The 55,422-nt window shown below is 41.8% G+C and carries 52 protein-coding genes, 3 pseudogenes and 1 riboswitch; of the genes and pseudogenes, 48 read left to right on the top strand and 7 right to left on the bottom strand.

Annotated elements, in window-relative coordinates; all coding sequences use genetic code 11:
• From RCH62_RS01465 to greA, 17 genes and pseudogenes are all read left to right on the top strand, one after another.
• Positions 1-407: pseudogene (locus RCH62_RS01465) on the top strand (NADP-dependent phosphogluconate dehydrogenase); the annotation flags it as partial.
• 9 nt (positions 408-416) lie between these two features.
• Positions 417-1,106 (top strand): response regulator transcription factor, encoded by a 690-nt coding sequence (locus RCH62_RS01460; protein WP_129822395.1) that lies wholly within the window; start codon positions 417-419, stop codon positions 1,104-1,106.
• Positions 1,107-1,382: 276 nt separating this feature from the next.
• Positions 1,383-3,572, top strand: a complete 2,190-nt coding sequence (locus RCH62_RS01455) for a PTS transporter subunit IIBC (RefSeq protein ID WP_154854190.1) — start codon at positions 1,383-1,385, stop codon at positions 3,570-3,572.
• A 63-nt stretch (positions 3,573-3,635) separates the two neighbouring features.
• Positions 3,636-4,451 carry an endonuclease/exonuclease/phosphatase family protein gene (locus tag RCH62_RS01450; RefSeq protein WP_129822394.1) on the top strand — a complete coding sequence of 272 codons (816 nt, stop codon included), beginning with the start codon at positions 3,636-3,638 and terminating at the stop codon, positions 4,449-4,451.
• A gap of 113 nt (positions 4,452-4,564) precedes the next feature.
• Positions 4,565-5,038 carry a transcriptional regulator NrdR gene (gene nrdR / locus RCH62_RS01445; RefSeq protein WP_006595763.1) on the top strand — a complete coding sequence of 158 codons (474 nt, stop codon included), beginning with the start codon at positions 4,565-4,567 and terminating at the stop codon, positions 5,036-5,038.
• On the top strand, positions 5,039-6,211 hold the full coding sequence (locus RCH62_RS01440; RefSeq protein ID WP_306474458.1) for a DnaD domain protein: 1,173 nt from the start codon (positions 5,039-5,041) through the stop codon (positions 6,209-6,211).
• Positions 6,212-7,111, top strand: coding sequence for a primosomal protein DnaI (gene dnaI / locus RCH62_RS01435; RefSeq protein WP_023024133.1), 900 nt, complete (start codon positions 6,212-6,214; stop codon positions 7,109-7,111).
• Positions 7,108-7,824 carry an NADPH-dependent oxidoreductase gene (locus RCH62_RS01430; RefSeq protein WP_195348063.1) on the top strand — a complete coding sequence of 239 codons (717 nt, stop codon included), beginning with the start codon at positions 7,108-7,110 and terminating at the stop codon, positions 7,822-7,824. The genes dnaI and RCH62_RS01430 overlap by 4 nt, the downstream gene beginning before the upstream one ends.
• Before the next feature lie 16 nt (positions 7,825-7,840).
• A complete protein-coding gene (gene der / locus RCH62_RS01425) occupies positions 7,841-9,151 on the top strand; it encodes a ribosome biogenesis GTPase Der (RefSeq protein ID WP_006595767.1) in 1,311 nt (436 codons plus the stop codon).
• Positions 9,152-9,157: 6 nt separating this feature from the next.
• Positions 9,158-9,604: a hypothetical protein gene (locus tag RCH62_RS01420; RefSeq protein WP_129270178.1), complete on the top strand. Its 447-nt coding sequence runs from the start codon at positions 9,158-9,160 to the stop codon at positions 9,602-9,604.
• Between the two features lie 400 nt (positions 9,605-10,004).
• The gene (locus RCH62_RS01415) at positions 10,005-13,100 is read left to right on the top strand and encodes a DEAD/DEAH box helicase (RefSeq protein ID WP_306474457.1); all 3,096 of its coding nucleotides are present in this window, start codon (positions 10,005-10,007) and stop codon (positions 13,098-13,100) included.
• A 57-nt stretch (positions 13,101-13,157) separates the two neighbouring features.
• The gene (locus RCH62_RS01410) at positions 13,158-13,826 is read left to right on the top strand and encodes a cystathionine gamma-synthase (RefSeq protein WP_129270182.1); all 669 of its coding nucleotides are present in this window, start codon (positions 13,158-13,160) and stop codon (positions 13,824-13,826) included.
• Between the two features lie 14 nt (positions 13,827-13,840).
• Entirely contained in the window at positions 13,841-15,175 is a 1,335-nt protein-coding gene (gene murC, locus RCH62_RS01405; RefSeq protein ID WP_006595771.1) for a UDP-N-acetylmuramate--L-alanine ligase, read from the top strand.
• Positions 15,176-15,184: 9 nt separating this feature from the next.
• Positions 15,185-15,613, top strand: a complete 429-nt coding sequence (locus RCH62_RS01400) for a GNAT family N-acetyltransferase (RefSeq protein WP_306474456.1) — start codon at positions 15,185-15,187, stop codon at positions 15,611-15,613.
• Between the two features lie 12 nt (positions 15,614-15,625).
• On the top strand, positions 15,626-16,126 hold the full coding sequence (locus RCH62_RS01395; protein WP_123160547.1) for a GNAT family N-acetyltransferase: 501 nt from the start codon (positions 15,626-15,628) through the stop codon (positions 16,124-16,126).
• Positions 16,127-16,200: 74 nt separating this feature from the next.
• Positions 16,201-17,790, top strand: a complete 1,590-nt coding sequence (mltG, locus tag RCH62_RS01390; protein ID WP_306474455.1) for an endolytic transglycosylase MltG — start codon at positions 16,201-16,203, stop codon at positions 17,788-17,790.
• A 68-nt stretch (positions 17,791-17,858) separates the two neighbouring features.
• The gene (greA, locus tag RCH62_RS01385) at positions 17,859-18,341 is read left to right on the top strand and encodes a transcription elongation factor GreA (RefSeq protein ID WP_023024120.1); all 483 of its coding nucleotides are present in this window, start codon (positions 17,859-17,861) and stop codon (positions 18,339-18,341) included.
• 398 nt (positions 18,342-18,739) lie between these two features.
• Here greA and yidC read toward each other — a convergent pair whose 3' ends face one another.
• On the bottom strand, positions 18,740-19,678 hold the full coding sequence (yidC, locus tag RCH62_RS01380) for a membrane protein insertase YidC (protein WP_120701702.1): 939 nt from the start codon (positions 19,676-19,678) through the stop codon (positions 18,740-18,742).
• Between the two features lie 78 nt (positions 19,679-19,756).
• Complete coding sequence (locus RCH62_RS01375) at positions 19,757-20,035, bottom strand: acylphosphatase (RefSeq protein WP_023024118.1); 279 nt, start codon at positions 20,033-20,035, stop codon at positions 19,757-19,759.
• Positions 20,036-20,108: 73 nt separating this feature from the next.
• On the opposite strand from RCH62_RS01375, the gene RCH62_RS01370 reads away from it, so the two are divergent.
• From RCH62_RS01370 to yidD, 14 genes are all read left to right on the top strand, one after another.
• Positions 20,109-20,849: an RNA methyltransferase gene (locus RCH62_RS01370; protein ID WP_023024117.1), complete on the top strand. Its 741-nt coding sequence runs from the start codon at positions 20,109-20,111 to the stop codon at positions 20,847-20,849.
• A gap of 61 nt (positions 20,850-20,910) precedes the next feature.
• Positions 20,911-21,375 carry an HD domain-containing protein gene (locus RCH62_RS01365; protein WP_306474460.1) on the top strand — a complete coding sequence of 155 codons (465 nt, stop codon included), beginning with the start codon at positions 20,911-20,913 and terminating at the stop codon, positions 21,373-21,375.
• Between the two features lie 29 nt (positions 21,376-21,404).
• Positions 21,405-22,091, top strand: coding sequence for a Bax inhibitor-1/YccA family protein (locus RCH62_RS01360; protein WP_129270194.1), 687 nt, complete (start codon positions 21,405-21,407; stop codon positions 22,089-22,091).
• A gap of 82 nt (positions 22,092-22,173) precedes the next feature.
• Complete coding sequence (locus RCH62_RS01355; protein ID WP_306474454.1) at positions 22,174-23,424, top strand: diaminopimelate decarboxylase; 1,251 nt, start codon at positions 22,174-22,176, stop codon at positions 23,422-23,424.
• A gap of 56 nt (positions 23,425-23,480) precedes the next feature.
• On the top strand, positions 23,481-23,723 hold the full coding sequence (locus RCH62_RS01350) for a YneF family protein (RefSeq protein WP_006595782.1): 243 nt from the start codon (positions 23,481-23,483) through the stop codon (positions 23,721-23,723).
• 79 nt (positions 23,724-23,802) lie between these two features.
• A complete protein-coding gene (gene racE / locus RCH62_RS01345; RefSeq protein ID WP_306474453.1) occupies positions 23,803-24,597 on the top strand; it encodes a glutamate racemase in 795 nt (264 codons plus the stop codon).
• Positions 24,594-25,562 (top strand): nucleoside-triphosphate diphosphatase, encoded by a 969-nt coding sequence (locus RCH62_RS01340; RefSeq protein WP_306474452.1) that lies wholly within the window; start codon positions 24,594-24,596, stop codon positions 25,560-25,562. Before racE ends, RCH62_RS01340 begins: the two co-directional genes overlap by 4 nt.
• Entirely contained in the window at positions 25,547-26,068 is a 522-nt protein-coding gene (locus RCH62_RS01335) for a metallophosphoesterase (protein ID WP_006595785.1), read from the top strand. Before RCH62_RS01340 ends, RCH62_RS01335 begins: the two co-directional genes overlap by 16 nt.
• Positions 26,065-26,526 (top strand): cyclic-di-AMP-binding protein CbpB, encoded by a 462-nt coding sequence (gene cbpB, locus RCH62_RS01330; RefSeq protein WP_306474451.1) that lies wholly within the window; start codon positions 26,065-26,067, stop codon positions 26,524-26,526. The genes RCH62_RS01335 and cbpB overlap by 4 nt, the downstream gene beginning before the upstream one ends.
• The gene (gene xerD / locus RCH62_RS01325; protein WP_006595787.1) at positions 26,523-27,254 is read left to right on the top strand and encodes a site-specific tyrosine recombinase XerD; all 732 of its coding nucleotides are present in this window, start codon (positions 26,523-26,525) and stop codon (positions 27,252-27,254) included. The genes cbpB and xerD overlap by 4 nt, the downstream gene beginning before the upstream one ends.
• Positions 27,254-27,964, top strand: a complete 711-nt coding sequence (locus tag RCH62_RS01320) for a segregation/condensation protein A (RefSeq protein ID WP_129822382.1) — start codon at positions 27,254-27,256, stop codon at positions 27,962-27,964. Before xerD ends, RCH62_RS01320 begins: the two co-directional genes overlap by 1 nt.
• Positions 27,957-28,526: an SMC-Scp complex subunit ScpB gene (gene scpB / locus RCH62_RS01315; protein ID WP_125374417.1), complete on the top strand. Its 570-nt coding sequence runs from the start codon at positions 27,957-27,959 to the stop codon at positions 28,524-28,526. Before RCH62_RS01320 ends, scpB begins: the two co-directional genes overlap by 8 nt.
• Complete coding sequence (locus tag RCH62_RS01310; protein ID WP_023024093.1) at positions 28,516-29,244, top strand: pseudouridine synthase; 729 nt, start codon at positions 28,516-28,518, stop codon at positions 29,242-29,244. The genes scpB and RCH62_RS01310 overlap by 11 nt, the downstream gene beginning before the upstream one ends.
• Positions 29,244-29,498: a membrane protein insertion efficiency factor YidD gene (yidD, locus tag RCH62_RS01305; RefSeq protein ID WP_006597287.1), complete on the top strand. Its 255-nt coding sequence runs from the start codon at positions 29,244-29,246 to the stop codon at positions 29,496-29,498. Before RCH62_RS01310 ends, yidD begins: the two co-directional genes overlap by 1 nt.
• A 76-nt stretch (positions 29,499-29,574) precedes the next feature.
• Here the strand turns inward: yidD and RCH62_RS01300 are convergent, their stop codons facing one another.
• Entirely contained in the window at positions 29,575-31,035 is a 1,461-nt protein-coding gene (locus RCH62_RS01300) for a TrkH family potassium uptake protein (protein WP_306474450.1), read from the bottom strand.
• A gap of 3 nt (positions 31,036-31,038) precedes the next feature.
• Positions 31,039-32,394, bottom strand: coding sequence for a Trk system potassium transporter TrkA (gene trkA, locus RCH62_RS01295; protein ID WP_129822380.1), 1,356 nt, complete (start codon positions 32,392-32,394; stop codon positions 31,039-31,041).
• 300 nt (positions 32,395-32,694) lie between these two features.
• Between trkA and RCH62_RS01290 the strand changes: the two genes are divergently transcribed.
• From RCH62_RS01290 to RCH62_RS01255, 8 genes are all read left to right on the top strand, one after another.
• On the top strand, positions 32,695-33,237 hold the full coding sequence (locus RCH62_RS01290) for a tRNA (cytidine(34)-2'-O)-methyltransferase (protein ID WP_048715395.1): 543 nt from the start codon (positions 32,695-32,697) through the stop codon (positions 33,235-33,237).
• 85 nt (positions 33,238-33,322) lie between these two features.
• Positions 33,323-33,556: riboswitch (FMN riboswitch) on the top strand.
• Positions 33,557-33,772: 216 nt separating this feature from the next.
• The gene (locus RCH62_RS01285; protein WP_306474449.1) at positions 33,773-34,330 is read left to right on the top strand and encodes an ECF transporter S component; all 558 of its coding nucleotides are present in this window, start codon (positions 33,773-33,775) and stop codon (positions 34,328-34,330) included.
• The gene (locus tag RCH62_RS01280; RefSeq protein ID WP_306474448.1) at positions 34,320-34,970 is read left to right on the top strand and encodes a phosphatase PAP2 family protein; all 651 of its coding nucleotides are present in this window, start codon (positions 34,320-34,322) and stop codon (positions 34,968-34,970) included. The genes RCH62_RS01285 and RCH62_RS01280 overlap by 11 nt, the downstream gene beginning before the upstream one ends.
• A 3-nt stretch (positions 34,971-34,973) precedes the next feature.
• A complete protein-coding gene (locus RCH62_RS01275) occupies positions 34,974-35,285 on the top strand; it encodes an MGMT family protein (protein ID WP_048688271.1) in 312 nt (103 codons plus the stop codon).
• Between the two features lie 23 nt (positions 35,286-35,308).
• Entirely contained in the window at positions 35,309-36,241 is a 933-nt protein-coding gene (locus RCH62_RS01270; RefSeq protein ID WP_048688267.1) for a TIGR01212 family radical SAM protein, read from the top strand.
• 10 nt (positions 36,242-36,251) lie between these two features.
• On the top strand, positions 36,252-36,809 hold the full coding sequence (locus RCH62_RS01265) for a class I SAM-dependent methyltransferase (protein ID WP_195323680.1): 558 nt from the start codon (positions 36,252-36,254) through the stop codon (positions 36,807-36,809).
• The gene (locus RCH62_RS01260) at positions 36,802-37,065 is read left to right on the top strand and encodes a hypothetical protein (protein WP_006595800.1); all 264 of its coding nucleotides are present in this window, start codon (positions 36,802-36,804) and stop codon (positions 37,063-37,065) included. Before RCH62_RS01265 ends, RCH62_RS01260 begins: the two co-directional genes overlap by 8 nt.
• 3 nt (positions 37,066-37,068) lie before the next feature.
• Entirely contained in the window at positions 37,069-39,123 is a 2,055-nt protein-coding gene (locus tag RCH62_RS01255) for a sodium:proton antiporter (RefSeq protein ID WP_306474447.1), read from the top strand.
• Positions 39,124-39,206: 83 nt separating this feature from the next.
• On the opposite strand, the gene RCH62_RS01250 is transcribed toward RCH62_RS01255, so the two are convergent.
• Entirely contained in the window at positions 39,207-40,010 is an 804-nt protein-coding gene (locus tag RCH62_RS01250; protein ID WP_306474446.1) for an ABC transporter ATP-binding protein, read from the bottom strand.
• 56 nt (positions 40,011-40,066) lie between these two features.
• Here RCH62_RS01250 and RCH62_RS01245 point away from each other — a divergent pair, with 56 nt between their 5' ends.
• The 7 genes and pseudogenes from RCH62_RS01245 (at position 40,067) to RCH62_RS01215 (ending at position 48,747) form a co-directional block, all read left to right on the top strand.
• Complete coding sequence (locus tag RCH62_RS01245) at positions 40,067-41,194, top strand: AI-2E family transporter (RefSeq protein ID WP_306474445.1); 1,128 nt, start codon at positions 40,067-40,069, stop codon at positions 41,192-41,194.
• A gap of 156 nt (positions 41,195-41,350) precedes the next feature.
• Positions 41,351-42,832 (top strand): annotated as a pseudogene (locus RCH62_RS01240) (M protein trans-acting positive regulator PRD domain-containing protein).
• Between the two features lie 104 nt (positions 42,833-42,936).
• Positions 42,937-44,286: a hemolysin family protein gene (locus tag RCH62_RS01235; RefSeq protein WP_306474444.1), complete on the top strand. Its 1,350-nt coding sequence runs from the start codon at positions 42,937-42,939 to the stop codon at positions 44,284-44,286.
• Between the two features lie 111 nt (positions 44,287-44,397).
• Entirely contained in the window at positions 44,398-45,624 is a 1,227-nt protein-coding gene (locus tag RCH62_RS01230; protein WP_306474443.1) for a hypothetical protein, read from the top strand.
• A gap of 427 nt (positions 45,625-46,051) precedes the next feature.
• The gene (locus RCH62_RS01225) at positions 46,052-47,026 is read left to right on the top strand and encodes an ABC transporter substrate-binding protein (protein ID WP_306474442.1); all 975 of its coding nucleotides are present in this window, start codon (positions 46,052-46,054) and stop codon (positions 47,024-47,026) included.
• Between the two features lie 10 nt (positions 47,027-47,036).
• Positions 47,037-47,930 carry an ABC transporter permease gene (locus RCH62_RS01220; protein ID WP_048689748.1) on the top strand — a complete coding sequence of 298 codons (894 nt, stop codon included), beginning with the start codon at positions 47,037-47,039 and terminating at the stop codon, positions 47,928-47,930.
• Positions 47,931-47,943: 13 nt separating this feature from the next.
• Positions 47,944-48,747, top strand: a complete 804-nt coding sequence (locus tag RCH62_RS01215; protein WP_306474441.1) for an ABC transporter ATP-binding protein — start codon at positions 47,944-47,946, stop codon at positions 48,745-48,747.
• A gap of 54 nt (positions 48,748-48,801) precedes the next feature.
• Here the strand turns inward: RCH62_RS01215 and RCH62_RS01210 are convergent, their stop codons facing one another.
• Together RCH62_RS01210 and RCH62_RS01205 are read right to left on the bottom strand one after the other, a co-directional pair.
• Complete coding sequence (locus tag RCH62_RS01210) at positions 48,802-53,691, bottom strand: glycoside hydrolase N-terminal domain-containing protein (protein ID WP_306474440.1); 4,890 nt, start codon at positions 53,689-53,691, stop codon at positions 48,802-48,804.
• Between the two features lie 265 nt (positions 53,692-53,956).
• Positions 53,957-54,139 (bottom strand): annotated as a pseudogene (locus RCH62_RS01205) (UTRA domain-containing protein); the annotation flags it as partial.
• A 215-nt stretch (positions 54,140-54,354) separates the two neighbouring features.
• On the opposite strand from RCH62_RS01205, the gene pflA reads away from it, so the two are divergent.
• A complete protein-coding gene (pflA, locus tag RCH62_RS01200) occupies positions 54,355-55,149 on the top strand; it encodes a pyruvate formate-lyase-activating protein (RefSeq protein ID WP_048689741.1) in 795 nt (264 codons plus the stop codon).
• Positions 55,150-55,274: 125 nt separating this feature from the next.
• Positions 55,275-55,422 (top strand): DHH family phosphoesterase (locus tag RCH62_RS01195; RefSeq protein ID WP_306474459.1); only part of this gene is annotated, 148 nt, incomplete at its 3' end.

Here is a 55,422-nt window from a genome sequence, read left to right as displayed (position 1 = left end):
GTTTTGCTCAATTGCGCGTCGCTTCTAAAGAAAATAATTGGAACTTGCCATTTGCAGACATCGCATCTATCTGGCGCGATGGCTGTATCATCCGTTCTCGTTTCTTGCAAAAGATTACAGATGCTTACAATCGTGATGCAGATCTTGCCAACCTTCTTTTGGATGAGTACTTCTTGGATGTAACAGCTAAGTACCAACAATCTGTTCGTGACATTGTAGCTCTTGCTGTTCAAGCTGGTGTACCTGTCCCAACCTTCTCAGCAGCCATCACTTACTTTGATAGCTACCGTTCAGCAGATCTTCCAGCGAACTTGATCCAAGCACAACGTGACTACTTCGGTGCTCACACATACCAACGTAAGGATAAAGAAGGTACCTTCCACTATTCTTGGTACGACGAAAAATAATTGTAGGTTATGACAAAGCGGATATTACTAGTAGAAAATGAAAAGAATTTAGCGCGCTTTATTGATTTAGAACTTCAGAAAGCAGGCTATGTAGTTGATTTGGTAGAACAAGGGGAACTCGCCTTGAAACTCCTGCAGGCTACAGAATATGATTTAATTCTTCTCAATTACGAACTAGAAGATATGAGTGGGGAAGAGTTTGCCCAGCGTCTGAGCAAGATTCGTCCTGCAGCAGTCTTGATTGTCTTGGATAGTCGTGAGAAAATTTCAGAGCATATGGAGAGTATCCAACGATTTGCAGTATCTTATGTCATCAAACCATTCGTGATCAGTGATTTGGTTGAGAAAATCATCGCTATTTTTAGAGGTCGTGATTTTATTGACCAACATTGTAATCAGATGAAAGCTCCTACTTCCTATCGAAATTTGCGTATTGATGTCGAGAATCATATGGTGTATCGGGGAGAAGAAGTGATTGACCTGACACGTCGAGAATATGACCTGTTAGCGACTTTGATGGGAAGCAAACATGTCCTTAGTCGGGAGCAACTCTTAGAGCGGGTGTGGAAATATGAGAGTACAGCAGAAACCAATATCGTTGATGTCTATATTCGCTATCTTCGTGGGAAGATCGATCTGCCAGGACAAAAGAGCTATATCAAAACTGTCCGAGGTGTCGGCTACCAAATGCAAGAATAACAACAATCCCTTTGATGAGAAATCTCAAAGGGATTTTTTTGTTTGTCAAAAAGGAAGAAAGAAAAATTTTTTAAAAAAATTTTTTTAAAATCTTGTGAAAGAAGCAAACGTTTGCCTGGATTACAGTATTTCCAAGGCCTTTGTATATAATGTTTGTGAATTAAAAATTTACATGTAAGGGCTTTACAAAAAGAAAAAAAGTGGTATAATAGTAAGTGAAATATGCAAACGTTTTCTCGTATTGCGGGCATTTCAATTTTATAAGGAGGTCGAATGATGAATAAACAATCATTCAAAAGTCTATTAAGCTTTGAATTTTGGCAAAAATTCGGTAAAGCGTTGATGGTGGTCATTGCAGTTATGCCGGCGGCAGGTCTGATGATCAGTCTTGGTAAAACCATTGCAATGATTAATCCAGAACTTGGTTTCTTGGTAACTACCGGTGGTGTTCTTGAACAGATCGGTTGGGGGGTTATCGGAAACCTCCACATCCTCTTTGCTCTCGCTATCGGTGGTAGCTGGGCGAAAGAACGTGCGGGTGGGGCCTTTGCAGCAGGTCTATCCTTTATCCTGATTAACCGGATCACTGGTGTGATGTTCGGTGTAACAGGAGATATGCTGAAAGATCCAGAAGCGAAGGTGAAAACACTTCTTGGTGGATCTATCAAGGTTGCTGATTACTTCACGAGTGTGTTAGAATCACCTGCCTTGAATATGGGAGTTTTCGTTGGGATTATTGCCGGTTTTGTAGGGGCAACAGCCTTTAACAAATACTACAACTACCGCAAGTTACCAGATGCCCTATCATTCTTTAACGGGAAACGCTTTGTTCCATTTGTCGTTATCCTTCGTTCTGCAATTGTGGCTCTTATCTTGTCATTCTTATGGCCAGTAGTCCAAACAGGAATTAACAACTTTGGTATTTGGATTGCTAACTCAAAAGAGACTGCTCCAATCTTAGCACCATTTGCTTTCGGTACCTTGGAACGTCTCTTGCTTCCATTTGGTCTTCACCACATGTTGACTATCCCAATCAACTATACTCAATTGGGTGGTACTTATGAAGTGTTAACTGGTGCAGCAAAAGGCACTCAAGTATTTGGTCAAGATCCACTTTGGTTGGCTTGGATTACAGACTTAGGAAATACAAAAGTTTCTGACCCTGCTACTTACCAACACTTGTTGGATACTGTCACACCTGCTCGTTTCAAAGTGGGACAAATGATCGGTTCATTCGGTATCTTGATGGGGGTTGCCCTTGCCATTTACCGTAATGTAGACCCTGATAAGAAACACAAATACAAAGGGATGATGATTGCGACTGCTCTTGCAACCTTCCTCACAGGGGTTACAGAACCAATCGAGTACATGTTTATGTTCGTAGCAATGCCTCTTTACCTCGTTTATGCAGTGGTACAAGGTGCAGCCTTCGCGATGGCAGATATCGTCAATCTCCGTGTCCATTCATTTGGATCAATTGAGTTCTTGACTCGTACACCAATGACCATTAAAGCTGGTATTGGTATGGATATCATTAATTTCATCTGGGTAACTGTACTTTTTGCAGTGATCATGTACTTCATTGCAAACTTCATGATCCAGAAATTTAACTACGCAACTCCTGGACGTAATGGAAACTACGAACAAGCTGAGGGTGGTGCAGAAGAGTCTGAAACTTCAGGTTCAAGTAAAGTGGCTGCTGCTTCTCAAGCGGTTAACATCATTAACCTTCTTGGTGGTCGTGCCAATATCGTCGATGTAGATGCATGTATGACTCGTCTTCGTGTTACTGTTAAAGACGAAACTAAAGTCGGAACAGAAGAACAATGGAAGGCTGAAGGAGCAATGGGACTTGTCATGAAAGGACAAGGTGTCCAAGCGATTTACGGTCCAAAAGCGGACGTCTTGAAATCAGATATCCAAGATTTGTTAGACTCAGGTGAAGTGATTCCTGAAACTCTTCCAAGTCAAAAGACAGCGGTTCAACAAGCAGAAGTTGCCTTTAAAGGGGTGACGGAAGAAGTTCACTCAGTTGCTGAAGGACAAGTCATTGAATTAGAAAAAGTTCAAGATCCAGTCTTCTCACAAAAAATGATGGGTGACGGATTTGCAGTTGAACCAGCAAATGGTCAGATTGTTTCACCAGTAGCTGGTAAGGTGACAAGCGTCTTCCCTACCAAACATGCGCTTGGTTTGGTAACAGAATCTGGTCTTGAAGTCCTCGTTCATATCGGTCTTGATACTGTAAGTTTGGAAGGTAAACCTTTCACAGTGAAGGTAGAAGAAGGCCAAACAGTGGCAGCGGGAGACCTATTGGTAGAAGCAGATTTGGATGCTATTCGTGAAGCTGGACGTGCAACTTCAACAGTTGTAGTCTTCACAAATGGTGCAGCAATTAAATCTGTTACTCTTACACAAACTGGTCAACTTCCAGCAGATGCTGTGGTTGCTAAGGTTGAATTATAATCTATGAGAGTTATTCCTTGTATCTATTGGATACAGGGAATTCTCTATTAGGAGAGTAGGATCATGAAATTTTTAACTTTAAACACTCATAGTTGGATGGAAGAAAATCCCCAACAAAAATTTGAGGACTTATTAAAAGACATTCTTGAAAAGCAATACGACTTGATTTGTTTCCAAGAAATTAATCAGACCATCGAAAGTCCAGTTGTTCCTGTTAATGACTTGTACCATCCAACTCCTTCTTCGGAGCCGATCCATCAGGATCACTATGTTCGTTGTTTAGTTGAAAAATTAGAAGAAGAAGGATTGAGCTACCACTGGACCTGGGCTTATAACCATATCGGCTATGACCGTTATCATGAAGGTGTGGCGATTCTATCGCGTACCCCAATCCAGGCAAGCGAACTCTTGGTTTCAGATGTGAATGATCCAACAGATTATCATACACGACGGATTGCCATTGCAGAAACCCAAGTTGATGGGAAAGACATTGCTGTTGCCAGTGTTCACCTCTCTTGGTGGGACAAAGGCTTCCAGCAAGAGTGGGCGCGTTTAGAAGAACGCTTTAGCCAATTGCAAAAGCCTTTGATTTTAGCTGGGGACTTTAATAATCCAGCTGGGCAAGAAGGTTATGAAGCCATTTTAGCGAGCCCGCTAGCTCTTCAAGATAGCTTTATTGAAGCTCGCCAGACCAAGGGGACTTACACTGTAGGTCCTGGAATTGATGGATGGGATGATAATCAAGTACCCTTGCGGATTGATTATATTTTCACCTCAAAAGAATGGGTTATCGAACGGCTAGAAGTTGTGTTTGATGGTTCTAGTCAGCCTCTCGTCAGCGACCATTATGGTTTGTCAGCTGACTTGTATTTACCATAAGATTCAAATCCCTATGCCTTTAGGAGGCTAGGGATTTTCTTTGTTTCGCTTGCTTTCACTTTAGCCCTAAATATGATAGAATAAAGTATTAAGAAACGATAAGGAGGGTGTCCATGCGGTGTCCAAAATGTGGCGGAAATAAGTCTAGTGTTGTAGATAGTCGCCAGGCAGAAGATGGAAAAACGATTCGTAGAAGAAGAGAATGTGATGAATGTCATCATCGCTTCACCACTTATGAACGAGTAGAAGAGCGGACTCTTGTTGTGGTGAAAAAAGATGGCACCCGGGAACAGTTTTCTAGAGATAAAATATTTAATGGGATTATTCGATCTGCTCAGAAACGTCCCGTGTCGAGTGACGAAATTGAGGAAATTGTGGGGCGAATCGAACAAAAGATTCGTAGTCAGAGTGAAAATGAGATCCAGAGTGACTATATCGGATCACTTGTCATGGACGAGTTAGCAGAATTGGACGAAATTACCTATGTTCGATTTGCGAGTGTCTATCGTAGTTTCAAGGATGTTGGTGAATTGGAAAGTCTCTTAAAGCAGATTACCAAAGGAACGAAGAAGAAAAAGGAAAAATAGATGAAGCCCAATACTTCATTTTCTTTCTTGAAGAATAATTATTTAGCGCCTACAGGAGCCTCTTTCACGCATCTGTATGGACCAATATTAGGTGTTCAAGCAAGTCAATTATATACTTTTCTGCTGAGTCTCTATGATCAGGGGAAAGAAAAACGGCTGATTGCTGTTGTTTTAAATCATTTGGATCTAGGTTTCGCTCATTTTCTCGAAAGTTTAGACCGCTTGATTGCCATGAATTTATTAGAGGTTTATGAAACAGAAGAAGGACTTCAGTTCCGATTTTTGGCTCCGCTAGAAGCAGATCAATTTTTCGCGAATATCGCTTATCAGAAGTTGCTGGAGAAAAAAATAGGAGAAGCAGCAGTTCGTGACTTGCTTCCTGAAAAACCAGAGGGAGAGAAACGGAAGGTGAACTTTGCCTCTATTTTTGGGATTGATGGTGTTTCGACCCCTCAGAGGAAAGTATCTTCCTTCAGTTTAGAGCACTTTAAACAATTAATGGTACGGGATGGCCTTCGTTTTGAGAACGAACAAGAGGACCTCTTAGTTCTTTATGCCATCACCGAAGAGAAGAATTGGACTTGGTACGAGACCTATCTGTTGGCCAAGGAGACAGCGGTTAATTTGGTCATTTCGACCAAACGGATGAGACAAAAACTGACCCAAGAGCCACAAGAAAAAGGTAAGGATGAGTTCACTCCGCAGGAAAGGGCCATTATCCGGGAAGCTAAAAATAAGACCAGTCGTCAATTTTTAGCAGGAATAAAAAAAGCGCGTAAGGCTGTTGTGACCCAATCAGAACGCCAAGTAATTTCTGACTTGGCCCGTTTAGGCCTGTTAGATGAAGTTATAAATGTGATCTTGTTGTTTACCTTTAACAAGGTTGCTTCCGCCAATCTCAATGAAAAGTATGCCTTAAAAGTTGGAAATGACTTTGCTTATGAGGGGATAAAGACGGCTGAGGAGGCCGTTCTGAAGATCCGCCAGCGCCAAGACTCCCATTTACAAAAAGCAAAAGAGAAAGTAGCTAAGAGTGGGTCAGCGACAGGAAAGACCAATGTTCCGAAGTGGAGTCAGCCTATCTATACCAATCAGACTAGCCAAGAAGAACAGGCTAATCTGGAACAACAAAAACGAGCCTTGCTCGAGAAATTAAATCAAGGAGGGGAGTAAATGGAGAGCGTAGGGAAAACCATGTCCCAGATGAATCGATCACAGCAGTTCAATTATGAAGAATTGGTAGCTCAAATTCTCGCCGAACCTGAGATTGCAACCTTTATTCAAAAGGAGGGTTTATCGGATGTAGAAATCCGTCGTAGCATTTCCAAATTTAACCAATACATCAGTGAGCGCAATCGCTTTGTCCTTGGGGATGCAGATTATATTGCAAGAGGGTATAAGCCTGTTTTAGTCATGAATGAAGGTTATGCGGATGTTTCCTATGAGGAGACACCTGAATTAATCGAGGCACAAAAACAAGCCGCTATCAATAGACGCTTGCAGCTGATCAACTTACCAAGCACCTTGAAGGAAGCTTCCTTAGCGAAAGTCGACTTGGATGATCGTGGGCGTTTTGGAGCCTTTGAAGAGTTGGCCAATTTTGTTGCTTCCTATCCTCAAGCTCGTAAAGGGATTTTTCTATATGGAGATTTTGGAGTTGGGAAAAGCTATATGATGGCAGCTCTTGCTCATGACTTGTCTGAAAAACGTCAGGCTTCCTCCACCATTCTACATTTCCCAAGCTTTGTCATCGATGTCAAAAATGCCATTAATACAGGTCAGGTTAAAGAGATGTTGGATCAGGTCAAGAAGGCTGAAATTTTGATTCTTGATGATATTGGGGCAGAGCAAATGTCGCCTTGGGTCCGGGATGAAGTCTTGCAAGTGATTTTGCAACATCGGATGCAGGAGATTCTTCCAACCTTCTTTACTTCGAATTTCAACTTTGAAGATTTGGAACGTCATTTTGCTACATCTCGGAATGGAGATGAGACTTGGCAAGCCAAACGTGTCATGGAGCGAATCAAGTTCCTTGCTAAAGAAGTCCGCCTAGAAGGAGAAAATCGCCGATGAATCCTGTTATTGATTTGATGAAATCTCATTCCTCTGTCCGTCGCTTTAAGGAGGAGGACATCAAAGAGGAAGACCTTCAAGCAATCCTAACAGCAGGACAGATGGCTTCCTCTTGGAAGAACTTCCAGTCTTATTCCATTATCTTAGTGAGAAGCCAGGAAAAGAAAGAGGGGCTCTATCAATTCGTCCCTCAGGAGGCAATTCGTCAATGCTCTGTTTTCTTACTGTTTGTAGGAGATCTCAACCGAGCTGAAAAAGGGGTTCGAATGCATACGGATCAATTCCATCCAGAAGGACCAGATAATTTATTGATTACTTCTGTAGATGCGGCCTTGGCAGGTCAGAATACCTTGCTAGCTGCTGAAAGTCTAGGCTACGGAGGAGTCATTATTGGCTTGGTTCGGTATGAAGCGGCTGAAGTGGCCAAACTATTTAACTTACCAGACTACACCTATCCTGTCTTTGGGATGGCTTTAGGAGTGCCAAATCAGAACCATCCTGTGAAGCCCCGCCTTCCTTTGGAAGCTGTTGTCTTCGAAGAAAGTTACCAGGAGCAGACTCCTGAAGTGATTGAAGCCTTTGATCGAGTACAGACTGCCTATGCTGGAGCACGGGCAACGGATACTTGGAGCCAACGCTTGGCTGCCCAATTTGGACAGGAAGAACCAGCTGCTACGGCAGAATTATTAAAGAAACACCAACTAGAAAAATAAGAGAAAAGAGGACACCATGGCTTTACCTACTGTTGCCATTGTAGGACGTCCAAATGTCGGGAAGTCAACGCTCTTTAACCGGATTGCCGGTGAGCGGATTTCCATTGTCGAGGATGTCGAAGGGGTTACTCGGGACCGTATTTATGCAACGGCTGAGTGGCTCAACCACCAATTTAGTATTATTGATACTGGCGGGATTGATGACGTGGACGCACCTTTCATGGAGCAAATCAAGCACCAAGCGGAGATTGCCATGGATGAAGCAGACGTCATTGTCTTTGTCGTATCTGGAAAAGAAGGGATTACCGATGCAGATGAGTATGTGGCTCGGATGCTCTACAAGACCCACAAACCAGTCATTTTAGCGGTCAATAAAGTGGATAACCCAGAGATGCGAACTGACATCTATGATTTCTACGCTCTTGGCCTGGGCGAACCTTTGCCAGTGTCATCTGTGCACGGGATTGGTACAGGGGATGTTTTGGATGCTATTGTTGAAAACCTTCCGACGGATCGGGAGCCAGAAAATCCAGATGTCATCAAGTTCAGCTTGATTGGTCGCCCAAATGTCGGAAAATCTAGTCTGATCAATGCCATCCTTGGGGAAGACCGCGTCATTGCCAGTCCTGTAGCAGGGACTACGCGGGATGCGATTGACACCCATTTCACGGATGCAGAAGGCCAAGAGTACACCATGATTGATACAGCCGGAATGCGAAAATCTGGTAAGGTCTATGAAAATACAGAGAAATATTCTGTCATGCGGGCTATGCGAGCTATCGATCGCTCGGATGTGGTCTTGATGGTCTTGAACGCAGAAGAAGGAATCCGCGAGTACGATAAGCGGATTGCCGGATTTGCCCATGAAGCTGGAAAAGGGATGATCATCGTGGTCAATAAGTGGGACACCCTTGAAAAGGATAACCATACCATGAAGCAATGGGAAGATGATATTCGAGATCAGTTCCAATACTTATCTTATGCACCCATTATCTTTGTCTCTGCTCTGACCAAACAACGCCTGCACAAGTTACCAGATATGATCAAGCAGATCAGTGAGAGCCAAAATACACGCATTCCTTCAGCTGTCTTGAACGATGTCATCATGGATGCCATTGCCATTAATCCGACACCGACAGATAAAGGAAAACGTCTAAAAATCTTCTATGCGACTCAGGTTGCTACCAAGCCACCAACCTTTGTGGTCTTTGTCAATGAAGAAGAGCTCATGCACTTCTCTTATCTTCGTTTCTTGGAAAATCAAATTCGGAAAGCCTTTGTCTTTGAAGGAACCCCAATCCATTTGATTGCTCGGAAACGGAAGTAGGTATTTATGAAAATTTTGAAACAAGGACTCATGTTGGCTGTCCCATTCGTTGTGTTTCTAGGACTAACAGCTTGTAGCATTGAAAGAGAAGAAACCTATGAGAAAAAAGATAAAGACATTCTTCTTCGAGTGACGATTCGACATAGAGCCAATCAAATGATCTCTGAAGAGTTTTGGGCTGATAATTTTAATGTAAATATTGAAGATGACTCTGAGTTCGAATATATTAAAAAAGAAATTGTTGAACCTAAAAAAGGAATTTCGGGCTATACAACAGATGTGAGTCGGACGAAAGAGGGTGGACTGATGATTCATACCAAGATCGTCTACCAAGACTTAGATATTGAAGCCTTAAATAAAGCCAACGATGAGAAAAAAACGTTTGGAGAACTGGCCAACTATTCAGAACATATCAAAAATTTCAAAAAAGAAGGTTATAAGAGAATAAAATAAAAGGAACACACTTGGTGTTCCTTTTAGAATGTAAACAAACCATTTTTAACATAAAATAGCTAGCTATATTTCAAATAATGACTTTTATTTTTGGAGTCATTCAAGTAGATCTGAAACTTTCCGCCGTGAGAAAAGTGCTAGAAACAAGATTGTTTCTAGCACTCGGGAGTTTTGGAACCTTGGGTCCAAAACTAAGTCATGGAACTTCATAGAAGTTCGTTGACGTCCGTACTCACCTAAGGGAAGTTTCTAAGAATACCTCTTTTTTAATTTGAATGGAAAAAGAAAAGTGGAGTAGGTGATAGTAAAATCAGGCATTGAATTCTTCACAATTCTTTGTCTTTTTTTCTATTTTAGAGGGGATATGATATAATAAAGGGATAAACATAAGGTGGTAAATATGGCAAAATTAATTCCTGGGAAAATCCGTTCAGAAGGAATCCTTCTCTATGAAAACGGGAAAGTATCCCTACAGGAAATGAAGAATCAGTACCTCTATTTCAGAATTGACAATGAGTCCCTCCGCTATAGTCTAGATGATCAAGCAATTTTTTGTAGTTGTGAGTTTTTCCAGAAGAAAAAATTCTGTGTGCATTTAGCCGCAGGAGAAGCCTTTTTAAAAAATGATGAAGAAGGGAAGGAACTCTTGCTTGGTTTGGAGCAAGATGCAACAGAAAGTCAAGAAACAAAGGAAAAAGTATCTTTTGGAAGTTTGTTTTTAGATCAAGTCCTACCAAAAATTGAAAGCAAAGAAGTCCGTTTTGGTCTTTCAGCAACCGGTCATGTAGACGACTATTCCGGTCAGTTTTTGTGGACCCTTCGTATCTATCGCAGACCGGATGAGAGATCTTATGTGGTGCGGGATGTTGTAGCTTTTTTGCAAGCCATCAGAAAACAGTCCCATTTTGCGATTGGAAAAAGTTATTACGAGCCGATTTCCTATGCAGCCTTTGACCCTGAAAGTCGTGCCTTAATTCGATTCTTAGAAGGCTTGTTATCGGGAGATACGGTGCATGATGCCCTCTTCTTTCCAAATGGGGGTCGTCATCTTTACTTTCCAATGAGTTTCTTTGAAGAAGCTGTGCAAGTATTGATGGACCTACCGTCCTTTACCCTTGAAGTCGGACTGGATACCTATCAGGAAGTATTCTTTCAAGAACTCCAGGAAGATTCAGGCTTGTTTTCTTTCCAAGTAGTGGAAATGAAGGAGTTTATCGAACTACAGGTTCAAGTGGCTTCCTATAAAATGGTGGAAGGTCGCTTTCTTTTGGCAAATGGCCATTTTTATCAAATATCACCGCTTCAAAAGATTTTGATTGAGGCTGTGCAGAGTTTACCCCTCTCCAGTGATCAGAAAAGACATGTTCAATTTGATTTGTCTGATCAGACCAAATTAACCTATAGCTTAGAGCAATTTAGGAAAATTGGTGAGGTGAAAGCACCAAGTAATTTCTATATTCACGATTTTCAACCTCACTTTGCTTTTGATTTATCGGAGCAAGGAGAAGTGTTGCTGGATCTAGTTTTTGTCTACGAGGAACGCATCGTTCGCTCTGAGAAAGAACTTAAGGATCTGCCTTATTCCAGTAATTTTGATAAGGAACGTTTGGTTTTTGAAACCATCTTGACAGCTGGCTTTACCAATCAATTTCAAACCAAACGAGCTCCTCTCCTTCCCAAGCAGATCTATCCCTTCTTTCATCAGACCCTTCCTTTGTTTGAAGAACTGGGAGAGGTCGAAGTTTCGGACAAGTTGTTAGACCTGTATCAGGTTGAAAAGCCAAAGATTGCCATTCAAACCAGTGGTCGTCTCCTTGAGATTGGTTTTGAATTTGACTCCATTGATCCCTCTGAGGTTGAGCAAGTGATGAGTGCCTTGGTTGAGAAGAATGACTATTATATCAGTCAATCAGGAAAGGTTCTAATCTTTGATGAAGAAACCAAGCGGATCAGTCAGACTTTATTGAATCTTCGTGCAAAGAAGACAAAAACAGGTCAGTTGCAAACCAATCGCATTGCAGCCTTCCAGCTCTCCCAGTTATTTGAGTCAGCTGACAATGTCCAATTTTCTGAAGAGTTTCGTCACTTGGCTCATGATTTGATTCATCCAGAGCAATTTCCATTAGGTAAGCTACAAGTAACTGCTAAACTTCGAGATTATCAGGAAGTCGGAGTCCGCTGGCTATCCATGCTCAATCACTATGGTTTTGGGGGGATTTTGGCAGATGATATGGGGCTTGGAAAGACCCTCCAGACCATTGCCTTTCTCTCAAGTGTTGCGATGGCGGATTCTAAGATTTTGATTTTAGCCCCATCTAGTCTAATCTATAATTGGAAAGAGGAGTTCGAAAAATTTGCTCCACAAATGGAAGTGGAGGTTATCTATGGCCTCAAAGCAAGTCGCGACGAGGTGATTGCAAGCAACCCTCAGGTAGCGATCACCAGTTACGCTTCCTTCCGCCAGGACGTAGAGCAATACGAAAAAAATCAGTACCAATACCTCATCTTGGATGAAGCCCAGGTCATGAAAAATTCCCAAACCAAGATTGCCCAATACTTACGGAAATTCGATGTTCCTCATACCTTTGCTTTGTCGGGAACTCCAATAGAAAACCATGTAGAGGAACTCTGGTCGATTTTCCAAATTGTTCTTCCTGGTTTGTTTCCGGGTAAAAAAGAATTTAAACAATTGAGTCCAGCGACTATTTCTCAATACGTCAAGCCCTTTATCATGAGACGGAAAAAAAGTGAAGTCTTGCAGGAACTTCCAGATTTGATTGAGATGACCTATAAGAATGAATTGGCTGACAATCAAAAAACGATCTATTTAGCCCAGTTGAAACAAATGCAAGACCGCATTCTAAGCTCTTCTGAAGAGGAACTTAATCGCAGTAAGATGGAAATCTTATCTGGTTTGATGCGTCTTCGTCAGATTTGTGATACGCCATCCCTCTTTTTAGAGGACTATACTGGAGAGAGTGGGAAGTTGGATAGCCTTCGAGAACTGCTAGAGCAGATCAAAGATGGAAACCAACGAGTGTTGATCTTCTCACAATTTAGGGGCATGTTGGATATCATTGAAAAAGAGTTGGATGCTCTGAAGATGACTTCGTTTAAAATCACAGGATCTACGCCAGCTAATGAGCGCCAAGATATGACTAACGCCTTTAACTCCGGTCAAGGGGATGCCTTTCTCATTTCCTTGAAAGCAGGTGGAGTTGGCTTGAATTTGACAGGTGCTGACACGGTTATTTTAGTTGACCTATGGTGGAACCCTGCGGTAGAAGATCAAGCCATTGGTCGTGCCCATCGAATGGGACAAGATAAGAATGTTGAGGTCTACCGGATGATTACTCGAGGGACCATCGAAGAAAAAATTCAAGAGCTCCAGACTAGCAAACGTCATTTAGTTTCTACCATATTAGATGGTACCGAAACGCGCTCCAGCCTTTCTATTGAAGAAATTCGGGAAATTTTGGGTATTTCGGTAGAATAACTTGAAAAATTAAATGAATAGTTTATAATTAATGAAGTGTCGAAAGGAAGAAATAGGATGACGGATAAGCAGTTTCCTCAAGTAGCAGATGATGAATTGATGCTAACTCAAATGCCCCATATGAATTTATATGATGATGGGGACTTCATTAGTAATATTCTTGGGGAGTATACAGATAAAAACTATTTAGAATGGGAGCCAATTGCTACTGGAAAGGTAGCAGAGCAACCTTATCAAAAAAATCTACAAAAATCCCTTCAAAAACCATTTGAAGTGCCTAAGTCAAGAAGGCAGCCGATGACTCCTGATTTCAAGGAGCCTGTTGATAAAAAGAGCCCGGCGAATCGCTACGCAGAAGAAGCTCGTGAAGCAGCGCGTGCTGATTTGAAAAAGAAGCGGACGGCTCCGTATTTAACAGCAGATATTGCATCTAAGCCTAATCGTAAAAAATTCACCCCTTCTTTCATGCCAAAAGGGAAGCCGACAGCTCCTTTTCAAAAAGAAAATCCCGGTGAATTGATTAAATATGGTGAGCGACTGAAACAAGAGCAATTGATCCTTTTAGAAGGGGCTGGGGAACTTCCAGTTCAAGAATCCCATCAAGAAGAGAAACCAAAAAAGAACAATTATGATTTCTTGAAAAAGAGTCAAATCTATAACAAGGATCAACAGAACATTCCAACGAGACCTATTAAACAAGAACTCAATGTGACCAATCTGGACTAGCAGGAGGAGAAACTATGTCAAAAACATTTCATTTTATCGGAATAAAAGGAGCTGGTATGAGTGCCTTGGCTCTCATGCTCCATCAGATGGGACACACTGTACAAGGATCTGATGTAGAGAAATATTACTTTACTCAAAGAGGTCTGGAGCAAGCAGGGATTACCATCCTACCATTCAGCGAAGAAAATCTTACTGGAGATCAAATCTTGATCGCTGGAAATGCCTTTAAACCTGAGAACAACGTAGAAATTGCTTATGCAGATGCTCAAGGCTATACCTATCAACGCTACCATGAATTCTTAGGTGAATTTATGCGTGATTTTGTCAGCATGGGAGTAGCAGGAGCTCACGGGAAAACCTCTACTACAGGGATTTTGTCTCACGTTCTGTCTAATATCACAGATACTAGCTATTTGATTGGGGATGGAACTGGTCGTGGTTCGAAAGGTGCTAAGTACTTTGTCTTTGAATCAGACGAGTACGAACGTCACTTTATGCCTTACCACCCAGAGTATTCGATTATCACCAATATTGATTTTGACCATCCTGACTACTTTACTGGCCTAGAAGATGTCTTTAATGCCTTCAATGATTATGCCAAACAAATCTCCAAAGCCTTGTTCATCTATGGGGAAGATCCTGAGCTTCGTCGGATTACAGCTAATGCCCCAATCTATTACTATGGCTTTGAAGAAGAGGGCAATGATTTTGTAGCCAGTGATCTCTTGCGTTCTACTACTGGATCAACCTTTACTGTTCACTTCCGTGGAGAAGATTTGGGACAGTTCCAAATCCCATCCTTCGGACGTCACAATATCATGAATGCTACAGCGGTCGTTGGTTTGCTTTATATCGCTGGATTCGATCTTGATTTAGTTCGGGAACACTTAAAAACATTTGGCGGGGTCAAACGTCGCTTTACAGAAAAGATTGTCAACGATACCGTCATCATTGATGACTTTGCCCACCATCCAACTGAAATCATTGCTACTTTGGATGCGGCACGTCAAAAGTATCCAAGTAAGGAAATCGTAGCGGTCTTCCAACCTCATACCTTTACTCGGACGATTGCTCTCTTGGATGAATTTGCGGATGCCTTGAACCAGGCCGATGCAGTTTACTTGGCACAGATTTATGGATCAGCCCGTGAAGTGGATCATGGGGATGTAAAAGTGGAAGATCTAGAAGCGAAAATCATCAAGAAATCAGGTGTGATTACAGCTGAAAACGTTTCTCCACTCTTGGATCATGACAATGCTGTCTATGTCTTCATGGGAGCAGGAGATATCCAGACCTATGAATATTCATTTGAACGTTTACTTGGGAACTTGACCAATAACGTTCAATAAGGAGATACCATGCAACCAAACCTTAGGATTCGGTTTGCTAAAGAAATTGATTGGGATGAGATCGAACAGATCACGTCCCAAAATTTTTCTTTTCAAAGTGCTAAACGACAAGAACTGAACGGATTCAGGACCCTGGTCTTGGAATTTGAAGAGCAAGTGATTGGGAGTTGCCTGATTCAAACAGAGGATCAGCTCGAAAATCCCTCTTTAAAATTATTGTGGTTGGAAATTCTTCCAGACTTTAGAAAACAAGGTTTTGGTACCTTGTTACTGGCCTCACTCAAGTCTCTTGTAGCTCAAGAATCCTTGTTAGGGATTCATGTGCTCTGCCAGGAAGAACTGATTCCGTATTTTGAAATGAATGATTTCCAACTAGAGATAGGGGGTAAGGAAGAAGGAGTTGAGGGCTATCAACTAAGTTGGTGCCTGTCCCTATAGAAAGGAAGAAAAATGAACATTCGTCGTGCAACTATTGATGATTTAGAAGCCATTCTTGCCATAGAACTGGAAAATTTTAGTCCAGAAGAAGCAATAGATGAGACAGTGCTTGCCAAACATATCGAATCGTTTCATAATAGCTTTTTATTGGCTGAAAAGGATGGCCAGCTCCTAGGCTATCTAGAAGGACCAGTTACTCAAAAGAGATATGTGGATGACCGTTCTTTTACAGTGGATGTAAGGGATGAGTCGCATCTACCAGGAGGTTTTATTACCATTACAAGTCTTTCGATAGCTCAGTCTGCACAAGGCTTAGGGGTTGGGAAAGCCCTGCTTGAGACCATGAAGAGGGTTGCTTTAGAAGAAGGACGGGAAGGGATCAGCCTGACCTGTCATGATTACTTGATTGAGTATTATGAAAGGAACGGCTTTGTAAACGAAGGTCGCTCGGCCTCTAACTATGCTGGGGAAGTCTGGTACGATTTAGTATGGGAGGTCCCATCAAGTAAGTAATCAATAGGATTTGAGGCCCTCAAGCCTCGTTCCTATTGATTTTCTATCCCTTTTAAGATATAATATTAAGGATTATGACAAGGGGGGTCAAGTATTTGACTGATAACCAACAAGAGAATGAAAAATTATTAAGCTTTAAAGAGCGGATTCTCCGTGATCTTGAAGAAGCAAATAAGCAGATTGTACAGGTTGAAAAAGAATATGATTTACCTGTTCAAGAAATCTCTAGTCCAGAAAACAAAGAAGAAGAGACGGAAGGATCACTTCCTGAACTTGTGTCAGAAGAGTCCGAAGTTCAGGACAAAGTAGAAATTCCAGAGGAAGCAGAAGTACCAGAAGTTACGGAAATTCCCGACCTTAAAGGTAGAGAAGATGAAACTCAAGAAGAAACACCTCTACCAGTTCAAGAGCCAACTCAAGAACCAGAAGTCTCAAGTCAGCCCGTAAAAGTTTCGAAAAAAGAAACCCCGGTATCTAGTGTTTCGCGCAAGGATCGTGACCAACGTGTTCAGAAAAAGAAAAAACAGAATACTATTGCTAAACGAATCGTCTTGACGGTTCTAGGAATTCTTTTTGTCTTAATGGTTGCAACTGGAATTTTCGCAGTGACCTATGTTCGATCTAACTTAAATGCAATGGATGTCAAGTCTACAGAGTTTGTAACCGTTGAAATTCCTGCTGGATCTAGCAATCGTGAAATTGGGACTATCTTGGAGAAAAAAGGCTTGATTAAGAATGGTCAGTTCTTCAACTATTACACCAAGTTTAAGAATTATGGAAACTTCCAATCCGGTTATTTCAATCTACAAAAGAGTATGGATCTAGAGACCATTATTCAAAAATTGCAAGAGCAAGGGACCAAAACTCCGGAACCACCGGTCTTAGGAAAAATTACGATTCCTGAGGGCTACACAATTGATCAAATCGCGCAAGTGGTTTCTGTGGATGCTAGTTCTAAATCTGGTGCCAAGACTCCATATACGCAAGAAGAATTCTTAAAAGTAATCCAAGATGATGCTTTTATTGAAAAGATGGTAGCCAAATATCCTAAGTTACTAGCAACCTTACCGTCCAAAGAAAGTGGGGTACGCTATCGCTTAGAGGGCTATCTCTTCCCAGCTACTTACGGTTATGGAAAAGATAGTAAAATGGAAGATCTTGTGGACCAAATGTTAGCTGCAATGGACCAAAATCTTTCAGCCTACTATGACACTATGGAAGCTAAAAACATTGATGTCAATGAGGCATTGACTCTGGCTTCTTTGATTGAAAAAGAAGGCGCTACAGATAAAGACCGCAAGGATATTGCCAGTGTCTTTTATAACCGTTTGAATCAAGATATGCCTCTTCAAAGTAATATTGCCATCTTATACGCACAAGGTCAATTAGGCAAGAAGACGACTCTGAAAGAAGACGCAACGATTGACACCAATATTGATTCACCTTATAATATCTACAAGAATACTGGTTTGATGCCTGGTCCAGTAGATAGTCCAGGGCTATCTGCAATTGAAGCAGCCGTCAACCCAAGCAAGACAGACTACCTCTACTTTGTCGCAAATGTAGAGACAGGGGAAGTCTATTTTGCGAAAACTTTTGAGGAACACACTAAAAACGTGGAAGAACACGTGAATAGCAAATTAACAGAAAGCAGCTCAAACTAAGGAGGATGTGGCATGCCACACCTTTTTAGTTCGAAAAAAATAATAGAAAAGAGAAAAGAGAAATAAATATGGCAGAAAAAACCTATCCAATGACCCTTGCTGAAAAGCAAAAGTTAGAACTTGAATTAGAAGAATTGAAATTAGTTCGTCGTCCAGAAGTTGTAGAGCGGATTAAAATTGCTCGTTCATACGGAGACCTTTCAGAAAACAGTGAATACGAAGCAGCTAAAGACGAACAGGCTTTTGTTGAAGGGCAAATCTCCAGCCTAGAAACAAAGATTCGCTATGCTGAAATTGTAGATAGTGATGCAGTCGCTGTTGATGAAGTAGCGATCGGAAAAACAGTCACCGTAAAAGAAATTGGTGAAGACGAAGAAGATGTCTACATCATCGTTGGTTCAGCTGGAGCAGATGCTTTTGCTGGTAAGATATCAAATGAAAGTCCAATTGGTCATGCCTTAATTGGTAAGAAAACAGGGGATACTGTGACGATTGAAACTCCAGCAGGAAGCTACCAAGTGAAAATCTTGAACGTTGAAAAAACAGAATAAAAAGAGAGTGAGTCACTCTCATTTTTTTTGAAGATAAAGTCTTCTGAAAAACTTTCCTTAGGTGACTACGGACGTCAGCGAACTTCTAAGAAGTTCCATGACTTAGTTTTGAGACCTTCGCTCTTTAATTTCCAGGCTCAGGCTAAAACAGTTCCCCAAACTGTTTTACTCTCAAAACTCCCGAGTGCCTGAAACACAATAGTTTCAGGCACTTTTCTCACAGCGGAAAGTTTTTCATCTTCTTAAATAACTAAAAAATAAAAGTCATTTTTTGATAATCATCTAACTGTTTTATGTAAAACAATAGTTTGTATCTATTATTATATGAGAATGAACCACTCTCATTTTTTTGTAGTAATGGGAAAAGCCGAGATGATATCTCGGCCTTTTTGCTAATATTAGTTACGGTTGCGTTGTTTTCCAGCGTTTCGTTTTTTGTTTCCGTTAGTTGGAATAGAACGATTAGAGTTGGCTGGATTGGTAGGTGTGATATCCTTTTTAATGCGACGTCCATTGGATGCTGGAGCTTTTGGAGGATTGTTTTTATATTCCTCTGCAACTTGTTTCCGCAATCTTGGACGGATGAGATAGTTAATGACAAATTGTTGAATAATCTGTACAAAACCACCGACTACCCAGTAAAGGGTTACACCAGCTGGTGCCATCAAAGAGAAGACTGCAATCATAATTGGGCTTACAAGAGCTGTTTTCTTCATGGTTTCTCTTTGGTTTTCATCTTCGATACCATGGAGAGAGAGCATACTTTGAATGTAGTAAAGAACAGCAACAACTAGGGTTAATGCCAGACTTTTTGAACCGAGATTAATGCCAAGGAAACTGCTCTTGCTGACTCCTGGAGTATACTGAGCTGCAAAATAAAGGGCAGAGAAGAATGGCATTTGAATCAACAAAGGCAGGCATCCAATACCACCGAATGGGCTGACGCCGTTTTCTTTTTGGGCATTCATCAATTCAGAATTGGCAAGTAGTTTTTCTTCTTGAGTCTCTGCATTTTTAATACGTTCTTGAATCGGTGCAAAAATCGGTTTGAGGTAGTTCATCTTTTCTGATTGGTAGGTTGCCTTCCAAGATTGATAAATACCTAGAGGGAAGATGATGATTCGAACGATTACGGTTACTAAGATAATCCCTAGACCAAAGCCAAGTCCAAGATCCGTCGCAAAGAAATTGATGGCTTCTCCCATTGGTTTTCCAATGAGATTCCAGACGAAACCGGTCGGTTGTTTGGTCGTCTTGTCAATGCTGACACATCCCGTTAAGAGGAGGAGGGCAGACAAGCTGAGGGCTGCAAGTAGATAACGTTTATATTTTTTCACGAGTTTTTATCCTTTAATTTTAAATAATACCTTTCTATTCTACTGTTTTTTTATCAAATTAACAATAGTTCTCTGGACTTAATTTGAAATTTTAAAATCTTTGTAGGGTTCGAAGTTTGCCAGATGGACGTCCAGATAAGAAACCTTGGAAAAAGGAGTAGGACCTTTTCGTATTTCTTGGATAAATTTGGCCATGAGGGCATTGTCTTCGCAGGCAGCAAGGATAGTGACTGTGCCGTCATCATTGTTCCAGACTCGACCTGTAATACCTCCGATTTCTAGTGCTAAGCTATAAACTCCCCAGCGAAAGCCAACACCTTGGACCCGACCTTGGGCTGTCATTTCAACTTTTTGCATGCTTGTCCTCCTTGTGATTGAATTCCTACTCAGGACGGAGAAGCTCCTCCTGTGAATGTGGTATAATAGTCTTATGAATATTATAACCTCTAAGTCCAATAATGGGATTAAAAAAGTTAAAAAACTTCATCAAAAAAAATACCGAACAGACTCCTACCTCATCGAAGGATGGCATCTTTATGAAGAAGCTGTCAATCATCAGGCACCGATTGAACAAGTCTTTGTTTTGGAAGAGTTTGTAGATAAGATCAAGATAGATGCGAAGGTGTCCATCGTATCTCCTGAGGTTTTAGCAGAAATTTCTGATTCAAAAAGTCCTCAAGGAATTGTGGCTGAGGTCAAGATAAATCCGATCCATCATCTTCAGCTGACCCAAGGACGGTATTTGTTGTTAGAGGATGTCCAAGATCCAGGCAATGTTGGAACCATGATTCGGACTGCTGATGCAGCAGGCTTTGACGGAGTGTTTTTAACCGATCAATCTGCGGATTTGTATAATATGAAAACCTTGCGCTCCATGCAGGGAAGTCATTTTCATCTTCCTGTTATCCGTTTAAACAGAGAGCAACTCTTGACAGGTATTAAAGAGAGCCAGCTCCCCATCTATGCGACCACCTTATCCAAGGACTCCGTTGACTATAAGAAAGTGGAAAAAGTCCCTGCTTTTGTGCTGGTCATGGGGAATGAAGGACAAGGTATTAGTGACCAGATGGCTGAGAAGGCAGATCAGCTGATTCATATCTCGATGCCGGGTCAAGCAGAAAGTCTGAATGTCGCAGTTGCAGCAGGGATTTTAATGTTTTCTATGATTTAAGAAGAGTGAGCTAGTTAGATTTAAGGAGGTAAGACTCGTGTATCAGAAAGATAAAGAATATATGGCTGAAGTGTGGCATTTGATTCAACACCCAAAACTTCAAAAATTAAAGGAAATTCCGCATCATATTCACTCCAATCGTTTGGAGCATTCTATTCATGTTAGCTACACTAGTTACCGCATTTCTAAGAAGATGGGCTGGGATACCAAAAGTACAGCGAGAGGAGCTCTTCTGCACGATCTTTTTTACTATGATTGGCGCCAAGTCAAATTCAATAAGAGCCATGCTTGGGTCCATCCACGAATAGCTGTACGAAATGCAAAAAAGATAACAAGCCTCAATAAAAAAGAAGAGGATATCATCCTCAAACACATGTGGGGATTGACGCTTGCTCCACCACGTTACAAAGAATCTTTCCTCGTGACCATGGTCGATAAGTACTGGGCTATCAAAGAAGCCTCAGAACCAATGAGAAAAAAGTGGTCAAAGAGGAGACTTTTCCATCGAAAAATGTTAAAATCATAATAATTTAAGTTTGAAAGGAATGATTGATTATGAATCAACAAACCGTTATCCACGAACAAAGTGGCCTTAATAGCTTTTATAGCAAAATTTATTCTCTAGTCGGAGTTGGAGTTGGAATCTCAGCTGTTGTATCAGCTTTGATGATGACCCTTTTCCAAGAAACCTTCATGTATATTCTAATTCAGGCTCCATGGGTCTACTATATTGCCATTGCCGTTGAATTGATTTTAGTCCTTGTCGCTTCTAGACAATCGGTGAAAAACAATCCCATGGCCTTGCCTCTCTTTTTAACCTATTCCGCTTTGAATGGTTTTACCTTGAGTTTTATCATTGCTCGCTATGCTCAAGCGACAGTTTATAAAGCTTTTGTAGTCAGTGCCTTGATGTTCTTCATCATGTCAGCGATTAGTCGTGTGACCAAAAAAGACTTGTCTGGAATGGGACGAGCCTTTATGGGAGCCTTGATTGGTATCATCATTGCTTCAATTGCGAATATTTTCTTACAAAGCTCTGGTATGGATTATGTCCTTAGCATCCTTTGTGTGATTATCTTTGCAGGTTTGACTGCTTGGGATAATCAAAAGATTCGTTATGTCTATGAACAATCCAATGGTCAACCAACCAATGGTTGGGTAGTTGCCTTGGCTTTGGAACTTTATCTTGATTTTATCAACTTGTTCATCAATATCTTACGTATTTTTGGACGCAATGATTAATAGAAAGAGCCGGGGAACCGGCTTTTTTTGTTGGAAAACTTGTGATATACTAAAGAAAATTGATAGAAATGAGAATCTTCAAATGAAACGTCCATTTATTAGCAGGGAGAAATTAAAACAAATTACTGAAACCTATCCAACTCCCTTTCACCTATATGATGAAGCTGGTATCCGGCAGACAGCTCGTGCCCTCCATCAAGCTTTTTCTTGGAATCCAGGTTTTAAAGAGTATTTCGCTATCAAAGCAACCCCTAATCCAGCCATCCTAAAAATCCTAAAAGAAGAAGGATGTGGCGTGGATTGTGCTAGCTATGTGGAATTGTTGATGGCTCAAAAATTAGGATTTACGGGCCAAGAGATTATGTTTTCTTCGAATAATACGCCGGCTGAAGAGATGGTCTTTGCCCGTCAACTAGGAGCGACTATCAACTTGGATGCCTACGAAGATGTAGCTTTTTTACAGTCAGTTGCGACTCTACCGGAGGTTATCTCTTGCCGCTATAATCCAGGAGGGGTGTTTGAACTGGGAACGGATATCATGGATCACCCTGAGGAGGCTAAGTTCGGCATGACCAAGGAGCAATTGATCCGAGCCTTCCGTGAGTTAAAAGACTTGGGGGTTAAGCGCTTTGGAATCCATGCCCTCTTGGCTTCGAATACCATCTCTAATGATTACTATCCAGAATTGGCTAAGCAATTATTCCAGTTGGCTGTAGAAGTTGTTGAAAAGACAGGGGTGACTTTGGATTTTGTCAACCTTTCTGGAGGGGTTGGAGTGAACTACAAACCAGAAGACCAGCCGAATGACATCGCTGTGATTGGGGAGGGGGTTCGTCGTGCTTACGAGGCTATTTTAATCCCTGCTGGCTTAGATCAAGTAAAAATTTATACGGAATTAGGCCGCTTCATGTTGGCACCACATGGCTTGTTAGTCACCCATGTCACCCATAAGAAGCAGACTTATCGGACCTATCTAGGAGTAGATGCTTCGGCTGTCAACCTCCTCCGTCCTGCTATGTACGGGGCCTACCACCATATCACCAATCTCGATCGTCCAGAAGGTGAGACAGAAGTAGTCGACATTGTTGGTAGTTTGTGTGAAAACAATGACAAATTTGCCAAGAATCGGGAGTTTCCTATCTCTGAGATTGGGGATCTCTTGGTCATCCATGATACAGGAGCGCATGGTTATTCCATGGGCTATCAGTACAATGCCAAGCTTCGCTCTGCCGAGATTTTATTAGAAGAATCAGGCCAAACTCGTCTCATCCGACGGGCCGAAAAACCAGAGGATTACTTTGCAACATTGTATGGCTTTGACTTTGAAAAATAGGGCCTTTTTGGTATAATAGAAAATGTGTAAATATTGAATTTAGGAGAAAAACACTTATGTCTACATTTTTGACAATTTTATTGATTATCCTTGCTTTCTTTGGTGGAATGTTGGCAGGTATGTACCTACTTCGCAAGCAGTTTGAAAAAGAATTTGCATCAAACCCACGTTTGAATGTTGAAGCAGTTCGTACATTGTTGGGAGCTAGTGGTCAACGTCCAAGTGAAGCGAAGGTGCAACAAGTCTACCGTCAAATTCTGAATCAACAAAAAGCATCTTTGAATACGAAGAAGAAATAAAAGCAAAACAGATGACACAATAAAATAAGTAGAGGGACTTTAAGATTTTTCTTGGTCCCTTGTTTTGAAAGGAAGGCAGATGGACAATCGACCAATTGGTTTTTTGGATTCGGGTGTCGGAGGGTTAACCGTTGTTCGCGAATTGATGCGGCAACTTCCCCATGAAGAGGTGGTCTATATTGGTGATTCCGCTAGAGCACCTTATGGCCCGAGACCAGCAGATCAAATTCGTGACTATACTTGGGAGATGGTTCGTTTTCTCCTAACGAAAAATGTGAAGATGATTGTTTTGGCCTGTAATACGGCGACAGCTGTTGTATGGGAAGAGGTGAAAGAAGCCTTGGATATTCCTGTTCTAGGAGTGATTTTGCCAGGAGCTTCCGCAGCGATCAAGGCGACAAAAAGCAAACGAATTGGAGTCATTGGGACTCCAATGACGGTCGCCTCAGATATTTATCGGAAAAAAATTCAAAGCCTGTCACCAGAAATGGCAGTAGAGAGTTTATCTTGTCCGAAATTTGTCCCTCTGGTTGAATCTAATGAGTTGCAGTCCAGTGTTACAAAAAAAGTTGTCTATGAAACCTTGAAACCTTTGGCTGGGAAAGTAGATACACTGGTTTTGGGATGCACCCATTATCCTCTCCTTCGCCCTATTATTCAAAATGTCATGGGGCCAGAGGTTCAGTTAATTGATAGCGGTGCTGAGTGTGTCCGGGATATCTCGGTCTTGCTCAACTACTTTGAGATTAATCGCAGTCGTCAACTGGAGGACTGCCACCATCAGTTTTATACAACGGCCAATGCAGCCAGTTTTGCAGCGATTGCCAAGACTTGGTTGCATCAAGTCGTTCATGTGGAGCATGTAGAATTATGAACCAAAAGATATATGAATACAAAGATGCCTTAAATTGGTTTCTAGCTGAATGGGGAGATCGGAGTGACTATAACGAATATAGCGAAGTCTCTTCAGAAGCTTCTGAGCTTGTTGACCTAGTAGAATCACTAGTTGGAGAAACAGACTTGGGCTTTCCCCTAAATGTAACGGTTGTTCGTTACGCATCTAGTTTGCAGTTTTTGACCTTCCTCTTTCAAATCGTTGAGGAAACACTAGGTCGCAAAATTGAACTCGTGCAGCGTCAAGGAGCTCTTCTCATTGTAGAAGGAGAGCAATTGCTCTCTGTTTATCTACCAAAAAATGGTCTTCCACTTGCAGATTTTTGGGGCCAGGAAGGTCTTAAGGATCGCTTGCTAATCGCTACTCGGAATGAAGGAAAAACCAAAGAGTTTCGTCAGATCTTTGAACAAATGGGTTTTGAAGTCGAGAATCTCAATGACTATCCGGATCTTCCAGAAGTAGCTGAAACAGGAATGACTTTCGAAGAAAATGCTCGCCTAAAAGCTGAGACAATTTCACAGCTAACAGGGAAAATGGTGTTGGCGGATGATTCAGGACTCATGGTCGATATCCTTGGGGGCTTACCAGGTGTCTGGTCTGCTCGCTTTGCAGGTGTGGGAGCGACCGACCTAGAGAACAATGCCAAGCTCTTACATGAGCTGGCGATGGTCTTTGAATTGAAGGATCGGTCAGCAAAATTTCATACAACCTTAGTGGTTGCCAGTCCTGGTAAGGAGAGCCTTGTTGTGGAGGCGGATTGGCCAGGATATATCAATTTTGAACCAAAAGGTGAGAACGGGTTTGGCTATGATCCCCTCTTTTTAGTAGGAGAAACAGGTAAGACATCTGCTCAACTAACTCTAAAGGAGAAAAATCAACAATCGCATCGTGCTTTAGCCGTGAAGAAATTAGTGGAGGTATTCCCAGCATGGCAGAACAAGTAATCATCGTCATGAGCGATTCTCATGGAGATCGACAGATCGTAGAAGAGATCAAAAACCACTATAAAGGAAAGGTCGATGCCATTTTTCACAATGGGGATTCTGAGTTAGAAAGTACCGACCCTGTATGGGAAGGCATTCATGTTGTCAAAGGGAACATGGACTTTTATGGGGAATACCCAGAACGGTTGGTGACGCAATTGGGTCCTACCCGAATTATTCAAACCCATGGTCATCTTTTCCAGATTAATTTTAGTTTTCAAAAGTTAGATTTGTGGGCCCAAGAAGAAGATGCAGATATCTGCCTCTATGGCCATCTGCATATTCCGGATGCTTGGAAAGAAGGACGTACCCTTTTTCTAAATCCTGGGTCAATCAGTTTACCGCGGGGGCCCATTCAAGAGTGCCTTTATGCTAAAGTAGAAATTGATGCAGATTCCTATCGAGTTGAATTTTTAAATCGGAAGCATGAGGTCTATGAACCTCTTACAAAGGAGTTTGATCGATGATCGCCAAGGAATTTGAAGAATTTATTCTTCAAGAAGAAAAGACTTTTTTGACACCAGCGCGGAATTTGGCTGTTTTAATTGATACCCACAATGTGGATCATGCCATCTTGGTGCTGAGTCAAATTAGCTACACTCGTGTTCCTGTTGTGACCGATCAAATGAAATACGTAGGGACGATTTCTTTAACAGATATTCTTTCTTACCAAATGAAACATGATTATTCTGATGAAGTCTTTTCATCCATGGATATCGTTCATATGACTAAGAAGGATGGAGAGTACTTAGAAAAAGAGTATAATTTGACAGAAGTCTTGCATAAGTTGGTAGAGGAATCCTTTTTACCAGTTGTTTCAGAGGATGGAGTCTTTGAAGGGATCATCACTCGAAAATCCATTTTAAAAGCCATCAACTCCCTCATGCACAATTTCTCAAATGAATATGAGATGAGGAAAAAATGAAAGAATACATAGCTAGTTTTATCAAAGAAAAAGACTTAAGTGAAAATTCACAGACGGCCTATTCTTATGATTTGGATCAGTTCGTGGATACTGTTCATAACCATGTCTCAGATACCAATCTTCGAATTTATCAAGCTTCGATTAAGGATTTTAAACCAGCTGTTCAAAAACGGAAGCTATCAGCCGTCAACCAATTTCTGTTTTATCTTTATCAGCACCAGGTTATTGAGGATTACCATCGTTTGGTCCTTCCAAAAGTCTCTGTGCCGAAAAGCCACGATCAAGAACTATTGGACTTATCCCTCTTGTGGGAAGGATCAGACTTATCCCAAGGGCGCTTGATTGCCCTATTGATTGTCGAGATGGGCTTGTTGCCTAGTGAAATTCTTCAGTTGAAAATCGTTGATATTGAACTGGATTTTCAGGTTTTACGAGTAGGGAAAGAAGGACAGAAACGGGTTTTGCGTATCCCGGATGCACTTCTGGGAGAGTTGACAGATTTGATGACAGGGACTTATTTATTTGATAACAAGGGCAAGGCCTATTCACGTCAGTGGGGCTTCCGTCAATTAGAGTCCTTCCTATTGGAAAAAGGTTTTGAAAATCTTTCGGCGCAATCCTTACGGGAACAATACATTTTAAAACAAAGAGAACAGGGGATGGATCTGTTTAGCATCGCCCGAGAGCTCGGTTTAAAAACCCTAGTAACCCTAGAAAAGTATAAGTAATGGATATTAAAATAAAGGATTTTGAAGGTCCCTTGGATCTTCTCTTACACCTCGTTTCAAAATATCAGATGGATATTTATGAGGTTCCTCTAATTGAGGTGATCGAGCAGTACTTGGCCTATCTGACGACCCTCCAAGCCATGCGCTTAGAGGTTGCTGGTGAATACATGCTGATGGCCAGTCAGTTGACCTTGATTAAGAGTCGGCGTCTCCTTCCAAAAATTGCGGAGCAAGCAACGGATGAAGAAGATTTAGAGCAGGACCTCCTGTCTCAAATCGAAGAGTACAGGAAGTTTAAACTATTGGGTGAAAAGATGGCCCTTCAACACGAGGAGAGAGCCCAGTACTTTTCAAAACCCAAAACGGAATTAGTCTATGATGATGCAGAATTGGTCCATGACAAGACCACGATTGATCTTTTCTTGGCCTTTTCAAAATTGTTAACGAAAAAGAAAGAAGAATTTCGACAAAATCATACGACCATTGTTCGAGACGAGTATAAAATTGAAGACCTGATGAATGTTGTTCGTCACTTGTGTCAGCCTGGTAAGAGAATCTTGCTACAAGATATTTTTGAGGAAGCCAAGGATGTCAACGAACTGATTACAGTCTTTTTGGCGACTTTGGAATTAATTAAAGTACAAGAAGTTAAGGCTCTTCAGGAAGAACCATTTGGAGATATTATTTTAGTAGGATTAAAGAATGAGTAAAATTGCAGAGATGGAGGCCCTCTTGTTTGTTGCAGGAGAAGATGGTTTGACGGTGAGGCAGATTGCCGATCTCTTATCCCTTCCTCCCACAGGAGTAATTCAAAGTTTAGAAAAAATGGCCCAGAAGTACGAGCAGGATCAGGATTCTAGTATGGCCTTATTGGAGACAGCGTCAACCTATAAATTAGTGACCAAGTCCCAATATGCAGAGCTGTTACGTGAGTATTCAAAGTCACCAATGAATCAAAGTCTCTCTCGAGCTGCCTTGGAAACTCTCTCCATCATTGCCTATAAACAGCCGATTACTCGGATTGAAGTCGATGATATTCGTGGAGTGAACTCTAGTGGGGCCATTTCAAAATTACTTTCTTTTGAGTTGATTCGAGAAGATGGGAAGAAGGAAGTCATTGGGAGACCCAATCTCTATGTGACGACAGATTACTTTTTGGATTATATGGGGATTAACCATCTAGACGAGTTACCAATTGTTGAAGAGACTGAGTTAATCGGTCAAGAAAGCCAATTATTTACAGAAAGAACTGAGGAAATTGATGAGAATTAACAAATATATTGCTCATGCTGGTGTCGCAAGCCGTCGTAAAGCAGAGGAACTGATTAAACAAGGCCTTGTCACTGTAAATGGTCAAGTGGTCCGTGAATTGGCGACGACGATCAAGTCTGGAGACAAGGTGGAAGTAGAAGGTCAACCGATATACAATGAAGAGAAGGTTTACTACCTCTTAAATAAACCAAGAGGAGTCATTTCCAGTGTATCAGACGATAAAGGGAGACCAACTGTTATTGATTTGTTACCGCAAGTCAAGGAACGGATTTATCCTGTCGGTCGTTTGGACTGGGATACTTCTGGTGTCCTGATTTTGACCAATGATGGTGATTTTACGGATGAAATGATCCATCCGCGTAATGAGATTGATAAGGTTTATGTTGCGCGTGTGAAGGGATTGGCCAACAAAGAAAACTTGCGTCCCTTAACTCGTGGTGTGACCATTGATGGCAAAAAGACCAAGCCAGCTACCTATGAGATTCTAAAGGTAGATCCAGAAAAGAATCGCTCGGTTGTCCAATTGACCATCCATGAAGGACGCAATCACCAAGTCAAGAAGATGTTTGAAGCTGTTGGCCTCTTGGTGGATAAATTGTCCCGGACCCAATTTGGAAATTTAGACGTTTCTGGACTTCGTCCTGGAGAATACCGACGTCTCAATAAAAAAGAAATTAGCCAATTGCATACTCTTGCAGTGACAAAGACGAAAAAATAATGAAGAAATGTGCGATCGGCCTTGTTCGTCTCTATCAACGCCTTCTTTCACCCCTCTTTCCACCTTCCTGTCGCTATAGCCCTACCTGTTCAAACTATATGATTCAGGCCATTGAACGGCATGGTTTAAAAGGAATTTTGATGGGGCTTGCTCGGATTCTTCGTTGCCATCCCTGGAGCAAGACTGGAGTGGATCCAGTTCCAGATCATTTCAGTCTGAGAAGCCAGCTAGAAGAAGAGAAAGGTAACCATTAAGATAGAACAAGCTTCCATAAGAAGTCTCACTCAGAGCAAAGAAAAAAGTTTTGGTTTTTCCAAAACTTTTTATTTTTTATCGATTTGACCAGGTACGAGGCATAAAGAGAAGTAACATCGGGTAGATTTCCAACCGTCCTGCAATCATGGCAATCGATAGTAAGAGCTTAGAAATTGGACTAAAGATAGCAAAGGTATCCGTTGTCCCAATCATTGGCCCAATATTGTTGAAGCAACTAAAGACAGCGCTGACGACCGTCATAAAATTATTGCTATCGAAGCTGACAACCGCAATGAGGGCGATCATAATCAAGGTATAGACCACGAAATATTTTAAAATTTTGTGCTGGGTATCCTTGTCTAAAGATGAACCATTGATATGAAGAGTCATCACCCGATTGGGTGATAGCATGGAACGGATTTGATTTTTTCCAATCCGAGCTAGAATTAAGCAACGAATCACTTTTAGTCCCCCAGCAGTAGACCCAGCCGATCCACCAACCACCATGAGCATGAGGAGGAGGAACTGAGAAAAGAGCGGCCAATCAACAGTGTTGCCAAAACCAAATCCAGTTGTAGTAATGACATTGGAGACTTGGAAAAAGGACATTTCAAAACTATCTGCAAAATTGTGATAGAGATGGAAAATGTTGCAGGCAATCAGAAGGGAAGAAACCCCGACAATCATCAAATAAGTACGAAGTTCTTCATCGCCGAAGAAGGCCTTGAACTTGCGAAGCATAATGTAGTAGTATAGGTTAAAGTTAACCCCAAAGACCAAGACTCCGAAACTGACCAAATAAGTGATGAGAGTTGAATGGTAGTGGGCAATCCCGTCGTTGAAGACGGTGAAGCCACCGGTACCAGCAGTCCCCATAGCAATAATAAAGCTATCATAAAGAGGCATGCCAGCACAGAAGTAGATCATCACAAAGAGGAAGAAGAGAGCCAAATAGAGGTAATAAAGGATTTGAGCTGTGTTCTTCAATTTGGATACAATTTTACCAAATACAGGACCAGGAACTTCTGCCTTCATTACTTCGAGGTGGCTGTTCTTGTTATTGTCCATAATAGCTAGGGCAAAGACCAGCACCCCCATCCCTCCAATTAAGTGGGTGAAACTACGCCAGAAAAGAAGGGAAGGACTGAGGACGGAGACATCATTCAAAATGGTTGCTCCTGTAGTCGTAAAACCAGAACTAACTTCGAAAAATGCATCAATGATGTTTGGGATTTGTCCTGAGAAGACAAAGGGAAGAGCACCAAAGAAGGACCAGAGGATCCAACACAAAGCCACAATCAGAACGCCTTCTTTAGCATAGATGTGAAAATCTTTTGGTTTGAAAAAGGAACCAATGCCTCCCAATAGAAGGAGGATGGCAATGGTTGCAAATAGGGAGATAAAGACAGTCGGACTATCCTTGACAACAAAATCGTTCTTTAGATTGAGAAGTGCAACTACAATTGGAACACAGAGTAGCATGGCTTCAATCAGAAGGAGTTTTGCTAAAAGGTAGCGAATCATACTTTTGTTCATGGCTTACCCCTCTAACAAATCATAGATTTTCGTGATGTTGCTGATTAGGGTAGTAACGATAATGCGATCCCCTATCAAAAGATGGTCATCTCCAGTTGGGAAAATAGCTTTCCCGTTTCGGATAATGGCTGCGATGAGAACACCTTTTTTCAATTTCAGTTGTGACAAAGGTTTGCCCGTCATTTTATTTTCTTCGCGGATCTGGAATTGAAGGGTCTCGATTTGACCATTGGCAACGTGGTGCAAGGCTTCAAGATTTGAATAGCGTGCATTATAACGTCCACGGATGAAATGCATGATGGTATCCACCGCAATGCCCTTCGGTGTCACAATACTTGAAAAATCTTGCCGATCAATAATTTCCAGCAGGCTAGTTCGGTTGACCTTGGTAATATTCTTTTGAACACCTACGCTATTTAGGAACATAGAAGCGATAATGTTTTCTTCATCGACCCCTGTTAGTGTCGCCACGGCATCAAAGTTACCTGCGCGCTCTTCCATTAGAATATCTTTTGATGTCCCATCTCCTTGGATAACATAGAGATCAGGGAATTCTTGACTAAACCATTCTGCTCGTTTTTGATCGATTTCAATGACTTTTAAGTCGATCTTCCGTTTGCTATTTTCCAAAATATTTAGGAGATAGTAGGAAATCTTACCAGCTCCGATCAGGAGGAGACTTTTAACAACCTGAGGACGAATGCTATTGTGGAAATTCACAATTTCCACTCGATTTCCCGTCATAAAAATCTTATCAAAGGCTTGTAAAGTGAAGTCCCCATCTGGAATCGTTAACTGACCTTGTCGTTCGATGGCACAGATAATAATGTTTCCATATTTCTTTCTGAATTGAGAAAGGGTCATCTGGCAGAGTGGGCTTTCCTCTTTGATCTTAAATTCCATAAAAGCGACTCGTCCACCAGCAAAGTGCTCAACAGACAAGGCATTTGGGAAATCAATGCTATTAGCAATGTAGCGAGCAGCTAGAAGTTCAGGATTGACGACTAGGGAGAAGCCGAGAATATTTTTTTCTTTAAAATAAGAATTTGAATATTCGGGATTGCGGACGCGGACAACGGTCTCTTTAGCTCCCATTTTCTTGGCCAGGACGGCAGAAACCATGTTGACTTCGTCTTGCTCTGTCAGGGCGACAAAGATGTCACAGTCGGCCACATCTGCTTGTTCGAGAATCTTAAAGTTGGCACCATTGCCAACAATACCAATGATATCGTAGCGTTTGGTAATATGATTAACAACGGCTTCATCTTGTTCAATCAAGATGACATCGTGATTTTCCGCGACGAGGGAACGACAGAGTGCTGTTCCGACCTTACCGCCTCCAACTACAATAATTTTCATGAATATTTCCTCCAAAGTATGATTCTATCTTACTCTATTTTCAAAAAAAAATCACCTCTTAATAGTGGAAACAGGGCATAAAGAGCCAGATTCTCTTCAATACATGAAAGAGAATGTAAAAAAGTGAAATTTTTTTATCGAAATAGTTGACAGGAGGCATGAAAGTGGTATACTGATACAGTAACCTCATTGATTTACCTCAAACCTGTTGTGAGTTAAGTTAATGAAGTCGTAACCACGCTGTTTGCTGAGCTTGACTCCGGGCAGTGTGGCTATTTTTTTGCCAGAAATGAGATCGTGATGAATATTGAAGAATTAGCTTATACAGAAACCAAATCAAAAAACCATGTAGTTCTCTATCAACCTCAAATTCCCCAAAACACAGGGAACATTGCTCGTACTTGTGCAGCTACCAATGCCCCCCTTCACATCATTCGGCCCATGGCTTTTCCTATCGATGATCGGAAGATGAAACGTGCGGGACTGGATTATTGGGATAAGTTGGATGTTCGCTTTTACGACAGCTTGGATGAATTTATGGAGGCTGCAGCTGGAGGAAAGGTCCACCTGGTTTCAAAATTTGCTGATCAGACTTATTCAGATGTGGATTACAATGATGATGCAGAACATTATTTCATTTTTGGTCGTGAGGACAAAGGCTTACCAGAGGATTTTATGCGGCTTCATGCTGAAAAGGCGATTCGGATTCCGATGAATGATGAACATGTCAGAAGCTTGAATGTCTCCAATACCGTTTGTATGATTGTCTACGAAGCCCTCAGACAACAGGAGTTTTCAGGCTTAGAGCTGGTCCATCAGTATGAGGGAGATAAGTTGAAGTAGGAAGAGACTCTTTACAAAAGGAGTTTTGTTGTAACTTTTGATATTACAAAACACTTGCAATAGCAGGTGTTTTTTGTTATGATTAAGGAGTCTTCAGGGCAGGGTGTAATTCCCGACCGGCGGTGACTTTTACTAGGAAATGTTCTTTTCCTTTTCTACTTTGTTGTCAAGTTTTGCCTAACTAGAAGTTATGCCTAGAGCTTGTCGCCTCGTCTAAAAGAAAATCTCCATTTCCATACTCTAAAAGAAGTCCGCGAGCGCAAGCTGATGTGGTGTGATTCCACAACCGACAGTATAGTCTGGATGGGAGAAGACGAGAGAGGAACAAACCTGTTCTTTTTGACGATGGACTTGATGGAAATTTTGTTGATTCTATAAGAAATCAGTCTTTGCGCTTTTTTCTTGTAGCATCAGGGCTTTTTTCGTCAAGTATTAAGGAACTGTTTAAGTTTTCTTTAAAACGATTGAAATAGAATAAGGTTAAGGGAATCTTTCCAACTTCTTCTAATTTTAGTAAAAATTGGAGGAACCTGTGATGACAAATACTCGTAAACTGACCCTAGTGGCTGTTTTATCTGCACTTTCTTTTCTATTGATGTTTTATCAACTATCAATAGGGATTGATTTTTTAAAGGTTGACTTTAGTACGATCCCAATCTTACTCGCCTTAGTTCTATTAGATTTGAAGAGCTCAGTTGTGGTGGTTTTGATTCGATCTGTTCTCAAGTTGGTTTTGAATGGTCGAGGAGCTGAGACCTTGGTTGGCTTACCGATTAATATCATTGGCGTCTTAGTCTTTGTCTTAGCATTTGCAGTCATTTGGAATAAGAAGAAAAGCCTGGTTCGGTTTGTAATTGCTAGTCTAGTTGGGACCATTGGTTTAACCATTTCCATGCTCCTGGTCAATTACTATTATGCCATCCCTCTTTATGCTAAATTTGTTGGTTTTGACATCGCAAAGATGGTCGGAGTTGAAAAGTATCTTCTCAGTATGGTTGTTCCCTTTAATCTAATAGAAGGACTGATTTGGGCTGTGACCTTCTGGATGGTATACACCGTCGTACAGCCCCTACTTAAAATCTATGAAAAATAAACAATCTCATTTTTTAAAGGGCTCTTTTGCCCTTTTGTTATTTATGATTCTGGGCTATGTAGTCAAATTTTATCCGGAAAATTTAGTCGGAATCGATCAACCGATTCAATCGGCTATTCGCGGGGATTTACCAGTCTATTTGACAGCCTTCTTTACCCGTGTAACAGTGCTGATGAACACACCCGTTGTTGCATCCTGGGTTGGCGTCATTGTCCTCTTCTTTGTCTGGAAGAAATGGTATACGGAGGCCCTCCTCCTCACCGGGAGTTTGGTTACAACTGGATTACTCGTGGTAATCCTGAAACACATCTATTTACGCCCACGACCAGCACTTCAACATTTGGTCCAAGAAGGGGGCTATTCTTTTCCAAGTGGCCACTCCTTGGCAGCCACCCTGGTCTTCGGTAGTTTGATCATTGTGGTAGGGCAACGGATGACCTCTCAAGTCGGGAAAGTCCTGGCTCAGATTGCCCTCTTCCTCTGTATAGTAACCATCGTTGTATCTCGTGTCTATGTTGGGGTTCATTACCCGACAGACGTCACAGGAAGTATGCTTTTGGGATTTGGTCTTTTGCAAATGGTCTTTTCTTATTACGACCGTTTGCGTTTTGAATGGCGCTTTAAGAGTAAGCAGAAGTAAAGCATGAACGATTTATTTGAAGAAAAGGTCCTAAAGGTCGTTGCTCAGATTCCCCTGGGATGTGTGGCCACCTATGGTCAAATTGCCCAACTCATTGGCTATCCTCGTCACGCCCGCCAGGTCGGCAAGGTCTTGGCTACTTCTACAAAAGCTGTGACCTATCCCTGTCATCGGGTCGTGACCTCTACTGGTCGCCTGGCTCCTGATTGGGAAGAGCAAGGCACGCTTCTCTGGGCCGAAGGGGTAGAATGCAAATCCAATGGTTGTGTGGATCTTAAAAAATACAAATGGAAAGCAGAGGAGACTCAACTTTGAGTTCACTCTGCTTTTTTGCTATAATGAGGGGTATGAAATCCTATACGACCTTAAATGATTATTACCGAACCTTATTTGGAGAAAAGACCTTTAAAGTCCCGATTGATGCGGGCTTTGACTGTCCCAATCGTGATGGAACTGTTGCTCGTGGGGGCTGTACTTTTTGTACAGTTTCTGGCTCTGGGGACGCCATCGTAGCACCAGACGCCCCTATTCGGGATCAGTTTTACAAAGAAATTGATTTTATGCACCGCAAATGGCCCGACGTCAAAAAGTATTTGGTATATTTTCAAAATTTCACTAATACGCATGAATCCGTCGATGTCATTCGGGAGCGCTATGAGCAAGCCATCAATGAACCAGGTGTCGTAGGGATTAACATCGGGACACGACCAGACTGCTTGCCGGATGAAACGTTGGCCTACCTAGCAGAATTGACAGAGCGCATGCATGTGACCATTGAGCTAGGCTTGCAGACGACTTATGAAACGACCTCTGAATTGATCAACCGAGCCCATAGCTATGAACTTTATGTGGAAACGGTGAAGCGGATTCGCCAACAGGTCCCTAAGGCAGAGATTGTTTCACATTTAATCAACGGTCTTCCTGGGGAGACGCATGAGATGATGGTGGAGAATGTCCGTCGTTGTGTAACAGACAACGATATCCAGGGCATTAAATTGCACCTGCTCCATCTCATGACCAATACCCGGATGCAACGAGACTACCATGAAGGACGATTGCAATTGATGAGTCAGGAGGAATACGTGTCGGTTATCTGTGACCAACTGGAGATCATTCCCAAGGAAATCGTCATCCACCGGATTACAGGAGATGCTCCACGCGAAATGTTGATAGGACCGATGTGGAGTCTCAATAAGTGGGAAGTACTGAATGCCATTGAAGCTGAGATGCGTCGTCGTGGAAGTGTTCAAGGTTGTAAAGTAGGAAAATAGGAGGAGTAGCATGTTGCGACCATTAGAGATGGCCCATGATTTTCTTAGGGAGATCATTACAGATCAAGATACTGTGGTTGATGCGACCATGGGAAATGGGCATGATACCCTTTTCTTGGCAAAACTAGCCAAAGAAGTCTATGCATTTGATATTCAAGAACAGGCCTTGGTCCATACGCAAAAGCGCTTGGAAGAAGCTGGGCTCTCCAATGCCCATCTTCTTTTAAAGGGGCATGAAGAAGTAGATCACTATGTGGACCAGGTCAAGGCGGCTATCTTCAACTTAGGCTATCTTCCTTCAGCAGACAAGTCGATTATTACCCAGCCTAAAACAACGATCCAAGCCATTGATAAACTCTGTCACCGCTTGATCAAGGGAGGGCGAATAGCCATTATGATCTATTATGGTCATGAGGGTGGGGATCTCGAGAAGGATGCTGTCTTGGAGTTTGTCTCCCAACTGCCTCAACAAGAATTTACGGTCACTAGTTACCGGACCCTGAACCAGATCAATCATCCCCCATTTTTGGTCATGATCGAAAAATTAGAAAGTTATCGCCATGGATAAAGAATTTTTAAAAAATAAAATTGATGCTCTTCGCCACGATTTTGTGGAGTCTACCTCTCATGAACGTGCCGTTGGTTTTTTAGATGAAGCACGGATGAGCAAAAAGATGATCAAAATCAAGAAGAAGCTGGTTTCTCTTGAAATGGAACGTTGCCAGAAGAAAATTGAGCACAAGGATCTGACAAAGATTGATCAAAAGATCCAAGAACAAAAGCAACTCTTTGAGGACTGTTGTAACCAACGATCAGGAGGATAAGGGATGGAGATTCTTGTATACGCCATTGTCTTTTCCTTAATCCTGATTGTCTCCAATGCGACTAATAAGTTGATTCCTACCTTGCCCCTCCCTTTGATCCAGATATTATTGGGGATTGGGATTGGCTTTCTCTTACCCAATTCGGAGTACCACTTAGATACCGAGCTCTTTTTGGCCTTGGTTATTGGACCGCTCCTCTTTCGAGAGGCAGAAGAAGCAGACATTACCTCGATTCTGAAGCACTGGCGCATCATCGCCTTTTTAATCTTCCCAGTTATTTTTATTTCGACCCTTAGCTTGGGGTGGTTGGCCCATCTCTTGTGGCTAGGAATTCCACTAGCGGCCTGTATGGCAGTAGGGGCAGCGCTCGGGCCGACTGATTTGGTGGCTTTTGCCTCCCTTTCGGAACGCTTTACCTTTCCAAAACGAATCTCCAACATTCTAAAAGGAGAGGGCTTGCTCAATGATGCTTCAGGTTTGGTGGCCTTTCGTGTGGCTCTAGCTGCATGGACCACTGGAGTCTTTTCCTTGGGCCAAGCTAGTTGGGACTTGGTCATCTCTATTTTAGGAGGGTTTGCGGTCGGGATTGTGACAGCAGCTGTCAACCGTGGGCTTCAAAAATTACTGCTCAGTGTTCGGGCAACAGATATTGCCAGTGAACTCATTTTAGAATTGAGTCTTCCTTTGTTAACCTTCTTTATCGCAGAAGAGATCCATGTGTCGGGGATTATTGCGGTGGTCGTGGCTGGAATTCTAAAGGCTAGTCGGTTTAAGAAAATTACCCTACTAGAAGCCAAAGTCGATACGGTCACGCATACGGTTTGGAATACAGTCAATTTTGTCCTCAACGGTTCTGTCTTTGTCCTCTTGGGGATGGAGCTAGAGATGATTTCTGAGCCAATTCTTAGGACTCCCTTTTACAACAATCTGCTCTTGATTGTGACAGTTCTCTTATTGACGGGACTCTTGTTCCTCATTCGCTTTTTGATGGTGTATGGATTTTACTGGTACAGGGGTTTTCAATTGAAAAAATCCATTGACAAGTATCTGAAAGATGCCCTCTTATTGACCTTTTCAGGGGTCAAAGGAACGGTGTCTATTGCGACCATTCTCTTGATACCAACGCATTTAGAAGCAGAATATCCTGTTCTCTTGTTTTTAGTAGCAGGGGTCACTTTGTGTAGTTTCTTACTCGGCCTTCTCATCCTACCGAAGCTCTCCGAAGACAAAGAGGAATCCAATGATCATTTGATGCACATTGCTATCTTGAACGATGTCGTCATGCTATTGGAAAAAGAGTTGACGGTGACCAAGCAGAAGGGTCCTTTGTATGCGGCGATTGATAATTATCATGGGCGGATAGAAAATATGATTCTCAGTCAGGAGGATAAGGCGACTCAAAGAGACTGGGAACAACTGAAACTCCTTATTCTTAGTATCGAGAATGATGGTTTGGAACAGGCTTATGAAGAAGGAAATATTCGAGATAGAAGTTACCATGTCTATCAACGTTATCTTCGATCCATGGAGCAGAAGGTCAACCGCAATCTGTCATCCCGCTTGACCTATTATTTCTTGGTACTCTTCCGCTTGCTCCGACTGCTTTTGCACGAGCTTGTGACCTTTGGATCAGGTATTCGGGCATGGAAAAACGGAGAGAATTACAAGCTCGAAGCCATTGACTATGACCAGATTGCTGCCTTGTATTTGGCCAATACAGAAATTATTATCGAGAGTTTGGAAAACCTAAAAGGGGTTTATCGCAGTAGCTTGGTTTCTTTCCTTCAAGAATCACGCTTGCGTGAAACGTCTTTGATTACCAGTGGAGCCTTTGTAGAGCGGGTTATCAATCGGATCAAGCCCAATAATATTGATGAGATGCTAAGAGGTTATTACCTGGAGAGAAAACTCATTTTTGAATATGAGGAACAGCATTTGATTTCGGCCAAGTATGCGCGTCGCATGCGGCAAAATGTCAACGAATTGGAAAACTATTCCTTAAGAGAAAGTGCCAATACTCTTCCTTATGACATGATCAATTACGCTCGAAATCGATGAAAATGATTTTCAGCTAAATAGAAGAAAAGAGATTGGTGACGCTTGTCCCAATCTCTTTGTTTTGTATCTTAGCAGACTATTGATTACTGGTCTGGTTGAATGTAATAGCGGTCCTCTCCGATTGGAATTAGCTGGACTTGTCCTCCATAAAAGTCTGATAGAGTTGCTTGGGTGAGGATTTCCTTCTTAGGTCCTTGAGCAAAACTTTGTCCGTCTTTGAGGAGAAGGACATGGCTAAAGGACTTGGTGATTTCCTCTGCATGGTGGGTGACAAAGAGAATGGTCGGCGCCTTTTCCATCTGCTTGATCTGTTGGATTAGCTGAAAGATCGCTTCCCGAGCAAATAAGTCAAGCCCACTAGAGGCTTCATCAAAGATGAGAAGATCGGGCTCTTCCATGAGACTACGGGCGATAAGAATCGTCTGTTTTTCCCCTTGAGAGAGAGTCCGGTATTTTCGCCCAATCAAAGAAGTAGCACCGATGCGACGCAACATGGATCGTGCTTCCTCGAGTTCTTTTTCTCCATAAGTTGTATAAAGAATGCTACTCTTGTATTTTCCAGTGAGGACGATTTCTTCTGGGGATAGAGATTCAGGGATGCGCTCAGAAATAAAGGAGCTGACCACTCCGATTCGCTTGCGGAGCTCAGGAATGCCCCCTTGTCCAAATTGTGTCCCAAGGACAGAAACCTCTCCTTCCGTTTTCCAATATTCCGCCATTAAGAGACGAAGGAGGGTCGATTTTCCAGCACCATTCAGTCCAAGGATGGCCCAGGTTTCCCCCTTATTGACGGTCCAATTCAAACGGGAAAGGAGATTTTTTCCTTCTTTTCTGAGAGTGACGTCTTTCAGTTCAATTAAGCTTTCTTTCATCTTTTTAACCTTCATAAAAATATTCTCTATTTTACCATAAATATGATAAAATAGCAGATAGGAGGAAAGGGATGTTTCATAAAAGTAAATTATTTTTCTGGACCTGTGAAGTCCTATTATTAACGATTATATTCTATATTTGGGGAAGTATGGGAAGCCTGATCTCTCCCTTTGTATCCGTTCTGAATACCATTATTCTTCCATTTTTGATTGCTGGTTTCTTGTACTACATCACCAATCCAATCGTAGAATTTTTGGAAAAGAAATTTCATCTAAATCGAATTTTGGGTATTCTATTAACCTTGGTAACCCTTTTTGGATTGATTATTTATGGGATTGTTTATATCCTGCCTATTTTGATCAACCAGTTGACAAGCTTGATTAATTCAACCCAAGGCTTGTATTGGGAAGTGCAAAGTTTTGTGACGAAGTTATCGAAGAATCCAGCCTTTCAGAGTATCAATATCCAATCAACCATTCAGCAGTTAAACCTATCTTATGTGGATATTCTACAAAATATCCTAAACAGTGTGACCAATAGTTTGGGTAGTGTGGTGTCAACGATTGTCAATACACTCTTCATTCTGGTGATGACACCGATATTCCTGGTTTACTTCTTGATTGATGGGAAGAAGTTACTTCCGATGTTAGAGCGGACGATCCTGAAAAATGACCGGCGGAATATTACCTCTCTCTTAGTGAGTCTCAACCAAACAGTTTCTCGCTATATTAGTGGGATTTCTATCGATGCTTTAATCATCGGGACTTTAGCCTTTATTGGCTACAGTTTTATCGGTTTGAAGTATGCCTTGGTCTTTGCCATTTTCTCAGCCTTGGCTAACCTCATTCCTTACATTGGACCGACGATTGGCTTGATTCCTATGGTGGTTACCTATGCCTTTACAGATTTCAATATGATGATCAAAGCAGTCATCTTCATGTTGATTGTTCAACAAATCGATGGAAATATCCTTTATCCACGGATTGTGGGAGGGGTGATGAAGGTGCATCCCATTACCATTATGGTTCTTTTGCTTTTATCCAGTAACATCTATGGTGTAATTGGAATGATCGTGGCAATTCCGGTTTATTCGATTGGTAAAGAAATCGTGAAATTCCTCGCAGCCTTGTATGAAAATCATAAAAAGACACAGAAGCAGCGCAAGCAGGAAGAATTTGGGATTATCAATAAATCCTAGTAGAATAAATACAAAAGGAATGGACAACCATTCCTTTTTTGTTTAAATAACGTGAAAGACTAGGATAAGTTTTTGAATCGTAAACTTTTACCTTTCCTTTTAGAAAATATGTTATAATGAATTAGTAATGATACAAAATCGAGGAGTTTCTATAAGATGATAGAATTGCTTGCCAAAAAGCAGCGACGCCAAATGCGTTTGCTAGAAACATTAATTCGAGAGAAGCGCTGGTTTCATTTGAAGGAACTCGCTGAAATGTTAGATTGTACAGAACGGTCATTGAAGGAGGATCTTTCAAATTTACGAACGGTCTTTAATGAGTTTTTGATTGAGTCCTCGACAAATGGTATTAAGATTAGTTATGACGATTCGATTGGGATTGAGGTGGTCTACCATCACTTCTTTAAAGAATCTACAGCTTTCTCCCTCTTGGAATACTTGTTCTTCCATAAGGATGTTTCCAGTGACTTAATTTGTAGACGGTATGATCTCAGCCAACAGTCATTTTATCGCTTGATTCGAAATATCAACCAAATTATTCAGGAAAAGTACAATATACGAATCACCTTGAATCCTCTAAATGTCGTGGGGGACGAAGTCGATATTCGCTTTTTCTATTCCCAGTATTTTGCAGAGCGGTATTATTATTTAGAGTGGCCATTTCCAGATATTAGAGAGCAAGTCATTATTGATTTCATTACCTTCTTCTATAAACTGACAGAAATCCCACTGACTTATTCGATCTTCCATTCTTATAAAATTATGCTAACGGTCTACCTTTACCGGATTAAGCAAGGGTATCGAATTGAAGGGGCCAATAATTTTGAACAATACGCCTATCTCTATCAAGAGCTCCCAAAAATCAATGAGATGCTTCGTTATTTTGGTTTGCAGCTGGGTGTAGAATTTAACGAAGAAATCATATAACAGCTCTTTATTATCTTCCTACAGAAACGCTTCTATTTTACCCCACAGGATCTGATTGACTCCACTGAGGAAGATGCTGTTACAAAAAAATCCTATATTTTAGCCTCTCAATTTCTTGATCACCTGAGTGAATCTTATGGTTTAGAACTTGAGAATTATGAAGAGATGATTATGCATATTCACAACACCGCCTATTTGGAGCGGCGTGAAATCTTTGGTGAATTTCTTCTCTATGATACCAAGAGCTATACCAATGAGGATTATCGAACCCTCTTCCCTAAATTTTATCAGGATGTTGAAACAGGTTTGTATCACTATCTCAAAGAGATGGGCTTTCATGAAAATCCTGAAAACCTCAAGCATCAGATTTATACCGTATTTTCACATTGGGAAAATCTATTGCCTCAACTATTAAGGAGACGGACAGCTGTCAAGGTCTTAATCATTAGCCGATACGATGACCACCATGCCAAGTCCATGATTGATTTCTTAAAATTCTATTGTACGGATAACTTTGAGTTTTCACAGGTCATCAAGCATGACTTTAATCTTCATGAACTAGAGCATACCGAATATGATGTTATTGTTGCCAACTTTATGATTCCGAATATCAAAGGGAAAAAATTTATTTGTACAAGTAGTTTGACCCTTTTGGAACTTGTAGAAAAACTGAATGTACTCTTTTATGATTTCACACGTTATGGAGTATAACTGAGCCTTCCCTCCTCTTTTAGGAGGGAAATTTTTGCGACTATGCACCATTTCAAAAAATATGATATAATGGGCATTATTACTATACATTGAGGAGAATATCCATGGAAGACCCTGGCAGTCAGGATTTAATACTGCAATTTGTTTTACTATTTGTATTGACCTTATTAAATGCATTTTTCTCTGCAACGGAGATGTCGATGGTATCGCTGAACCGTTCTCGCGTAGAGCAAAAGGCTGAGGAAGGCGATAAAAAATATATTCGTCTCTTAAAGGTATTGGAAAATCCCAACCACTTTTTATCTACGATTCAGGTTGGTATTACCTTGATTACCATCTTGTCTGGGGCAAGCTTAGCTGATGATCTTGGGAAAGTAATCGCTTCTTGGATGGGAAATACGGAGACAGCACGTGCGATAGCTAGCTTCCTCTCACTGGCTTTTCTGACCTATATTTCGATTGTATTTGGTGAGTTATATCCGAAGCGTATTGCCATGAATCTGAAAGATAGCTTGGCTATTCGAACGGCTCCAATTGTGATTTTACTAGGAAAAATCGTTAGCCCCTTTGTCTGGCTCTTATCGGCATCAACCAATCTGGTCAGTCGTCTGACTCCTATGCAATTCGATGATGAAGACGAAGAGATGTCACGAGATGAGATTGCCTATATGCTGGCTAAGAGTGAAACAAGTCTGGATGCTGACGAGATTGAAATGTTGCAAGGAGTCTTTTCACTAGATGAGCTGATGGCGCGTGAGCTAATGGTTCCTCGTACGGATGCCTTTATGGTGGATATCCAAGATGATACCAGAGAAATCATCGAAAGCATCTTAAAACAGAATTTTTCTCGTATTCCTGTCTATGATGATGACAAGGACAATGTCATTGGTCTGATCCATACCAAACGTTTGCTTAATGAAGGTTTTGTGAATGGATTTGATAATATTGCTCTTCGCAAGATCCTTCAGGAACCGCTCTTTGTACCGGAAACAATCTTTGTAGATGATCTCTTGAAGGAGCTCCGGAATACACAAAATCAGATGGCCATTTTGCTGGATGAGTATGGAGGAATGGCTGGTCTGGTAACCTTGGAAGACCTTCTTGAGGAAATTGTCGGGGAAATCGATGATGAAACCGATAAGGCTGAGAATGATGTTTTTGAAATTGAGCCTAACCTCTATATTGTGCAGGGGATTGTGACTCTAAATGATTTCAATGAGTATTTTGATGTGAAGTTGGAAAGTGATGATGTGGATACCATTGCAGGCTACTACCTGACTGGTGTCGGACGGATTCCAGGTCACAAGGAACGCTTGAGTTTTGAAGTAGACAGTATGAAGAAGCATCTGATCCTTACAAACGATAAGGTAAAAAATGGTCGTGTCACCAAGGTGAAGGTTGAGGTCAGTGACCTAGTCGATGAAGATGAGCAAGCGACAAAAGGTCAAGAATAAGAACATCAAATCAGGGAGTTTCCCTGATTTTTTTATGCTCATTTTAGACGGATTTGCATCTCTCATGAAATTCCTTTATAATAAAATAAATAAAGGTAGAAGGAGATCACAATGAAACAAGAAGAATGGTTAGCAGAGTTTGAGAGGGTTCATGGTCGACCGGCCAATCAGGAGGAAATCCAACAGGCTTTTGGTACGTTTGGAAGTCCAGAAACACAAACGACACCGAATACGCCCGTAAACCCAATCCAATCTCCATTTGAAGGTGCAGCACCTGTTTCCAATCAAGGACAATTTGGAGGCCCTTTACCGTTTCCAGAACAAGCTAAATTTGGAGGAGCAGCGCCAGCCCCAGAACAAACCCAGTTCGGAGATGCAGCGCCAACTCCAGAGCAAACGCCATTTGGAGGAGCAGCGCCAACTTCAGAGCAAACACAGTTTGGAGGTGTGACGCCACCACCAGAACAAGCACAGTTCGGAGGTCCAGCTCCGGCCCAAGCCCCATTTGGAGGTGCAAGCCCAGCTCCAAATCAATTCCAAGGTGGAGCAAGTCAGTATCAACATCAAGAACAAGCTTTTGGGCAAGGTGGAACTCAGCCACAAGCTCCTGTTCAGGAGGCGGCGGCTCAAACAGGAGCGCCCTTCGCATCTTATAACAACACTCAGATGCAGGGAGGCTACCCAAACAATGGGCAACTGAATTACCAGGCTAATTCTCCATATATGGGCCAAGCTCCAATACCAGGTAAGAAGTCTAAAAAAGGGCTGATTATTGGTTTATGTAGTCTTGTTGCTGTTGCAGTTTTATCTGTGCTTGCATTTTTCTTTTTTACTAAAAATCCAAATAGTATTCAAGGAAAATGGTCGGCTACTCCTGAAATGAAAAAGACAATGAAGTCTGCTTTTGCAGGCACTTTCTCTACTACATCAGATATTTCTAGTGAATTTGTAAAAGATATGGATATGATCGTAGAGGTAAAGGGGAAAAAAGTAACCATCAGTGTGATTGGTAAGATTGATTTCAAGGGAGCTGCAAAGGAACTCTATGATGATGGGGACAATGATTTTTACTCTGTTGAGGATGCCTTAGACTATATCCAAGAAAACAGTGAGAATTCCTATTTAGAGGATATGGGACTTGAAATCGATGTGAAAAAAGGCACTCTTAAAATGGTAGCCTTTGAAGGTGAGGTGGATGAAAAAGATCACCGATTCATTCAGGATGAAGATGCGAGTCATTTCCTTAAATACGATCTCAAGTATAAAATTGAAAATGGAACGCTGAAAGTTTCCGTGGATGGAAATGATTATGGAATTAAATACACCTTCAAAAAATAAGATATTCGCTTATTTAGTGCCCTGATCGGGCACTTTTTTTGTTGATTCAAGTAGAAAAAATAAGATAATTAAAAAAATTCTGAATTTAGGGTTGACAGCTTGAAAAATTTTCGGTAAGATAGTCAACATAAAAAAACGAAAGCAGAATCTTATGAAAAACACGAACTCCACATTGTTGAATCAAAACTTTTACTTTAGCTACTTTAGATAATGTTTGTAGACATGAACTCATGGATGCAAACGAAACGAGCAATTTGTTTGTATCTATGTGGCTAAGATTTTTGATTGTGGTCCATATAGATGATATCTAAATGGACGGCAATGCTGGCATACTTTTAAGTTTGTGAGGAATGATACCAACCGTTTAGAATCATCTAAACGGTTTTTTGTATTCTGTTTGAATGTTTTAGAGAAGGAGACATGTTTCATGAAAATTGTAAAGAAGTTAATTGCACCGGTCCTGGTAGTTGGTCTACTAATGACCTCCCTCTTGACCCTCCACCATTTGAAGACCTCTAAGCATCAAAAGATCAAGATTGGGATTTCCCAGTATATTACCCATAAGTCTCTAGATGCGACTCGAAAAGGCTTTGTCGAAGAGTTAGCCAAACAAGGTTATGTGGATGGAGAAGAGATTGAAATTGATTATCAAAATGCCCAAGGGGAGCAGAGAAATTTGAAAAATATTTCAAATCAATTGTCACAGGAAAGTGATCTTGTATTTGCCATTGCGACTCCGTCAGCACAAAGTATCGCCAATACAAGCAAAACGACCCCGGTAGTCTTTTCCGCAGTGACGGACCCTCTGGCTGCCAAGTTGGTCAAGAACTTGGATCAGCCTGGTGGCAATGTGACAGGAACGAGCGACCAATCTTCAGATGCCATTGCTACGCAAGTCGATCTGATTCAAAAGGTTTTACCAACAGCTAAGACGATTGGGATCCTCTATACGCAAAGTGAGCCCAACTCCGTCGTTCAAAAAGAGGAAGCCAAGAAGGTCCTTGAGGCCAAAGGCTACCGTGTCGTAGAGAAGACCATTTTAGACAGTAATAATGTGAAAGCGGCAGCTGACAGTTTGATGTCAGAAGTCGATATGGTCTTTGTCCCAACAGACAACATCATTTCTTCCACAATGGAAACCATCAAACAAGTGTCTTTGAAACATCAGGTTCCAGTTATTGGAGGTTCGATTGAAATGGCCCAAGTAGGAGGGCTCTATACCTATGGGACAGACTACACCGAGTTGGGTCGTCAATCTGCTCGGATGGCGATTCGTATCCTGAAAGGGGAAAAGGCAGGCGAACTGGCAGTGGAAGCGCCTAAAAATCTAGAATTGTATGTCAACAAAGAGATGGCTAAGAAATTAGGGATTGATCTCTCTGGTATAAACGTAAAGAAATAGGAGATGGATGATGGATTTAGTATTATCAAGTTTATCTGAAGGTTTATTGTGGTCGATTATGGCCATTGGTATTTTCTTAACATTCCGCATTTTAGATATAGCGGATATGACAGCAGAAGGGGCTTTCCCACTTGGTGCTGCAGTCGTTGCGTCACAAATCCAAGCAGGGCAAAACCCTTGGCTAGCGACCCTCTTCTCGATTTTAGCAGGGATGCTAGCAGGTTTGGTCTCTGGTCTTCTTCATACCAAGATGAAGATCCCAGCGCTCTTAACAGGGATTGTGACTCTGACGGGACTCTATTCAATCAATATTAAGATCATGGGGGGCGTCCCTAATTTATCCATTGGAGATTCTAGTACCATTTTCAAGTCTGTGATGGGCTTGGGTTTGTCCAATGAGGAGGCAGTCTTTGCTGTTAGTATTGCTTGTTTGTTATTGGTCTGTCTGATTTTGACACTCTTGATGAAAACCCAGATTGGTTTGGTTCTTCGTTCGACTGGTGACAATATCCCGATGAGTGAGGCCAATGGGGTGAATGTGGACACCATGAAGATTTTCGGTTACATGATTTCCAATGGCTTGGTGGCATTGTGTGGGGCTCTATTCGCTCAGACAGATGGCTTCTCAGACGTGACTTCTGGTACAGGGACCATCGTCGTAGGTCTCAGTGCTGTTATTTTAGCAGAAGTCTTGATCCATGATTTGACCATTGGAGGACGCTTGCTTTCGATTGGAGTGGGGGCAATTGTCTACCGCCTCATTATCCTCAATATCTACGAAATTCCAAACCTAGACCAAAATTTGGTCCGTTTGTTTAACGCCATTCTCTTGGCCTTGGTCTTGTTCGCACCAGAAGCCCAGAAACGTCTCAAGATTCGTGGATTAAAATTAACCAGCAACTAGAAGGAGAAGATAAATGGCAACATTGTTAAAAATTGAAGATATCCATAAGACATTCGAAGCAGGTACGGTCAATGAAAACCATGTTCTCAAAGGCTTGGATCTGACAGTAGAAGAAGGAGATTTCATTTCTGTCATCGGAGGAAATGGAGCCGGTAAATCGACCTTGATGAATATTCTGGCAGGTGGCCTGCAAGTGGATCAAGGGGATATCCTTTTGGAAGGGAAATCGATTAAGCAGACCAGCGTTCGGAAGCGTGCGAAAGATATTGCGCGTGTTTTCCAGGATCCTAAGATGGGAACGGCTTCCCGCTTGACCATTGAAGAGAATATGGCCATTGCTAAAAAACGAGGAGCAAGACGGGGACTCAGTTGGGGCGTCAAAGAAAAAGACCGCGAGGAATTTAAAGCGGCCTTGAAGGAACTCAATATTGGCTTGGAAAATCGCCTCAAAGTGGACACGCAATACTTATCAGGGGGACAACGGCAAGCTTTGACCTTGGTCATGGCTGCCTTGGTCAAACCCAAACTCCTGCTACTGGATGAACATACCGCAGCGCTCGATCCCAAAACCAGTGAAATGGTCATGGAATTGACGCAAAAAATCGTGGAAAGCCATGATTTGACAACCTTGATGATTACGCATGATATGAATCATGCCATCGCATATGGCAATCGTTTGATCATGCTCTACCAAGGCAAGATTGTGGTCGACGTTAAAGGGGAAGAAAAGAAGAACCTGACGATTGAAGACTTGATGCGCCTTTTCCATCAGAATAGTGGTGAAACCTTGGTGAGTGACGAATTGGTTTTAGGATAAACGAAAAAGGATGGAGATTCCATCCTTTTTATTGATCTTGTCAGCTACATCAAGCTAAACCTGTTCCTTTTTCCCTAGGAAGCTAGCTGTGAGGACAAGGCTGAGTCCTGCTAAGAAGAGTAGGTATGAACTGTGTCCAGTATTCGTTTTTGGAAGTTGTCTTTGCGAAGCCTGGTCTTGTTTAGAGTTGGGAACACTCATTAAACTATCACCGGCCTTCCTTGGACTCGTGCTCTCTGAAACAAGCATCTTCCTATTTTGAACCTTTCTTCCTGAGACGATAGGCTCAACGCTCTCATAGGAATCTGTATTAACGGATCCGACTTCTGGTTCCGACTTATAGACAATAGCATAGGTTCCTAACTCTTGTGCCAGGAATTCAATCATGCCCTCTCGTAGTGTAAATTCTACTGCTTGGAGTTCTCGATTAGGAGTCAAGACATAGACTTGCTTCACTTCTTTTGATAGTGGAAGTCGAACCAATACACTTCCTTTGACTGGAACTGGATTCCCTTCTTTATCCTTGAGTTGAAGGTTGAAAGCATCGTAGGTTTTGCCAAAGAGTCCTTGGTCAAGGACCTTTTGAATCTCTAAATGACTGTCACTACCAATCTCATTTTCTCCACTAATGACCTCTACCTGGCTTGCTTGGTCTTTCAGTACTCGAAGGACATATTCAGGTAGAGAGTGGATAGCTGCCTCCTGTCCAGCAGTGCCGATTGGCTCTGTGTACTTAGGAAGGGTCACTACAGGTGGTTCTTGGTCTCCCAAACTTGTCACAATAGCAGGTAAGAGAGAGACGACCGGACTAGTGATGGTCTTTCCTCGGATGGCATAGGCTGAGATGATCTGAGTTTGTTTTTGATGAGCAGTTTCTGGGATCGGCAATTCAACTTGCTGGTTCTTAATCGCTAACACTCGATTTCCATCTGATAGGGTGACGTGGGAATCATCGGTTTTCTTGAGGAAAACAGGATCTTTTTCCCCAGGGAAATGAAGGGCAATAGCATCCCACTCCCCAGACGGAAGTGTGAGGGTAATCGTCTGATCGCCTGCTTTTATTGGGGCCAGGCTTGGAGTATCCAGGGATACTGTTGACGGCTTCAGGATGTCAAATGAATCCAGGGAAATCATCTTTCTGTCATCAGGAGAGTTAGGATCCACTGTCAAGGTGAGGATATGATTTCCATTGCTTAAGTTTGTATACTCGCCAATCAACACATTCTTTTCATAGTCAGCACTTGAGTAGAAGTCCAAACTTGGCATTTCTTTTCCATCTATGGTGACTAAGGCTTTTCCATAGTCAGAAGATTTTAAGCCGTAAATACGAATACCTGTACCAGTGAATGGAATGGTTGCCTTGGCCTCTGAATACTGAGATGAATCCACGTTTTGGAGAGTCGCGTATTTTTCTGTCGTTTGATATAAGCCTGATTCATTCCAGTCCTTGAACAAGGAGCCATAGTGGATACGAGAATCTCTGTCATCCATCTTTTCAACAGTCGCCCCTTGACCCGGATAGATTTTAAAGTAATCCAAGGAAATTTTTGAGCGTTCATTCCCTCGGTTTAAATGCTCCTTCTTCACTGTTAGAGTCAGGAGGTGCTCTCCATCAGGAAGTCCTGTGAAACGACCGATTAGAGCACTTTTTTCCGTCTCTCCCGATGTGTGGAAATCTAGGTCTCCTACTTTCTTACCATCGATTTGAACTTCCGCTAGGCCTAATTCAGATGATTTGAGACCATAGATTTCAATTCCTCGTCCATTAAAAGTAATCCTAGCAGTGGCATCGTTGTCAGAATAACTATCAACAGTTAGGTCAGCATATTTTTCAGTTCCTGCAAATAGGTCAGCATCCTCCCAGTTATGGAAGGCAGGACCGTATTGAACACGAGGATCTCTGTCGTCCATCCATTCGACAACTGGTTGGATTGACGCAGATTCGGATACTTGCCTTGAGTGCTCCCCAATCATGGCTCTAACAGAATAGCTATAGCTATGGAGAGAATCGATGGAGCGGTCGATGAAATGAGTGACATTGGTTAGGAATTCCTTGATAGAAGGAGCATCACTGCTTTCGTCATTACTTTCTCGACGGATGACATAGTGGGTCGCATCTGTAACCGGATTGAAATCGAGTTCAGCTGTTACAGCATCTTTTCTCACAGCAGATAGACGAGTAACCCGCTCTGGTAACTTTTCAAAGGTGATCTGATCCCCTTTTTGAGTGGCAATCTGAATCCGATTGTCTTTGAGAAGAGTTGGTTTGATTTCTTTCCCGTTAATCTTGACAATACTCGATTCGATGTCTGGATAATCGACCACTAATTCTCCACCTGCATGGGAAAGGAAAGCTAATGTCTCAAGATTTTTTTCTTTCCATTTCATGCTGACTTCAAAGTTGCCCCGGGCTACAATCCCTGAGACTTGCCCGTCTTTCCAGGCATCGGGAAGGGCTGGTAATGGGGCAATATAGCCTGTGTGAGACTGAAGGAGCATTTCTGCCATCCCACTGGTTGCACCAAAGTTCCCATCGATTTGGAAAGGCGCATGGGTATCCCAGAGGTTTTCTAGAGTTGAAGATTTTAGCTGTTCAGCCAATAAACGATGAGCGCGGTTTCCGTCTAAGAGACGAGCCCAGAGGTTAATTTTATTAGCCTTGGACCAACCTGTACCACCATCTCCACGATGGTTTAGGGTTGCGCGTGCGGCCTCCAGATATTCAGGCTGGTCCTTATCAAATAGAGTACCTGGGAAGAGTCCAACTAGATGGGAAACGTGACGGTGATGATTTTCAATGCCTTCGTTGGTGAATTGAGGACTGTCTTCCTCGTACCATTCCTTGATACGTCCCTCTTGGTTGATATGAAGTGGTTTGAGCTTGTCAAATTTAGCCTTCACTTCTGTCACCAAATCTTGGTCAATATTGAGGTGATTGGCAGCTTCCATATAGTCGTGGAAGAGCTGCCAAACTAGTGATTGGTCGAAGGTATTCCCGATCGTGATAGTTCCATGCTCTGGCGAATAAGATGGAGAAGAAACCCAACGGTCACTAGCCTGGTCATAGTGCAAGAAGGAATTCCAGAACTTGGCTGTTTCCTTAAGCATGGGATAAATCTTTTCTTTAAGATAAGTTTCATCCTTGGTGAATTTGTAGTAATCATAGACGTTCTGCATCATCCAAGCATTGGCAGCAGGAGACCAACCCCAATAGTAGTTCCAACCTGGAGTAGTCCAGCCAAATGGTGTTGCTTGGGTATGAACCAGCCAACCGTTTTCTTGGCCTTCTTTAGACTCGATGCCGGCATACTCTTTAGCAGCGATACGACCATAGTAGCGCATGTCATCGATATAATTGACCATTGCCCTAGCCGTTTCTGCGAGATTACTCATATAGGCAGGCCAGTAGTTCATTTGTAGGTTGACATTGAGGTGGTAGTCAGCGTTCCAAGGTGGATTGTCTACAGCATTCCAGACTCCTTGCAAGTTGGCAGGAAGGGCATCTGTCCGGTCACGAGACGAACTGATGAGGAGGTAACGTCCGTATTGAAAGAAGAGCTCTTCTAGTTGTTGCCCTTTTGTAGGATCATAGGTTTGGAGAGCTTCTTTTGTCGTTTGGTTAGACTTATTACCGCCAAGATTTAGTTGAACACGATTGAAGAGACGTTGGTAGTCCTTGATGTGGTCATGTTTTAGAGTTTCATAATCTTTGGCTTTAGCCGCCTCGACAATCGATTTGACAGTTGCTTCTACATCAATATCCTTGCGGTAATTGGTTTTTGGATTTTGAGCATAATTAGTCTTGGCACTGAGTAAAAGGGTCGCATAGCTGGCTCCGGTGACAGTCAAATAGCCATCTTGGGCAGTGACTTGTCCATCTGTTTTGATTCCAAGATAGGAGGCAAATTGAAGGCCATTGTCTTTGACAGTCCCCTTGAGCAAGATACCATTTGAATCGGTCGTGACTGCCCCTTGTTTATAATTCGAATATTCCCAAGAGTAGTCACCATTCGCAAGTAAATCCTCTGTCAAGCTATTCCAAAGGGTAAAATCGAGGGTCTTATCCCCTTTTTTACTCAAATGGGTCACAGTAACATCATCTGGATAGCTAGAGAAGGTTTCGCGTTTAAAGGTGGTTCCATCCTGGCTATAAGAAGTAGTCGTGATAGCTTCGGTAATATCTAAGTCACGGTGATAGTCGGTAACGTTCTCCAAACCTTTCTTTTGGTTGTTAAAGACCATAAAGATATCACCGAAAGATAAGTAGCGTCCGTATTGAGCGTTGTTTGGGCCTACTAGATTTTCTTCGGCTAACTGTTTCGCTTTTTGGCGGTCTCCAGCTTCAAGGGCCTTACGGATTTCTGCCAAGACTTTGTAGCGATCTTGGTAGTTTCCTCCGTTGTAGTCGGTGCTATCCGGTTGTGGTCCACCAGACCAAAGAGTTTTTTCGTTGTATTGAATTCTTTCCTCGCCGATGAGTCCGAAAACCTTAGCACCCATTTCTCCATTTCCGACTGGGAGGGCTTGCTTTTCCCACCCATCATAGCTAGCAGCAGCAGGTTGATTGTAGCTTAAATGATAATCTGTTTGTTTGGCCACGGGAGTCTCAATTTTCATAGTTTCCCTTTCTTCAGTTGCCTCAATCGAAGTAGTCGAAGTGGCTGTATGCTTGCTTTGAACTTCTGTATCAGGTGACGAGCTTTTTTCTTCAGAAATAGGAGCGATATACGGATTTTCTGGTTTGGCTTCTCCAGTTCCATCAGTCGGGCTCTCTATGGCTGGGGTAGCTTCAAGGTGGTTGCTTTCGTTTTGGCTTCCAACAATACTATCAGCACCTACCTGGTGTGAGCCGAGAAAAATGGCTCCTAATAAAACAGAAGCCGTACCAACAGTTAGTTTGCGGATACTATAACGACAGGATTTTTCCAAAAATCTTTTGTCCATAGAACTCTCCTCTAGCTTTTTGAGACCGCTTACATTTTTAGTTAAAGACAGTCCCTTCATATTTATTTCTATCATATCCAATTTAATAGGGAAACAAGAAAATGTCAATAGCTTTTAGGTAAGATGCATATTTGAGAGTGTTATTTCTTGAAATAGTGGAGAAATAAGAGATAAATAAGCTATTATTTTGGGCTGAAAACAGTTTTCATTTTCGGATATCGTAAAAAAAACAGTTGAGTCCATTCTCAACTGTCAGCGGAGTACTTTATTTTTGATTTCTTTTTGCATAGTCGACAAAATGAAACTTGTCTAATTTGTGTCGACTTTCGGTGAACTGGAATTGTCGTACGTCTGCTAGGTGAACTTGCGAGCGGACCGTCACCACGTGTTGGTCTTTCCCAAGATCCAGTAAGATTTTGTCGCGATTATCGATTGGTGAGATCATGATTCTTAAGATATTAAAAAAAAGATAACGGCTCTTCGTTTTCTTTTTTTGCCATAGAGAATAGGTAAGAGTAACAGCGACTGGAAGGGCCTGTACTAATACAATAGGTTGAAATTGAAAAACAGTTTATTTTCTAAAAAATCATTAAAATCCTTTTATTCACAAGGAATCATGGTATAATAAAACCATAAAACGTTTTCAAGAGAGAAGGACAAGACATGGAAAATGAAACAGTTGACTATGGAAAAGTAACAGGAATGGTACACTCTACAGAAAGCTTCGGTGCAGTGGATGGACCAGGGATCCGTTTTATTGTCTTTCTTCAAGGCTGTCAAATGCGGTGTCAGTATTGCCATAACCCGGATACTTGGGCTATGGAAACCAACATGTCTAGAGAACGAACAGTGGATGATGTCCTAGAAGAAGCCCTCCGCTATCGTGGATTTTGGGGTCAAAAAGGTGGGATCACGGTTAGTGGTGGAGAAGCCCTCTTGCAGATAGACTTTTTGATTGCCCTCTTCACCAAGGCTCAAGAATTGGGCATTCACTGCACGCTCGATACCTGTGCTCTACCTTTCCGCAATACCCCTCGTTACCTGGAAAAATTTGATAAATTAATGGCAGTGACAGACTTGGTGCTTCTGGATATCAAGGAAATTAACGATGAACGGCACAGATTTGTAACCAGTCAAACGAACAAGAATATTTTAGCCTGTGCCAAGTATTTGTCTGATATTGGAAAACCCGTCTGGATTCGTCACGTTTTGGTCCCAGGTTTGACAGACCGAGATGACGACTTGATCGAACTTGGAAAATTTGTTAAAACCCTTAAAAATGTCGATAAATTTGAGATTCTGCCTTACCATACTATGGGGGAATTCAAATGGCGGGAATTGGGTATTCCGTACAAGTTGGAGGGTGTGAAACCACCGACAAAAGAACGGGTCCAAAATGCGAAGGACTTGATGGAAACAGAAAGTTACCAAGATTACCTGAAACGGGTCAAAGGATAAAGAGTATAGACAGTTGGTCCTTCCAGCTGTCTTTTCTGATGAAAAGCATCACTATTCCCTTTCTTTAAACGGAAAAACGTGCTAAAATAGAGTGAATCTATAAATGAAAATGAAGAGGTAGAAACATGTCAAAAATTCTTGTTTTTGGTCACCAAAATCCTGACTCAGATGCCATCGGTTCATCTGTAGCCTTTGCTTATCTTGCAAAAGAAGCTTACGGTTTGGATACAGAAGCAGTGGCTCTTGGAACTCCAAATGAAGAAACAGCTTTCG

It is taken from the genome of Streptococcus sp. (assembly GCF_030825805.1).
Lineage (GTDB): Bacteria > Bacillota > Bacilli > Lactobacillales > Streptococcaceae > Streptococcus.
The sequence above is the reverse complement of the archived record's forward strand: the minus strand, read 5'-3'. Positions and strand labels throughout refer to the sequence as shown.

Coding starts and splice junctions, on each gene's coding strand:
- RCH62_RS01450 (WP_129822394.1), top strand. CDS start 3,636: ATGAAATTTTTAACTTTAAACACTCATAGTTGGATGGAAGAAAATCCC.
- RCH62_RS01280 (WP_306474448.1), top strand. CDS start 34,320: ATGAAAAATAAACAATCTCATTTTTTAAAGGGCTCTTTTGCCCTTTTG.
- RCH62_RS01440 (WP_306474458.1), top strand. CDS start 5,039: ATGAAGCCCAATACTTCATTTTCTTTCTTGAAGAATAATTATTTAGCG.
- RCH62_RS01430 (WP_195348063.1), top strand. CDS start 7,108: ATGAATCCTGTTATTGATTTGATGAAATCTCATTCCTCTGTCCGTCGC.
- RCH62_RS01290 (WP_048715395.1), top strand. CDS start 32,695: ATGAATATTGAAGAATTAGCTTATACAGAAACCAAATCAAAAAACCAT.
- RCH62_RS01230 (WP_306474443.1), top strand. CDS start 44,398: ATGAAACAAGAAGAATGGTTAGCAGAGTTTGAGAGGGTTCATGGTCGA.
- RCH62_RS01225 (WP_306474442.1), top strand. CDS start 46,052: ATGAAAATTGTAAAGAAGTTAATTGCACCGGTCCTGGTAGTTGGTCTA.
- RCH62_RS01375 (WP_023024118.1), bottom strand. CDS start 20,035: ATGCAAAAAGTTGAAATGACAGCCCAAGGTCGGGTCCAAGGTGTTGGC.
- yidD (WP_006597287.1), top strand. CDS start 29,244: ATGAAGAAATGTGCGATCGGCCTTGTTCGTCTCTATCAACGCCTTCTT.
- RCH62_RS01370 (WP_023024117.1), top strand. CDS start 20,109: ATGAATATTATAACCTCTAAGTCCAATAATGGGATTAAAAAAGTTAAA.
- RCH62_RS01215 (WP_306474441.1), top strand. CDS start 47,944: ATGGCAACATTGTTAAAAATTGAAGATATCCATAAGACATTCGAAGCA.
- RCH62_RS01250 (WP_306474446.1), bottom strand. CDS start 40,010: ATGAAGGTTAAAAAGATGAAAGAAAGCTTAATTGAACTGAAAGACGTC.
- RCH62_RS01360 (WP_129270194.1), top strand. CDS start 21,405: ATGAATCAACAAACCGTTATCCACGAACAAAGTGGCCTTAATAGCTTT.
- RCH62_RS01420 (WP_129270178.1), top strand. CDS start 9,158: ATGAAAATTTTGAAACAAGGACTCATGTTGGCTGTCCCATTCGTTGTG.
- RCH62_RS01355 (WP_306474454.1), top strand. CDS start 22,174: ATGAAACGTCCATTTATTAGCAGGGAGAAATTAAAACAAATTACTGAA.
- murC (WP_006595771.1), top strand. CDS start 13,841: ATGTCAAAAACATTTCATTTTATCGGAATAAAAGGAGCTGGTATGAGT.
- RCH62_RS01300 (WP_306474450.1), bottom strand. CDS start 31,035: ATGAACAAAAGTATGATTCGCTACCTTTTAGCAAAACTCCTTCTGATT.
- RCH62_RS01245 (WP_306474445.1), top strand. CDS start 40,067: ATGTTTCATAAAAGTAAATTATTTTTCTGGACCTGTGAAGTCCTATTA.
- RCH62_RS01255 (WP_306474447.1), top strand. CDS start 37,069: ATGGAGATTCTTGTATACGCCATTGTCTTTTCCTTAATCCTGATTGTC.
- scpB (WP_125374417.1), top strand. CDS start 27,957: ATGAGTAAAATTGCAGAGATGGAGGCCCTCTTGTTTGTTGCAGGAGAA.
- RCH62_RS01220 (WP_048689748.1), top strand. CDS start 47,037: ATGGATTTAGTATTATCAAGTTTATCTGAAGGTTTATTGTGGTCGATT.
- RCH62_RS01460 (WP_129822395.1), top strand. CDS start 417: ATGACAAAGCGGATATTACTAGTAGAAAATGAAAAGAATTTAGCGCGC.
- RCH62_RS01310 (WP_023024093.1), top strand. CDS start 28,516: ATGAGAATTAACAAATATATTGCTCATGCTGGTGTCGCAAGCCGTCGT.
- RCH62_RS01270 (WP_048688267.1), top strand. CDS start 35,309: ATGAGGGGTATGAAATCCTATACGACCTTAAATGATTATTACCGAACC.
- cbpB (WP_306474451.1), top strand. CDS start 26,065: ATGATCGCCAAGGAATTTGAAGAATTTATTCTTCAAGAAGAAAAGACT.
- der (WP_006595767.1), top strand. CDS start 7,841: ATGGCTTTACCTACTGTTGCCATTGTAGGACGTCCAAATGTCGGGAAG.
- racE (WP_306474453.1), top strand. CDS start 23,803: ATGGACAATCGACCAATTGGTTTTTTGGATTCGGGTGTCGGAGGGTTA.
- mltG (WP_306474455.1), top strand. CDS start 16,201: ATGACAAGGGGGGTCAAGTATTTGACTGATAACCAACAAGAGAATGAA.
- RCH62_RS01455 (WP_154854190.1), top strand. CDS start 1,383: ATGAATAAACAATCATTCAAAAGTCTATTAAGCTTTGAATTTTGGCAA.
- RCH62_RS01320 (WP_129822382.1), top strand. CDS start 27,254: ATGGATATTAAAATAAAGGATTTTGAAGGTCCCTTGGATCTTCTCTTA.
- RCH62_RS01395 (WP_123160547.1), top strand. CDS start 15,626: ATGAACATTCGTCGTGCAACTATTGATGATTTAGAAGCCATTCTTGCC.
- RCH62_RS01335 (WP_006595785.1), top strand. CDS start 25,547: ATGGCAGAACAAGTAATCATCGTCATGAGCGATTCTCATGGAGATCGA.
- RCH62_RS01210 (WP_306474440.1), bottom strand. CDS start 53,691: ATGGACAAAAGATTTTTGGAAAAATCCTGTCGTTATAGTATCCGCAAA.
- RCH62_RS01285 (WP_306474449.1), top strand. CDS start 33,773: ATGACAAATACTCGTAAACTGACCCTAGTGGCTGTTTTATCTGCACTT.
- trkA (WP_129822380.1), bottom strand. CDS start 32,394: ATGAAAATTATTGTAGTTGGAGGCGGTAAGGTCGGAACAGCACTCTGT.
- RCH62_RS01265 (WP_195323680.1), top strand. CDS start 36,252: ATGTTGCGACCATTAGAGATGGCCCATGATTTTCTTAGGGAGATCATT.
- greA (WP_023024120.1), top strand. CDS start 17,859: ATGGCAGAAAAAACCTATCCAATGACCCTTGCTGAAAAGCAAAAGTTA.
- RCH62_RS01365 (WP_306474460.1), top strand. CDS start 20,911: ATGGCTGAAGTGTGGCATTTGATTCAACACCCAAAACTTCAAAAATTA.
- RCH62_RS01235 (WP_306474444.1), top strand. CDS start 42,937: ATGGAAGACCCTGGCAGTCAGGATTTAATACTGCAATTTGTTTTACTA.
- nrdR (WP_006595763.1), top strand. CDS start 4,565: ATGCGGTGTCCAAAATGTGGCGGAAATAAGTCTAGTGTTGTAGATAGT.
- RCH62_RS01340 (WP_306474452.1), top strand. CDS start 24,594: ATGAACCAAAAGATATATGAATACAAAGATGCCTTAAATTGGTTTCTA.
- RCH62_RS01275 (WP_048688271.1), top strand. CDS start 34,974: ATGAACGATTTATTTGAAGAAAAGGTCCTAAAGGTCGTTGCTCAGATT.
- RCH62_RS01410 (WP_129270182.1), top strand. CDS start 13,158: ATGACGGATAAGCAGTTTCCTCAAGTAGCAGATGATGAATTGATGCTA.
- RCH62_RS01400 (WP_306474456.1), top strand. CDS start 15,185: ATGCAACCAAACCTTAGGATTCGGTTTGCTAAAGAAATTGATTGGGAT.
- RCH62_RS01415 (WP_306474457.1), top strand. CDS start 10,005: ATGGCAAAATTAATTCCTGGGAAAATCCGTTCAGAAGGAATCCTTCTC.
- xerD (WP_006595787.1), top strand. CDS start 26,523: ATGAAAGAATACATAGCTAGTTTTATCAAAGAAAAAGACTTAAGTGAA.
- RCH62_RS01260 (WP_006595800.1), top strand. CDS start 36,802: ATGGATAAAGAATTTTTAAAAAATAAAATTGATGCTCTTCGCCACGAT.
- pflA (WP_048689741.1), top strand. CDS start 54,355: ATGGAAAATGAAACAGTTGACTATGGAAAAGTAACAGGAATGGTACAC.
- RCH62_RS01350 (WP_006595782.1), top strand. CDS start 23,481: ATGTCTACATTTTTGACAATTTTATTGATTATCCTTGCTTTCTTTGGT.
- dnaI (WP_023024133.1), top strand. CDS start 6,212: ATGGAGAGCGTAGGGAAAACCATGTCCCAGATGAATCGATCACAGCAG.